This is a genomic window from Aquimarina rubra, from assembly GCF_042684305.1.
Lineage (GTDB): Bacteria > Bacteroidota > Bacteroidia > Flavobacteriales > Flavobacteriaceae > Aquimarina > Aquimarina rubra.
The window spans coordinates 12,346-70,016 of record NZ_JBHULE010000002.1 but is presented as its reverse complement, the minus strand read 5'-3'; the positions used below and the strand labels follow the sequence as shown (position 1 = coordinate 70,016).

Sequence of the window (57,671 nt, the reverse complement as noted above, 5' to 3'; positions counted from 1 at the left end):
AGTTGCCACTAAAAATATACCTTCTAAAGCGGTTGATAAGATACAAGTGCTTAGAAACTATTCTGAAGTAGGTCAGTTACGAGGAGTCACTAACAATCAGGACAATGTCGCCCTAAACATTAAACTCAAGGAAGGGAAAGAAAGTTTTTGGTTCGGAAATGTAACTGCCGGTGGAGGTTTTTCTCCGGATGAAGGACTTTATCTGGCACAACCCAAACTTTTTTATTATAGCCCAAAATACAGTATTAACTTTATTGGTGATATTAACAATACAGGAGAAGTTGCTTTATCCAGGAGGGATATCAGAGGTTTTGGAGGTGGTTTTAGAGCACCGAGCAGAACTAGTGGAACCAGTATTAATTTGGGAAATAATGACTTAAGTTTTTTAACCAATCAGAATAATGCAACGGCGATCCAAAATAAATTGGGAGCAGCAAATTTTAGTTATTCTCCCAATAAATCATTAGATATAAGTGGTTTTGCCATTTTTAATGTGAGCCGTCTTTCTTCAAGACAATCAAATTTTATTCAATATACAGATGCCGATTTAGGGATTCCGGATGAATCAACAGACGAAAATAATGAAGAAAAATCAGATCAGGGATTGCTGAAATTAAGCGCATCCTATAAACCCAATGTCAATAATCAAATCGATTATGACATTTTAGGACGTATCTCGAAGGATGTACAAGATCAAAACTTTGCTTCATCTATTTTGGGAACTACTACTGAAGCAGAAGACGCCACACCTTACAGTATCAATCAAAGTCTAAAGTATTATTATACACTTGATGAGGATAACATTTTTGCCTTGGAAGTAGACCATTTATTAAGAGATGAAGATCCTTTTTATAACGCCAGACTTATAAACGACCCTGGTAATAATAATGAGGTCGATCCCAATGATAGAGACCCATTTGACAATACTGCTGAAGCATTAGGTTTGGATACAAGCTTGTTAAATTATAATTTAGGTCAGAATAGAAGGATCAAATCGAATCAACTGGATGCTAAGCTTGATTATTTTTATATTATTAATGCGAAAAGTAACTTAAATGTGACCTTAGGGACTATTTTTAGTCAGCAAAAATTCAACTCTAGGTTGTTTCAATTTTTAGATAATAACGCTCAATTTGATCCTACACCAACTTTTAATGAAGGACGGGCAACTAATGATACAGAATATACATTTAGCGATGTATATCTAGGATTTCATTATAGATTTAAAACAGGGAAGTTCATTTTTACACCGGGATTTTCTGTACACTCTTATGTAAATGAAAACAGTCAGTTTAATCAGGAATTTGATGAAAGCTTTTTTAGATTATTACCTGATTTCGAAACTCGTATACAGTTTAAGAAAAATGAGAGTCTTACATTTCGTTACGATATGCAGAATCAATTTACCGATGTGACTAGATTAGCGCAAGGTTTGGTCTTAAATAACTTTAATAGTATCCAATTTGGAGAGCCAGAACTTCAAAATGCTTTATCTCATAATTTAAGTCTGTTTTATTCTAGTTTCAACTTGTTCAATTATACCAACATTTTTGCACGATTAGCATATTCTAAAAATATAGACCAAATACGCGGCCTGACTAATTTTGATAATGTAATAACCACGAGTACTTTTTTTAATTCTAATTTTGCAGACGAGAACTTTTCTGCATTTGGTCGTATTCAAAGAACTTTTGGTAAAGTTAGAGCAACCATGAATACTAGTTTTAATTATACTAAAATCAACCAATTTATTCAGGACAGGAGGTCGGTGAATGAAGGATTTACTCAAAGTTACAGACCGGGATTACGAACTAATTTCAAAAAAGCACCTAATGTCAGCGTGCAATATAACTACAGTATCACGACCAATACCCAAGGATCTAATAAAACCACATTTTACACCAATGCACCATCCATAGATTTTGATGCATACATCTGGAAATCATTAACTTTTGTTACAGACTATACCTATACCAGACAAAGTAGAAAAGATGGACCCAGTCAATCCTTTGATACCTGGAACGCTTCGTTATCGTACAGAAAAGACAAAGATGCTAAATGGGAATATACATTGAGGGCCACTAATATATTAGATGTAACATCACGAGTAAATAACAGAGCGACGAACCTTTTCGTTTCTTCTACTGAAACCTTTATTTTACCGAGATTTATAACCTTTAGATTACGGTATGTGCTCTAATTTAGAAGTCATATATTATGCCCAATCATTATTTAATTTTTGAAATACAAACCTTAAAACAAATTTAAAACAGGCTTCCTAAATACACCTGTAGACAAGTTTTAATATTTGGTCGAGTTGAGCTATTGGTGAAATATATGTGGTATAAGATATTTATAATGAAGTGATTTCATTTTGATATTCATTTATTACCTGATATTAGTCATATAATTTATTGTTTTATTGTTTTTATATTTATTGCTTGAACCAATCGATTTTAATTATGGATAACATTTACTTTCTAATGATAATCGCGCTCGGCGTTTTGGCAATCGCCGACTTAGTAGTTGGAGTTAGTAATGATGCGGTTAACTTTTTGAATTCTGCAATTGGTTCTAAAGCCATTTCATTTAGGTCTATGATGATCGTAGCAAGTTTGGGTATTGCGATTGGTGCAGTTTTTTCTAGTGGTCTTATGGAAGTTGCCCGAAAAGGAATCTTTGTCCCTGGTGAATTTTACTTCAGCGAAATCATGATCATTTTTATGGCGGTAATGATTACAGATATTCTATTGTTAGATTTTTTCAACACCCTTGGGATGCCAACATCTACCACGGTATCAATCGTTTTTGAATTACTGGGAGCTGCCGTAGCCATGGCCATAATAAAGATTGGAGCTGAGAGTGGTTCTGTTTCAGATCTTTACAACTATATCAACACAGCAAAGGCAACGGAAATTATCTTGGGTATTTTGTTGTCAGTAGTGGTCGCCTTTTCTGTGGGCGCCTTAGTACAATATGTTTCGCGAGCTTTGCTTTCCTTTGATTTTGAAAGAAAATCCAAATGGGTCGGAGCAATTTTTGGTGGAATTGCCTTGGCGGCAATTACCTATTTTATTTTTATCAAAGGCTTGAAAGGGACCGATTACTACAATGAGATTAAGCCGTTAATAGAAGGAAAAACAACCTTAATTATGGTTGTAAGTTTTGTCATTTGGACCTTACTATCCTATATCGTTGTCAAATTTCTCAATAAGAACATTTACAAACTTATTATTGTTGTAGGCACATTTGCGCTGGCATTGGCATTTGCCGGTAATGATCTGGTAAACTTTATAGGGGTCCCGATCGCCGCCTGGCAGTCGTATGAAGCCTGGTTAGCTTCTGGTGTACCTGCGAGCGAATTTCCTATGGATGTTTTAGGAAAAAAAGTACCTACCCCAACATTATTTCTATTGTTTGCAGGTTTGATTATGGTATTGACACTCTGGTTTTCAAGTAAGGCAAGAAAGGTAGTCAAGACTTCGATTGACCTTTCAAGCCAAGCAGAGACCCATGAACGTTTCCAACCTAACTTTTTATCCCGAAATTTAGTACGTCTTTCAATTCTTGTTTCCAAATATACGGCCACTGTTATTCCCAAGTCGATTCGGGAAAAAATTGAAAAACGATTTGAGAAACCCGTTATTGAGTTACAGAAAGGAAAGACACTAGAACTCCCCGCATTTGATATGGTACGTGCGGCGGTAAATTTAATGGTTGCCAGTGTCTTAATTTCTATTGCTACTTCAATGAAACTTCCTTTGTCAACCACCTATGTTACTTTTATGGTGGCTATGGGTACTTCTCTTGCAGATAGGGCTTGGGGAAGTGAAAGTGCTGTTTATCGAGTTGCCGGTGTATTGAATGTGATCGGAGGCTGGTTTTTTACGGCTATTAGTGCTTTTATTGCAGCTGGTACCGTTGCGTACTTAATATATCTTGGTGGGGGAACAATGATTGCAATATTGTTGCTTTTGGCAGTTTTTCTTTTGGTTCGTAATTATATCAACCATAACAAAAAAACTCGAGCCGTAAAAGCCGAAGATAGCTTGAGTAAGGCTGAAAGCAATTCTATTCAGGGTGTTATAGAAGAAAGTGCAGATAATATCTCTAAGGCCTTAAAAAGGGTGAGTAAGATAAACAATAGTACTATTCATGGATTAATCAATCAAGACTTGGATGACCTTAAAAAGGCGAAGTTAATGGTGGTGAAGCTAGAGTCCGAAATAGAAGAACTGCAAAACGATATTTTCTATTTTATCAAAGACATGGATGATTCCTATTTAGGAGCCAGTAAATTCTATATAGATGTAATTGGAAGTATACAGGACGTAGCTCAATCATCTGGTCTAATCGCAAGTGTCAGTCACAAGCATGTTAATAATAACCACAAAGCTTTAAAGAAAAAACAGGCCGAGGAACTTATGGACATCAACGAGAGACTTGCTCATCTTTTTGATCAAATCAGAGTAGTATTTGATACTAGAACGTTTGATAAGATTTTCCCCCCAATAATGGAAGAAAAACAAACATTACTTGAAAGTGTTCAAGAATCCATACAAAGACAAGTCGAACGCACACGAACTGAAGAATCTAGTCCTAAGAATACAACTCTTTATTTTAGTATTCTATTGGAGACCAAGGATCTGATTATGGCCAATATGAATATTTTGAATTTATATTATGAAGAACATAATCGAGAAAAAACACTTTAGGGTCTATTTCCCATTTTCCAATAAAGAGTCTTTTTCTCCGTAGAGCAGTTCTGCGACCGAAATCAAGTTTTTAATGATTTCATTTAGATTGTCCTTATCATTGACAAGAGAAGAAGCCATCTCGGCTGTAACTAAATTTTTCCTTATGAGTGTATTGATAGATTTATTAGTTAGATGTTTTCCCTCTTTTGCCTCGTTTCTGAGTGACAAAAGTTTGGCGTAATACTCCTCTTTATTTTCATGAGTCCTGAATAAATAGATAACACGTAGGACCTTTACGATTTTTTTTCGAAACTTATCGTACTCCTTAACCAAATGAACATTTTCTGAGTCTAGGTATCGGGATACATTAATACCCATTTCTAAAACAGCCTTTATAATCTCTACCATCTTACGATTGGCAACTATAATTTCAGAAATTCTATCATTTTGATTTTCACCCATTTTCAAGGTACTCTGTGCTGTAGTGGCGTATTTGATTATTTCGCCATAGATAGTTTTTACCTTGCTGTAGTACAAATCTCGGACATCTGTTTGTAAATCTTTTTTGGAATTTTTAACGATTTCTTTTGGTCTTAAATCTGATTTTATGTGCGTTCTATGAATATTCAATGCGTGTGCGACAATCTCAAAAACTGCATTCTCAAACAAATACTTCGATTCTTTTATAAGCGCCGAAATAACTGTGGCTGGAAACCTCAGAATGCTTTCGTTCAGGTATTTGGGCACCTCTATTCCTTTGTCGTCTTTTTCCTTATAAATCCTGATTAAGAATCTTTCTGTCATTTTAATAAGCGGTAGCATAATGATTACACCCAAAACATTGAAAATGGTATGAAATATTGCCAATTTTAGAGTAAAATCGTCACTCGAAATACCTACCGTATTGGACAGATAATTAACTAAGTTTGCAAGTGGAAATATGATAGCTAAGGCAACTATTCCAGTAATCAAATTGAAAATTAAATGTGCTCCTGCCAGTCTTTTTCCCGCAATATTCGAACTTATAGAGCCTAGAACTGCAGTAATAGTGGTTCCAATATTTGCACCTATGGCTAGAGCTAGAGCATTCTCATATTCAATTTGTCCGGCTGCCAAAGCAGTTAAAATCAAAGCTAATGTTGCACTGCTCGATTGAAGAATCGTAGTGATGATGATACCGATTCCGGTATAAACGATTATCCCCAGGAATCCTGGAATCGCATATTCGGTAAGATCGATATACTCCTTAAATACATCAAAACCTTCTTTCATGTAATGGATTCCTAAGAAGAAAAATCCCAATCCGGCCAAAATATTTCCAATCCCCTTTAACGAAACTCTTTTTTGTAATGAAAAAACAATCCCGAATACGAGCATGGGCATTGCCAAAGACGATATTTTTATTTTCAAACCAAAACCAGCCACGAGCCAGGCGGTGGCTGTAGTTCCAATGTTTGCCCCAAAAATTAGCCCCATTCCACCACTAAGGCTTATCAATCCTGCACTTATAAAAGAAATCGCAACCACCGATACTAATGAACTTGATTGTATAAAGGCAGTGACTAGAGCTCCGGCGGTAATACCTTTATATAGTTTATCAGTTGCTTTTTTTAAGATTTTTCGGAGAGGACCTTTGGAGAAAACTTTAAACCCTTCCTCCAGCATAATCATGCCAAAAAGTAAAATGGCAACACCAGCGGTAACTGTTTTAAAATTTGGATTAAAAAATAAAGCAACGGCAAGGGCAATTAATAAAAAATAAAAAAATGACTTTTTTATCATAAGATGTCCACGTGTAATGTTTATGCAAGGTTCATTCTATAAAATATTTATTAATTTAAGGTAAACATAATATAACTTAATTACAACTTCCTTTGTTAATTTCTAGGAATAGAAAATACAAACTAGCAACCAGATTTGAATATTGTTTTCAGTATAAAGAATACGAATATTTTGAATTTCATCATTAGATTCAAGGTGATTTTATTCTGGATCATAATGATTTCGGCAAGTCAAGAAATTGAACTTTGAGAATAGTTTTTCAAGAATATATCACAAAATGAAGATAAGGAATCTTGAATCTTGGCAAATTTTAGATTGATATGAGTAGGTTCATCTTCTCGCGATGATTCCGGATTTTCTAAAGGTATAAATCGATGAAATAAATATGAATTTACACGTCTAATATAATTCCTGTTAAAATTCACAAAATCACTATGGTTTAGTTCATTATCATTTTTTTCAAAATGGTTACAAAAGAATAATTATAATCTAAATCCTTTTAAGAATATAAAATGTAAGATTTTTAGGAATAAGGAAACAAAAAAACAATAAAATGTACACTGGATATGATAGTTCGTATTTCTAATTTTCCCTAATGACTCTTCTTAATTATATTTAACATATGATTTGGATAAGGTATACAAATAGCAGGTATCTTTACTGTGTTAAAATTCGGAAAGCTCCAATTTAATCTTGTTTCCCTAAATTCAATATTCTTTTTCTGCTCTCTTTTTTTCTCAGCAATGATGCAAAAGAACATTTTTAAGTTAAACATAGGAATAGTAACTAATAAAGAGAAAAATAATGAAAGAAGGAACAGTAAAATTTTTCAATACTGCCAAAGGATTTGGCTTTATAAAGCTTAAGGATTCCGATGAGGATGTCTTTGTACACCAAAGCGGTGTGATTGATGAAATTAGTGAGAACGATAACGTAAAATTCAAGATGGAAAGAGGTCCAAAGGGAATGAATGCGGTAAATGTTGAGTTGGTCAAATAGTAGATCTTGTATCTTCAAAAATATCGAAAAGCCATCTGTTAAAGATGGCTTTTTATGTCTTATATCCTACGGTAATGCTTAAACGTATATGGTACCAATAAAATTCCTTACAAAAAATAAAATATGACAAGACGAATAAAACTACTCTTAGTATTACTGATTTCATTTGGTATTTCTACTTCTCAAGAAATGAATGAAATATCAAAAATAGAGGGAGTTTATCAAGGGCAAGTTGAGGACGGTTATTCATTTTGTTATAAAACAGGATCCGGATTAGAAAAAACATGGGTTTTTAATGAGGTTCTGTCTGTTATACTTGAAAGACATTTATTACATCCCGATAAAGAGATCGGTGATAACTTTATCATCTCGTTTATTAAACATACCGTGATTGATAAAGAAATGACATACGAAGTATCAACCATATTACGCTTACAAAAGCTTGTACCTGGGCAACATCTTAGAAAATGATGTAAAAATTGGCTTTCTAATAATGAACAGATGTTTTGTTAGCATATAAACACATACAAATATGAGTACAAAACTATTCATAAAATACATGGTCAGTTTACGATGTAAACTCTTGGTTAAGGATGAGTTGAAAAAACTTGGTTTGCATTATGTCGTATTAGAATTAGGCGTTATTGAGATACTGGAAGATATAACTAAAGACCAGCGCAGACAACTGAAGAAAAATCTAAGCAAATCCGGTTTAGAATTGATGGAAAATAAAAAGAGTATTCTAATTGAGAAAATTAGAAATGTTATCATCGAAATGATTCATTACACAGATGAATTGCCCAAAGTCAATTATTCAGATTACATAAGTAAAAAGGTCGGTTATAATTACACGTATCTAGCCAATATTTTTTCTGAAGTAAAAGGAATTACGATTCAACAATTTATTATCATACATAAAATTGAAAGAGTTAAAGAGTTACTTATTTATGATGAATTAAGCCTTACTGAAATATCCTATAGATTACACTACAGTAGCGTGGCACATTTATCTAACCAATTCAAAAAAATCACCGGTTTGACTCCTACGTTCTATAAGAAACTGAAAGAAAAACGAAAACGAAACCTAGAGGATCTATAATTGTCTGAATACTTTAGTAACTAGATTCTTAATACATAGACCGTTTTGAATTACTACCATTTTCTTAGGAAACTTTAAAAGTGTGATATATGTAATGTAGGCTTGAACGAGTGTAACACATTAAGACACTAATTAATCGATTTTTGTACACATAGTAAAACTACCCATAACAGCTTGGATATTAATACTATTAAAACATAAAATCATGTCAAAAGGAAACGAAGGTAAACCGAAATCAGGTAAAAAAGCTCCTGAAAAAAACTTAAAAGAGAAAAGAGCTGCAAAAGCGGCAAAAAGAAAGGAAAAAAGAAGTCAGGAATAAACTTCAATTGTAAGTCACAGGTATCGCATTCTAGTTGAGCATTAATCTTCTATTATAATCTCCATGAAAAATCATGAATTAGAAAAATCAACTAACCATAGATTGGCCGACACGATAGATTATATGCCTGGCTCTGTGGTTATGAAAGCAATTCTGAAGAAAAGAACAGGAATTGTAGCCATATCATCATTTGATAGAGGAGAAGCACTGCCTTCCAAAACATCTCCTTTTGACAATCTTATTCAAATTATAGACGGAGAAGCTGAGATTGTTATTAATGAAGAATCAAATATCATTGAAACTGGTCAGGCAATCATTATTCCTGCTCACGCAAGTAATATTATAAGGGCTAATAAACGTTTTAAAATGTTATCTACAGTAATTATGAGCGGTTATGAGAATATAAGTATTTAAGAGTTAATATAATTGGTATGGTAGGACAAGAAGGTAAATTCAAACCAGGTGATACTGTTTATGACAAAGCAAATCCTGAAGTAAAATTGATTGTACGGTTGTATTATCGACGAATATATTATTGCAAATTAGCCGAAGATCCAGAGAAGAAAGAAGTAGTGTTTTTTGAACGAGAGCTTTTGAGTTGATTTTGATTTTTAGAATGATATAATTAATAGTAACATAAAAGAATAGATGTAATGGCTAAAACAAATATTACAAGAAGTTGGAGAGAGCAAAAGGTAATGCTCAAACGTAGATTTAAGTTTCTGTCGGACAAAGATTTTGACTTTGCAGATGAACAAAAAGAAATCATGCTTAATGGTCTTGCCATTAAACTTAAGAAATCCAGGGCAGAACTAGATTTACTTTTTGCAGAGCTTCAAACTTATTGAATTCAATTGATGAAGAGAACTGTGCCCTATAGATTTTTACCACAATAAAAACTCACGTTTTTAAATAATCATAAAAGGTAACTTTTAACCATGATATTCATAAGAGTTGGTGATGCTTAAGATGTTTCTATAACACCATATGGAGCATATTCTTTATTCTTTTCTACTGCCCAACTAATAGTACCGTAGTCAAAATGCCAATACTCTTTGTGGTCACATACAAAATCTTCATCTTCGAAAAGTTTCATCAATAGTTTTCGATTTTTCTTTGCTTCTTCACTAATGTCAGGATGTTTGGGATAACACTTTTCATTTAAGTGAATATAGAGTCTGTCGTTGGTCCCAAAATCCAGCACACATTTCTTTCTCAAATCGTAAATCAAAGCATCAACTGCTCCTCCGGTGGAATGTGTAGATTGTTTTTTGGAATCGATAAAATTTGATACGATCTTGTCTATTTCATCTTTGGATTTTTTGGGATATTTCTTTTTCAAGGAACTTACTTTCTGATCCCATAGTTTTTGCTGATGTTCAAATGATCTCCAAGCTGATCTAATAATTAATTTTTTACCTTGACTATCCAGAAGCTTACTGATTCGACCAATTTTTTTATGGACTTCTTTTCTAACTAAAAAACGATAGTTTTCCTGAAGAGATTTTTCAAAAACTATATTAAAACCCGAATTCTGAAGGCTTATCAGTGGCGAGTGATCTTCGTTTATAGGCATCATAGCTGCTTTTTTCTTATGTAACCTATCTTTTTCTTCTACTATCTCGCAATATTCTGCAGCATTCATAGGAATGATGATATTTTTAAAAATATAAGGTGAATTCATAGCGGTAACCATTGCTCCATATTTTAACGTAAATGCTATATCGCTACCTATTTTTAGTTTTTCTTTTTTTGCATTAATTATAATGTGATCACTTTTAGCTTCCAGGATTTCAATATCTAATTTTGGAGTTAATCCAGCCACCATTACATCTCGTATGCCCATTGCTAATACAATTTGTTTTAGCACACTTTGGTTTTTAAGTTTTGATTTATTATCAAAAGTATTCAGACTGATCTTGTCATTTAGCGCAGACGATTTGTTTTTTAATTCTATAACTTCGGTCACCAACATAAAAGCGTCTTGATAAAGTTTTGGAATAGGTTTCCCTGTCAAAGGTTCATATCCCAGAAATACAGATTCCCCTAATCTCAAATTATTTATCCTACCAACATTATTTGTAGTACTGAACCAATTATAATTGGCTGAGTTTCCTCCTGAAATTATGGATAGTTTAATTTGAAATTTTTTCTCGATACTAATAGCAATAGAAGATAGTGTATGCATCTTTTCTGCTGTGGATTGAACTCCCGAAAAACAAGCAAGGTTTGTACCTATTCCTATCAGTTTAATACCTTTAAGGGTCAGTACTTTTTTGATGGTGTTTTCCAATTGTGACGGAACTATCCCTTCGTGCAAATCTCGCAATTCTACCATAATGATGATTTTATGGATTTTATGATGTAGGATAGCAAATTCTGAAAGTTTCTTTATAATGGATAATTCCGAATTTAAGCTTATATCAGTATTTAACACTATAGATTCTGCTTGACTTATCATGGGTGAACCGATCAGTAAAAATGTTGCTTTTACTTCAGCTTCACGCATTTTTTTGATATTTGCTATTCTTGAGTCAGCAAGAATTTTGATTCCATTCTCTGTCAAAATCTTAGCAATATGAGGATATGCATATATTCCTTTAGTAACCACTATAATATCGATGCCTTTTGACAGAAAAAGAGAGCTTAACGTTTTAGTATTATGAGCAATTTTGTGGAGGTTAATATCTATTCTTGGGGTTGGCATAATAGTAGGTTAATACAGATTAATTCAGTAGATATCTTGCAAAGTTTTTCTATCTGCTTATAAAATTCATTTTCACAATAGACTAATGCTGATGTTTTCGTGATTTTAGGGATTCAACATAAAAGAAATTGAGCTCGAAAAGACGTTATTTTTATACCAGTGCTCTTGCAGATAAACCCAATTCCCAACGATCAGGGTCATTTTGAAAACCACAGTAATAGATTCCATCAATATAGCGTCTTATGATTAGTGAAATGTTTGGGTTTATTTTAGTAAATACCGTGTCACCTACTTCATATTTTAGAATCCTTTTTTTGTTTAGTTTCATAATTAAATATTTAAAGAGGGTTGTAATTTTTGTTTCTTTTCTCCCCAGAGATTTATTTTATGTGTGAACGGTCTCTGAGGATAAAAAGAATCAGCAAGAAAAAATGACGATGTTAAAGAATCTGTTCGAATGGCTTTAAGAGTTAGATTAATTGTGTATCGTCATTTATTTAAAATTGGTCTTATCGGTTTGATTTGTCTGTTATTCTAATATTTTCTCACCAATAAAAAGTTATTTCTGAAGGTTTTGTTCAATCGTACTTAAGAAAGGCAGAATTTTTAATTTCTGCCTTTTTATTACCTGAAATGTTTTGTCGTATTTATCAAATACTACGCATTCATTATCATTTTGGTAATCCTAAATGGTCCATGTCTAAAATAATAGCGTCTAAGCATAAAACTTAATTATAAACTCTCTTACAAAGATCATTACAAATAGAGGATATATCGTTATAGAAAAGAAATGGAATGTTATATAAATCATAGGTTTTAGGTTTTTGAAAACAGCTATGCTAAATATTCAGGTATTAATAAGAAGCTACAAAGAGTTTCGATAAACCTCAAAATATCTTTTTGTTGTAAAGTATTACTACGTAAGAAGGATCACCAGTTGAGTTGCAAAAAAGCAAAGAATATTCTATCAAAGTACAAAAGATACTATTTGAGAATTAGAATTGTAGTTATCTATTATTTCCCGATACAATATGTAATAAACCCTTGTAAATAAAGGGGTAGGGGAGTTCGAGGTGAAATGGAGGTGCTAGCTTTTGTTTGCTTTTGGTGAGGTTTTGTTAGAGTTTTACCTAAGTTTTCGCTTTGAATTACTTCTGGTTGTCGGTGTCTCATTAAAAATCAAACCTTTTTCTTTTGCTAATTCTTGAACTTTCTTTTTCCATCGATCTCTGAGAACAGGCCATGCAAGTTTCACACTTGAGTCTTCTGTAAAGACAATCCGATTGCTTTCTTCTTTTTTATTACTCGCTCTATTGAAATTTCCTAATGACGTTAGGTCTCTTTCAAGACGTTCTATTGGCTTTCCAGTACTTATGTCAAAAATGTTTTTATCTTTTTTGGAAGCAAACACTTCATTTCGGTATTGTAGTCTATCGTAGAATTCAACCAAGGGATATATTTCACTTAATAAATAAAGGTCATAGAAATCTTTTTGAACACCTCTATTAGAGGCTGCCAATAATTTTAAAGCTCCTATATCAATGTCATTTATTAAGCGGATATCATCGATAGATTCAATTTTCTCAGTAAGCTTCAGGTTCTGAATAATGTCAACCTTTGTTTTTATATCAGGGTGATTTACAAAAACCTGTAACCATGCGAATTGTTCATTCCCGAAATTCATAGGGATGGTCTGTATAGTTTCGGTTTCAAATTCTCTCTTGAAAAAATTGATGATTTGATTTAGTTTCTCTGTACCTACTATATCAGTTGAAAAGAGATCTATATCAATGGATAATCTATGATTGTATTTTATGGCTAGATTCGTTCCTCCTCCCAAATGAAAATCATCGAATTCTTCATTTGACATTAATTTTTTGATTAAATCATAAAGTTTTTCGCTTACCCCTTTTTTAAGCATATTGAGAGAAATCTATATATTTTTTGAAGTCAAAAGGGTTAAGGTGGTATCGTTTTGCTAAATGTTCTATAATTTCGTTTCCGAATATTTCATTACTGTTGATAGCAAAGCTTTTTATTTCGTCAATAGGATAGATAGCTTCAAGATTATCTAGGTATTCGTTATTATCCATAAATCTACCTAAAACACGAGGGATAATAAAGTCTTTATCTCTATTTAGAGAAAGCATATCCATATTAACATCCCAAAACATAACAGCAGGGAATAGTTGGGATAGACTTCTACTACCTAACCTCTTTTTACTTGATATGTTCTTTACTACTCGTTTCATTACTATTACAAAGATACTTAATATTTTTTTATCGAATTATACTGCAAGGTTTGTGCCTGAATTTATGAAATGTTGAAGTTTAGAAAAATAATAATGATATGAAAAATATACGATACTAAATTACTTGGATTATGTTTTCTATAAGTTAAAGAGGATCATTAATATAATTTTTCTTCTAATTGATCTCTCCAAAGAATAAACCCTTTCTTATCGTTTGAATAATCGTGAATTATTCGACTAAAATTAGTGGGTTGACTTTGGAGATAAAGCTGTCTCCCATCATTTTTAATTATATTTAGTTCTCTATCTATACGTTTAAGGTCCTCTTTTAACATAGTAATGTCTTTTTCAATATGCCAAACATAGGTTGCTTCTTCTGTGTTTAAAGTTTCTAAAACAAGATGAAATTGATTTTCTCCAGATAATAAAAGAACAAACGCAAATGGATTTAAAACGTATCTAAGTTTTAACACGGTATCCATATGGTTAGTTGCCAGATATTGTAATTGCCTGAAGTGTTTTACATTTTTGTTTTTGAGAATATCTTCTAATAACTCTCTTGTTGACTGATATAAACCATCCGTATCTTTTTGGTTTTCATCTAAATCTAACTTTGTCATTGCAGATGATTTGTTTCCGAAAAAAGTTTTTTCGACAAAAGTAAATCTAACAGTTTCTATAATCTCTCTGTTTATATTTTCTAAATCATTAGAAGATGCGAGTTGAGAAACCAAAATATTATTTTCAATTTCAGCTTGAATATCAATTTCTACATTTTTAGATCCCAATATTTTGGAAAAATAAGGTTTCAAAACATCAAATTCAGGACGTATATAGTCATTCTCAATTTCAAACTCTAATTCATTAGAAAAAGAACTGTCTTTATATATGAAAGCAATTGTACCATATCGAAAATCAAGTTGATCGATGGATATTTTTATCCGTTTGTTTATAATTGTATTGCTTTTGGATACTGTAGCAGATTCTAAAATATCATCAAATAGGGTAGCTTGTTTGTCTAGGTTTCTATAATATGTATTTCTTTTTAGGAATAATCTTTCAAGGTATTCAATCTGATGATCTCTATAATCATAAATAATTGGTGTAATTTCAGATCGTTGAACTCTTCCTATAAATTGAATCAGTTTGCCTTTAAATGAAAAAGGGTATACTAAAAAGAGGCAAGTTACATTTTGAAGATCGGTACCTTCCCCAAAAAATTGCCCAGTAGTAATTAAAACTTGATAATTACCCTCTTTCAGAATCCCCCACTTTATATTTCTATCGTTTTCAGAATCATCTCCACTTAATGTTATGACTTCACAAGTTTGCTTCAAAAACTGATGTAGTATAATAATATGTTCTTTCCTTTCGGTAATAACAACTATTTTTCTTCCATTATTTACTTCTTTAATTATATCTGTAAGAATATGTTTGTTCCTGTTTGAATCGTGAACTAATATTTTGGATAAGGTTTCGAAATGATCGGTTTTCGAGTTAAAGGGAATATTTAAATTAGTATTACGAATAACAACTCTTGCTTTCTTAAAAGTTTCAATATCCTGTGGTTTAATTTCAGCTATAAGTTCTCCCAAATGTGCAAAAATTAGTTTTCCGTCATTATATTTTCTAAAAGGCGTTGCAGTAAGTCCATATTGATAGTATGTAGAGAGTTTTGATAAAGTGGTACTATATGTTTCCGCTGGAATATGATGACATTCATCTACAATAATAGTTTTGAAAGCCTTTACTGTTTTTATGTCATCAATCTTTTTTGTTAAACTTTGGACCATTGCAATAGTAATCTGTTTACCTATTTTTGTTTTGCCTTGACCTATCTTTCCAATTTCTTTTTTCGGAATCTTCAAAAAACTTTCAATCCGTTCGATCCATTGCTCTAATAATTGTTTTCTATGAACAATAATTAATGCAGGTTGTTTTTTATCTGCAATAATCTTTAATGCAATTACCGTTTTACCATATCCTGGAGGAGCTACAATAACACCAAAATCCTTTTTATGAACTAGAGGCAAGATTTCTTGTTGGTGTTTTAGCAATGTTGTACTAAATACAAAATTCAGATCCTCTACTTTTTTGCGTTTATCTTGAAAATCAAACTCTATTTTTTGTTCTCTACAAAATCGAAGTAATTGTCCAATAGTACCTCTTGGAAGGATAACTTCATTATCTGTTTCTGTTATAAGATTGAAATATTTGTCAATATTCCATATATTTTTATTCATTTTCTTCTTAATGAAGTATTCTGAATTTGGAAGATTATATGTAGATTTTAGAAAATTTATTAATGGTAATGTTAAACTAGTTCTATTAAAATGAACTGACTGATCTAAAACAATAGTTAGTTTATCACTATTAGTCAAAGAAGTTGTCGTAACATTATTTTCATTAATTGAATTATATAGGTTATCTAGCTTATTAGGTTTTATCCTCTTTATCTGTTGTAAAAATTCCCATTGATTATCATATGGCTCCAATGTTTTTGGATTGATAAAGCAACTATTTCCTAGCGCTACATTTGGTTTATATAGAGGTAGTGCAATAAGGTTGCCAAAACCTTTTCCAGAAAGGAAGTCTTGATTAGGAAATAATCTATCAAAGCTTGAAGTTTTATCAAAAATGGAAAATGCACCGCTTTCTTCTAAAAGAGATTTAAAAACTTTTCTACTTTTAATAGCTGGGTAGGGGGATTCAAAAAATATCCATATATGTCCTCCATTTCCAGATCGAGATCGCTCTAAATAAGCAGGAATATTTTGCTTAGCGCATATAGCAATAAAATCTTTACATTCTTTTTCCCAATTGGCTTTATCAAAATCTGCAACAATAAACCAAGATGTGTTATCCTGAAGTAATGGATATATACCTATTAACTGTTCTCCATCGAGATGTTTTAAGATTTGATCATCATTTAATTGCAAATATGACTTTTCAGTAAAGTCTTTAAAATTACCTCCTCTCATTTTATGAGCCTTATATCGATAAGGATCATAGAAATAGGCAGGCATATAACTGTTTTTACTTCCTTTTTCCCATCTTTTTGCAAAAATATCTTCGCGCCCTTTAAATATAGACCGAAACAAATTAATTTGTTCTTTGGTGGTTAGACTGATATCCATTTTCTTCTGAAAGTAATTGTTCAATAAAAATACACATTGCTATAAAATTTAATGGTATTATGAGGTCAATTAAAAGAAAGAAAAGACCTACTAAAGGCAACTACAAATGAAAAATAACGCTAGTTTTTAGCAAAACGTCTAACAAAGGAAACTAAAAGCATACTAAAGGAAAGAAAATCTATTTGCCAATACAGAAATTAGCAAAGATATTACCCAATAAATCATCAGAAGTAATCTCACCCGTGATCTCACCAAAGTGATAAAGTGCTTGTCTGATATCAATAGCCATCAAATCTCCGGATATTCCTTGATCAATACCGTACTGTACTTTCTGGATTTCTTCTAGAGCCTTTAACAATGCATCATAATGTCGGGAATTGGTAACAATAGTTTCATTATTTCTGAGAGCTCCGGTATTAACAAATTCTAAAAGTTTGTTCTGTAATTCTTCTACACCTATGTTTTGTTTAGCAGACAGTAGATGAATATTCTCAATTTCAGAAGTTAGCACTTCAATTTGAGATTCTTCTAACTTATCTACCTTATTAGCTACAATAATTAGAGGCTTTCTAGGATATTTATTTCTAATTTGATTTATCTCCACAATTATTTCTCTCCCTTTCGGAGAGATGTCGGAGGCAGAGGGGGATTCAGTTAATTCTGAACTATCAACCAAATAAATAACCACTTGGGCTTGATCAATCTTTTCAAAAGTCTTTTTAATTCCAATACTTTCTACCACATCTTTAGTATCTCTTATTCCAGCGGTATCGATAAACCGGAATCCGATCCCTCCGATATTTATTTCATCTTCAATCGTATCTCTGGTGGTTCCTGCGATGTCCGAAACAATGGCGCGTTCTTCGTTTAGTAATGCATTTAGCAAAGTAGACTTACCAACATTAGGTTCTCCAACAATCGCTACTGGAATACCATTTTTAATAACATTTCCGACAGCAAACGAATCGATCAATCGTTTTAAAACTTTGGTAATCCTAGATATTAAATCCTGAAATTGGGTTCTATTGGCAAATTCTACATCTTCTTCAGCAAAATCTAGTTCTAATTCTATAAGCGATGCAAAATTGAGAAGCTCGTCACGTAGTTTTTTGATTTCATTACTAAATCCACCTCGCATTTGTTGCATGGCAATTTGATGAGAAGCTTCAGAATCTGAGGCAATTAAATCAGCAACAGCTTCCGCTTGCGATAAATCCAGTTTTCCATTGATAAAAGCTCTCAGTGTAAATTCTCCGGCATCTGCCATTCTACATCCTTTTCGAAGTAATAATTGAATGATTTCTTGTTGGATATAACTCGATCCGTGGCACGATATTTCTACGGTTGGTTCGCCGGTGTAGGAGTTACTTCCTTTAAAAAGCGAAACCAAAACTTCGTCTAACACCCGCTCACCATCCACAATATGACCTAAATGTATGGTATGGGTTTTTTGTTTGGTAAGATCTTTTCCTTTGATAGAACGAAACAAAGGGGCACAGATGCTTATAGCATCCTTTCCAGAAACTCTAATCACTGCAATAGCACCGGCTCCTGCAGGAGTGGCTAAAGCAACTATGGTGTCTTGTGAAATCATACTTTTAGTAATGAAACCACAAAAATAGACATAATATAAGTTTTGATTTTCAATTTAGACTTCAAACTTTTTTTGTAGACTATGTTTTCTTCCTTACTTTTATCCTTGGGGGTAAAATAACAAAAGAATAAAAGAAAAATCGATAGAGATAATTTGGTAGTAACTGAATTACCTTTTGATGGAATATCTGTTGAAGGAGTAACTAACCTTGAACGGTGGATTTAGTAACTAAATTTAATTTCTATATACTAAAACTTTTATTCTTATGAATTTTCACAGCACAAACTCAATTAATAACAGTAGGCTGCTTCTGTTGTTAAAACACAAAATGACAGCAGTAGTCTTTACAGTATTTATGCTTTTCCCATTAATAAATTATGCACAAACGCAGGATTTGAAGAGACATAAAACTTCTTATGATCTAACGTTAAAGTCGGATGAAATATCAAATAAAAATGGAACAACTGTAATTACTGAAGAAGTTTCAGAAACGGGTGCTACTTGGTTACGTCTATTTTTTAAAGATGTTGACTTAGGAAAAAATAGTACGCTTACAATTACTTCGAAGTTAGACGGAGCTACACAAACCCTAAATGCACAGACTATTAAAGAGTGGGGCAATTCTAGTGCTTATTTTAATGGTAATGCGGTAACAGTTTCTTTATCAATAGCATCCAATGATAGATCCGTTGGAGTTAATATTTCTGAATTAAGTGTTGGAGAACTAGATCCTTCTATTAAATCCCAATGTGGATCTGCTGATGATAGGATAGATTCTAATGATGATGCCATCGGAAGAATGGTTCCTATTGGATGTACAGGATGGATTATCACCAATGGTAAACTGGTAACAGCAGGACACTGCGTTGGTAGCAGTGCACAGGTAATCGAATTTAATGTTCCAAAATCTAATCCTGATAGAACGATCGTTCATCCTGGTCCAGAGGATCAGTATCCTATCGGAAATTTTGTTTCACCATATCCCGGTAGTCCAAGTCAGGCGAACGATTGGGGTGTTTTTGAGGCAAGCGCAAACTCACAAACAGGTTTAACGCCAATTCAGGCGCAAGGTAAATCATTTAATGTAGTGCAAGATGAACCGGGAAGCACTATTAGAATTACAGGATTTGGAACAGACACCGGTATTGATAATCAGACTCAGCAAACACATACCGGACCGCTTAGTTCTTCGACAAATACTTTTGTTAGATACAGAACAGACACTACGGGAGGAAATTCCGGGAGTCCTATTATTGATGAAGCAACGGGTAATGCAGTTGGAGTACACGCCTATGGAGGTTGTTCAGGATCCGGAGGATCTAACTCAGGAGAAAGAGCCACAATTCCTGCTTTCTGGGAGGCAATGGGATTAGGAACGCCACCACCGCCGCCAGTAGAAGAATGTTCGGGTGATTTATCTTCTTTTCCTTATAGCGAAAGTTTTGAGGGATCAATCGGAGCCTGGTCACAGTCGTCCAGTGATGATATCAATTGGACAGTGAATTCCGGAGGAACACCTTCTAACAACACAGGACCAAGTGGAGCAGCAGCTGGTAATTCATATATCTATGTAGAAGCTTCAGGTAATGGTACAGGATATCCTAATAAAAGAGCTATTTTAAATTCTCCTTGTATTGATTTTAGCGGAATTTCAACTCCGACTTTAGGTTTTCAGTATCACATGTTAGGAAGTAATATTAATTCACTTTCTGTGGAAGCCAGAACAAATAATTCAGGAAATTGGGTGAGCGTATTTAGTCGATCCGGAGCACAAGGTAGCAACTGGAATACGGCTTCTGTAGATCTTTCTGCATATGCAGGAGAGGGAAGTGTTCAACTACGATTAAATGTTGTTACCGGAGAAGGTTCTCAAGGATGGCAAAGTGATATTGCTATTGATGATCTAAGTATAACAAACGGAGGTACGCCACCGCCTCCAACCTGTGATACCATCAATTTCAATGATTTTGGAATCACTGGTTTCTCTAATCAAGATGCGGCAGGAAACTTCTCTATTGGTAATGGAGGAGCTTCTTTATCAATGACTAATAATACATGGAAGTATATTGCTTTAAATTATACCGTGACTGCTAATACAGTAATCGAATTCGATTTTAGTAGTTCATCTCAGGGAGAAATTCACGGTGTAGGTTTTGAGAATGATAATTCATTAACAGCAAATAGATATTTCAAGGTGCACGGTACTCAGAATTATGGAGTTACTAATTTTGATAATTACTCAGGAGGAACAACTACCTATATTATTCCGGTAGGGAACTTTTACACCGGAGCAATGGATCGATTGGTCTTTATCAATGATAATGATGCAGGATCTGGTAATAATTCTACTTTCTCTAATGTAAAAATATATGAAGGAGCTTGCGGACAATCGGCAACAGCAGAAAGTTTAATTGCTAGTTTAGAATCTGCAGAAGCAATATTAGGAGATGAGCCAGAAGGTATTTTTGCTGATGTTAAAATAGCACCAAATCCTGCTCGTAATAACTTTGCTATATATATAAATTCTTATGTTAAAAATGCAAATGCTACTGTATTCTCTATTTTAGGTCAAAAACAAGCGGTGTTGGAGTTAAAACCCGGAGCGAATACAATCTCTGCAAAGAATTTGTCACTTGGACAAGGTATTTATCTAATCAGAATAGAAAGCGGTGGTGAATCCACTACGCGAAAACTAATCATCAACTAACCAATAAATAAACAATAGAATTTAAATTTAGTTAGTAGATGGAACATCCCGATTTTGTCGGGATGTTTTTTTTGTTTTTAGCGTTCCATACTGTAACAATTTAGATGTCTTCGCGTCATATATATAAAGACTGCTAATTTTATTAGCAATTTTAAACAATCATCAATCAAAAATCAAGAAATCATGAGACAAGACAGATCATTACTCGTTATTACCCATTTATCACAGTTACTGGATTTGGTAACCGGATTTGGAGGATTTATAGTTCCATTAATATTATGGTTAACACAAAGAGAGCAGGTGTTGGCGATGGATAATCACGGAAAATCAATTATGAATTTTCAGATTAGTATGTTTATCTATGCGATAGTTTGTATACCATTAATATTACTATTCGGATTAGGAATTTTAGGGTTGATTGTAATAGGTATCTTATGTTTAGTGTTTCCTATAATTAATGCAATCAAGGCCAGTAATGGTGAAGAGCCATCTTATCCGTTATCCATGGAGATTATAAAATAAACGAAAAAAAAGGAGCGATTGTTGATCGCTCCTTTTTGTATATATAAGTTGAATTTTATTCTAGTGTTGGTTTAGTCTAAAGTCAGGATACGCATCCATTCCGTGTTCGTGACCATCAAGACCATCAATCTCTTCTTTTTCAGAAACTCTGATTCCAATAGTTTTCTTCAATGTAAAAATTATGATGAATGAAGTCAACACGCAGAATCCACCAGCTGCTAATACACCAACTCCTTGCACTAAGAACTGATCAAAACCGGCTTTAGCTCCAAAAATACCTACCGCTAACGTTCCCCAGATACCACAGATTAAGTGTACTGCAATCGCACCAACAGGATCGTCAAGTTTTAATTTATCTATTAATGCTACACCAAATACAATGATCGCTCCAGCAATTGCTCCGATTAACACAGCATCTGTTGGAGTCATTTGATCAGCACCAGCAGTGATACCTACTAATCCTCCTAGAATACCATTTAAGAACATCGTTAAGTCGTAATTTTTATACATCAATGTAGATACTAAAAAGGCAACAACTCCACCAGCTGCAGCAGCAAGCGATGTAGTTACTAATGTAAGAGAAGTACCAGCAGCATCTGCAGAAAGTACAGAACCACCATTAAATCCAAACCATCCTAACCAAAGGATTAATACACCCGCAGCCGCTAATGGTATGTTATGACCTGGGATCGCCTGTGGCTTACCTTCAGAACTGAATTTACCAATTCTAGATCCTAATAACCATACAGCTACTAACGCAGCCCATCCTCCTACCGAGTGAACTAAAGTAGAACCTGCAAAGTCATAAAATCCTTCTGCTTCACCGATTTGGAATGATGATAAGAATCCACCTCCCCATTGCCAAGAACCTACAATTGGATAAACAACACCTACATAGATAATTGTAAAAATCATAAATGATCCAAGCTTAATACGTTCTGCAACAGCTCCAGATACGATAGTAGCAGCTGTAGCAGCAAACATTCCTTGGAATAAGAAATCTGTCCAATAGGTATATCCTTCGTTATAGGTTAAATCTAAAGCTCCTTCCACTACAGGAGAGCTTAATCCAAAACCTGCAAAGCCTATGAATCCGGCAGCGTCTTCTGCAAATCCAGGATACATTAAATTAAATCCTACTAGGCAGTATAGTAACAAACCTATACAGATGATAAAGACGTTTTTGAAAAGAATATTGATTGTGTTTTTTTGACGAGTTAATCCAATTTCTAAAAAAGAGAAACCTAAGTGCATGAAAAATACAAGTGCAGTACACACCATCATCCATACATTATTTATAGTTAACATTTCCATTATATAATTGACTATTAAAAGTTATTTTTTGTTTTCAGTTGGTAATTTGTGTTCGTGTGGTTAGGATAGTGTAGAACTTCCTTTTTCTGAAGTACGAATTCTGTAAGCTTCCTTAATATCGGATACAAAAACTTTTCCGTCTCCAACTTCACCAGTTTTTCCGGCTTCAAGAATTGCAGATACAGCTGCCTCTTCAAATTCGTCATTTACAACGATCGATAAAAAACGTCTTTGAATGTCGGTTGTGCTATAAGAGATTCCACGATATACGTGCCCTTGTTTTTCGTTACCTACACCAGTAACATCCCAGTAAGTAAAGAATGTGATGCCTTTTTCGTGTAAAGCTTCTTTTACCACACGATATTTCGATCTTCTGATGATTGCTTCTATTTTCTTCATAAAGACTAAAAAGTTAAAATTAATGTTAAATCTGTATCAAAAATATGTGAATTACTTTTTAGCCTCCAAATTTTGAAGGGTAATCGTTGTATTTTTATCATTTTAAAATATTTACCCCCTAAAAAATTAGGGGTGTATATTTTTTTACAGAATAAATGAGGATTTCGCAGTAGTGTGTTTACGGTTTTTTACGAAAACGTTTTCAGAGATAAAATTTAAGTTCAGAATCCTGTAATCCCCTATTTTATTTAGGTTTTTTAAGAAAAATCACGTTATTGAATTCGTAATTAGAAGTCCTTATTTTGTGATTATTTTATTGAAACTTGTGTTTTTTTAAGGAGCTAAGAAAAGTAATCCTCAAAGCTCTGTTTTTCTTTTTCCTTCCTTAAGGTTTTGTTAATTTCAACAACTTGAAACACTTTAGATCGGAAATAATATGAAGAAACAAGGAATGTATCTGCCAGAATTCGAACACGACGCATGTGGTGCCGGATTTATCTGTAGCCTGGAAGGAAAAAAGTCGAATGATATTATTCATAAGGCGCTCGAGATTTTAGAAAAATTAGAGCATCGTGGGGCAGTAAGTTCGGATGGTAAAACCGGAGATGGAGCCGGAATACTTATCGACATTCCTCATGATTTCTTTTTGGAAAATTGTGAGTTTGAATTACCAGAAGCTGGCGAGTATGCAGTAAGTAATGTATTCTTACCTAAAAAAGAAAATCAAAGACATTATTGCATTGATACATTCGAAAAAAATATTACGGATCAGGGTTTAGTGCTGCTGGGATGGAGAGATGTTCCTGTAGATACGGTTCATTTAGGTGAGATCGCTGCCACGACAGAACCTTTTATCAAACAAATATTTATAGGTAAGAGTGATAAAGAACAAAGTTATTTCGATTTTAATCTAAAATTATTTACCGCTCGAAAAATTACAGAACACGAAATATACGGATCTAAGCTGTCAGAAAGTAAGTTTTTCTATCTACCAAGTTTGTCGACAAAGACATTAATATTTAAAGGCCTTTTAATGCCAGAGGATATTAAATTGTACTATACGGATCTAATGGATCCTATGGTAGTAACCAGATTGGCTTTGGTACATCAGCGTTTTTCGACAAATACATTTCCGACCTGGGATCTTGCACAACCTTTCCGTTATATGTGTCACAATGGTGAGATTAATACGCTAAGAGGTAATGTCACCAGAATGCGTTCCAGAGAAGAATTATTAGAAAGTAATTGGTTTGGAGAAGATATAAAGAAAATACTTCCGGTTGTTCTAAAAGGAAAATCAGATTCTGCGTCTATGGATATGGTAGTAGAATTGTTACTGATGACTGGTAGGTCTTTACCAGAAGTAATGATGATGATGGTGCCAGAAGCCTGGGAGAAGAATCCTGAAATGTCTGAAGCTAAAAAAGCATTCTATGAGTACAATTCTTGTGCAATGGAACCATGGGATGGTCCTGCGTCTATTCCTTTTACTGATGGAAATTATATTGGAGCAGTATTGGATAGAAATGGTCTAAGACCTTCTCGTTATACAGTAACAAAAGATGGATACGTAATCATGTCTTCAGAGACCGGAGTTGTGGATATAGAACCAAGTAATTTAGAATTTCATGGTCGATTGGAACCAGGAAAGATGTTCCTGGTAAATATGGACGAAGGCAGAATTGTGAATGATGAGGAGATCAAAGAAGAAATAGCCTCTAAGCATCCGTATAGAGAATGGTTGGATAGTAGTTTGGTACACTTAAAGGATATTCCTTACAATGATTGTCCTTTATTTTTAGGTGAAGAAACCATCTCTAAACGTAAAGAAGTATTTGGATATACTCAGGAAGATATAGATACAATTATCGTTCCGATGAGTCAGCTGGCAAAAGAACCAATCGGTTCTATGGGATCCGATACACCGATTGCAGTATTGTCAGAAAGATCTCAGTTGATCTATAATTATTTCAAACAATTATTTGCCCAGGTAACCAATCCTCCATTAGACGGAATCCGCGAGGAATTGATCACAGATATCAGTTTGACCTTAGGAGCAGATCATAATATTTTTAATATTAATGAAAAACACTGTAATAAATTAAAAATCCAGAATCCTGTTATTTCAAAAGAGGATTTAGATAAAATTAAAACATATGCAGATAAAGGTTTTAAGGCGACTTCTGTTCCTATGTTATATAATATCAACAGAGGACTTAATGGATTAGAAGATGCGCTGGAAGATACGCTAAATAAAGTTTCAGAAGCGATAGATGATGGAAGCAATATCATTATACTGTCTGATAGAAATGTTAGTAAACACAGAGCGCCGATTCCGGCATTGTTAGCTTGTTCTTTTGTCAATAGTGGATTACAGAAATTAGGAAAGCGTTCTCAGGTAAGTATTATTATTGAATCTGCAGAACCAAGAGAGGTACATCACTTTGCATTGTTATTTGGATATGGTGCCAGTGCTATCAATCCTTATATGGTTAATGAGATTATAAAGGAGCAGATAGAAGATAATAATATCACAGAATTAGAAGCAGAAGCAGCTGTAACGAATTATAACAAAGCTGTGGGCAAAGGAGTATTAAAGGTAATGAACAAAATAGGGATCTCTACCTTGAATTCCTACCGTAGCTCTCAACTTTTCGAATGTATTGGTATCAATACCAAAGTAGTTGACAAATATTTCCCGAATACCGCAACACGTATTCAAGGAATTGGATTATACGAAATCGAAAAGGAAATAGCTAAGCGCCACAAAAGAGCATATATCGAAAGAGAAGTAGATGCAGTACTAGATTTAGAAATAGGTGGACAGTATCGATGGAGACGAAATGGTGAAAAACATCAGTTTAATCCATTGTCTGTTGCTAAACTTCAGAAATCTGTAAGAGATAATGATCCTAAGACGTATAAGGAATATGCAGAATTGATTAATGAGCAATCTAAAAACTTAATGACGATTCGTGGATTACTGGAGTTTTCTAATTACGATCCAATTCCGTTAGATGAGGTAGAGCCTTGGACAGAGATTGTAAAACGTTTTAAAACGGGAGCAATGTCTTATGGGTCTATTAGTCAAGAAGCTCACGAGAATCTTGCCATTGCTATGAATCGTATTGGCGGTAAAAGTAACTCTGGAGAAGGAGGAGAGAACCCACTACGTTTTTATAAGGATGTAAATGGAGATTGGAAAAATAGTGCGATTAAACAAGTGGCTTCTGGTCGTTTTGGTGTTTCATCAAACTATTTGACAAATGCTGCCGAGATACAAATAAAAATGGCTCAAGGAGCTAAACCGGGAGAAGGAGGACAGTTGCCAGGACCAAAAGTAAATCCTGAAATTGCCAAAACTCGTAACTCTACTCCATATGTAGGATTAATTTCACCGCCTCCTCATCACGATATTTATTCTATTGAAGATTTATCACAGTTGATTTATGATTTAAAATCAGCAAACCGATCTGCTAGAATTAATGTGAAGTTAGTATCAGAAGTTGGGGTTGGAACCGTTGCTGCTGGTGTGGCCAAAGCAAAAGCAGATGTGGTGTTGATTTCTGGATTTGATGGAGGAACAGGAGCATCACCATTGACTTCCTTAAAACATGCAGGATTACCTTGGGAGCTTGGTATTGCGGAAGCACAACAAACTTTAGTGGGTAATAACTTACGTAGTCGTATTGTATTAGAATGTGATGGACAGCTAAAAACCGGTCGTGATGTAGCAGTAGCTTGTTTATTAGGAGCAGAAGAATTTGGTTTTGCAACAGCGCCTTTAGTCGCATCGGGATGTATTATGATGCGTGTTTGTCACCTAAACACCTGTCCTGTTGGTATCGCAACTCAGAATCCTGAATTACGTAAGAAGTTTAAAGGAAAACCGGAGCATGTAGTAAATTATATGTATTTTGTTGCTCAGGAGCTTAGAGAAATTATGGCGCAACTTGGTTTCCGAACTATTAATGAAATGGTCGGACAAGTACATAAGTTAGATCGTAAGCAAGCCATTGAGCATTATAAAACTGCAGGAGTTGATCTTTCTCCAATATTACATCAGGTAGAAGCACCTGAAGGAGTAGAAGTATACAATTCTGAGACTCAGGATCACGGTCTTCGCAAGTCCATAGATTTCGAAATTATAGAGCAAGCGCATCAGGCATTGTTCAGAAAGGAGAAAACCACACTAGATTTTGATATTACCAATACAGATAGAGCAGTAGGCGCAATCTTGAGTAATGAAATTTCTAAAATATATGGAGCTCAAGGATTACCGGATAGTACATTGAAACTGAATTTTACCGGAGCAGCCGGACAAAGTTTTGGAGCGTTTGCTACAAAAGGATTGACGATGATAGTGAATGGTAATACCAATGATTATTTGGGTAAAGGTTTATCTGGCGCTAAATTAATTATTAAAGTCCCTGATGAAGCTACTTTAGTGCCCGAAGAAAATGTGATTACAGGTAATGTTACTTTATACGGTGCTACGGATGGAGAGGTATATATTAACGGAAAAGCTGGAGAGCGATTCTGTGTACGTAACTCCGGAGCCAAAGCGGTTGTAGAGGGTATTGGCGATCATGGATGTGAATATATGACTGGTGGAGTCGCTGTGATCCTGGGAGAAGTAGGAAGAAACTTTGGTGCAGGAATGTCTGGAGGTATTGCTTACATCTATGATGATAAAAAGACCTTTGAAGCACATTGTAACAAAGAAGCACTAAATCTGGATCCGGTAGAAATACCAGAAGATGTGATCGAGTTAAAAGGTTTGATAGAATCGCATTACAATGCAACCTTAAGTCCGTTAGCGCAAAGAATTCTGGAGAATTGGGAAAATGAATTACCAAAATTCATCAAAATCTTCCCAGAAGAGTATAAGCAAGCTTTAAAACGATTAGAAGAAGAAAATTTAGCACAAGCATAAACGATATAATACATGGGAAAGATAACTGGATTTTTAGAATTTGAAAGAGAGATTGAACAGTACCAGCCTGTTAAAGATCGTATAAAAGGATACAACGAGTTTACAGTACCTATGGAGGAAAGTAAACTAAAAAATCAAGGAGCACGATGTATGGATTGCGGAATTCCGTTTTGTCATAGCGGATGTCCGTTAGGAAACCTTATTCCTGATTTTAATGATGCTGTATACAGAGGTAAATGGGAAAAAGCAGCTCGAATATTACATTCGACTAATAATTTTCCTGAGTTCACCGGTAGGTTGTGTCCTGCTCCTTGCGAAGAAGCTTGTGTTTTAGGGATTAATGAAGATCCTGTAACCATAGAAAATATAGAAAAAAATATAGTCGAACAAGCTTTTGAAAACGGATGGGTAAAAGCCAATCCTCCAAAGGAACGAACAGGTAAAACTGTTGCAGTAATTGGATCCGGACCTGCGGGATTAGCAACAGCACAACAATTGAATCGTGCTGGACATTTGGTTACTGTTTTCGAGAGAGATGAGAAGGTTGGAGGATTACTACGGTATGGTATCCCTGATTTTAAAATGGAAAAAAATGTAATCGACCGTCGTGTTGCAGTTTTAGAAGAAGAAGGTATTGTGTTTAAAACAAATACTCATATCGGGAAAGATATCAAAGCAGACCAACTAAAAGAAGATTTTGATGCGGTGGTATTATGTACAGGAGCAACCGTACGTCGCAATTTACCGGTAAAAGGAGCTGATCTTAAAGGTGTAGTGCAAGCCATGGATTTCTTACCACAAAACAATCGAAGAGTGGATGGAATCAAGGATTTGGGAGAAGAGATCTTAGCAACCGGAAAAGATGTGATTGTGATCGGTGGAGGAGATACAGGATCCGATTGTATTGGTACTTCAGTGCGTCACGGAGCAACTTCTGTAACGAATTTCGAGATTATGGGTAAAGGTACTACAGAACGTCCGGCGAATCAGCCTTGGCCATTTTGGCCAATGCGTTTACGCACGAGTTCTTCTCATCAAGAAGGTGTTGAACGTAACTGGAGTATTTCTACTAAAGAGTTTTTAGGAGATGCAAATGGTAACCTTACAGGTTTAATAACTTCAGAAGTTGAATGGGTAAAAGAAAATGGTCGTTTTACATTAAAAGAAATTCCGAACACAGAGAAAGAATGGAAATGTGAATTAGCCTTATTGGCACTTGGATTTACAGGATCTGAACCCACAATTGCTGAACAATTAGGAATCGATATGGATGCCAGAACCAATATCAAAGCTACTGAGGATAATTATACCACCAATGTAAAAGGTGTTTTTGCAGCAGGAGATACACGTAGAGGACAATCATTAATTGTTTGGGCAATTGCCGAAGGTAGACAAGCTGCACATCATATAGATACCTATTTAATGGGAAGCTCTAATCTTCCTCTAAAAGGAGAAGGAGATTTACCAAGAGTATAATTAAGTGAAACTCTATTCTGAATTACAATTTAATGCTAATTCATAATTGTTAGCAGAACTTATCCTGCCGAAAATCAGGTATCTCCTAATATTCAATATTAGTGTTAATAAAGGCTGCTAACATGGGAATTAGCAGTCTTTTTTTGTTTTGCTATTTAGTTGGAAACAAGAATTACCTTTTCAATATTCTATCATTTACTATTTTTTCCATAATAGATGCTTTATAATTTCGCCCAAGAGGAATATGATAAGAACCCATTATGATCCCCTCTATTTCAATAGCTTCAATTTTATGAACACAAACAATAAATGATTTGTGAACTTGCATAAAAATATTCGAGTCTAATTGTTTTGCAACTTCTTTCAGCGGAATTAAAGAAAGATGTTTTTTGCCATCTATGGTATGAAAAGCCACATAGTTCTGCATAGATTTTATGAATAGAATGTCATCAAAATATATTTTTTTGTAGGAGCTATCACATTTTAGAAAGATGTGATCTGGTTTACAATTTTCTATATCGGGAGTTACATTGGTATTATTTTGAACTAAAAGATACTGTTCTTTTACCTTAGTAACCGCTTTAAAAAAACGGGTAAATGTGATAGGTTTTAATAAGTAATCCATAACATCCAAATCAAACCCGTCTAATGCATAGTTCGGAAAAGCAGTGGTGATCACCACCATTGGTTTTGACTTCATAGATTTTAAAAACTCTATTCCATTCATTCTAGGCATTTGTATATCTAGAAAAAGTAAATCTGCTTGATGCGAATCTCTGATTTTGGTAAGTTCTAAAGGGTTACTACAAGACCCCATGAGTTCTAAAAACTCCACTTCTTTAATGTAGTTAGAGATACATTCTCTTGCCAATGGTTCGTCATCTATTACAATACATTTTAAGACCATAATTTTCTTTTTTAAGATTGTAATGAGGCTACTGGAACGATACCCTGTTCGGATGAAATTGGAACAGCATTTAATTGTAACTCAAGCTTTACTTTGTGAATTTCTTCGGTTTTCTCAATGAATAGCCCATATTGATCAAAATATACCAAATCCAATCTCCGCTGTACATTTTTTAGTCCTATTCCGCTGTCTTTCATAAGATCATCAGCATTATAGTCCTCTTGTCTAATTATAGTATTATCTATTTCGAATAAAACTTTTTCTTCAGTAAAACTTAGATGTATGGAAATCCAATTTTTTTGATCGTTACCCCGTGAGACATGCTTAAATGCATTTTCTACAAAAGGCATCAAAATAAATGGTGCTATAGAAACATTACCATAGATTTGATCTTCAATATTAGTAGTAACCTTCACGGTGTTGTCCAGTCTTAGTTTCCCTAAATCAATGAAGTTTTTAAGAAAATTTATTTCTTTTTCCAAAGGAATTTTAGATTCATTACATTCATACAATTGATACCGCAAGAGATCAGAAAAGTTGGCGAGTGACTCTGAAGCCATATCCGGATTCTTATGGATCAAGACAAAAATCGAATTGATCGTATTGAACAAAAAATGAGGATTGAATTGAGACTTCAAAAATTTAAGTTCGGTTTCTACCTTTTCCTTTTCTAATAACTGTTGTCTTTGTTGTGATTTAATCCAGTTTTTGGTCAGTTTGATACTCATTGCCAATGTCATACTTGCCAATGTAGAAGACAAAGGGCCAGATCTTAATAGCTTTGAAAAAGTTTGATTATCAAATAATTCAGCAACTGTAGAATTAGCAACATAAGCAGTAACAAAATATCCCGAAGTAAGTATGAGTACAGTAGTTAATATGGTTAATGCGAAAAAAAAGAGATACAAGAGGTATTTTCTTTTTTCTAAAAACTTGGGAATTAAATAATATAAATTGAAATAAACCGCTGCTGCCTGAAAAATAAAATAGAATAGGAACTTGACATTATAAGGCGAAAAGAAAATATTATAGGCAGCTTCTTTAATACTACCAATACCAATTGCCCACCACATATAATGATACACAAACCAAAAAAGAAGGTGATGCGCTTTGTAGCGATATAAACCGTTAAGTATTTTAGAATCTTTGATAGGTCCTAATTCTATCTGCATAAAACTTAGTCTTTAAGACCAAGTAAAATAAGAAAATAGTTTTGAAACATAGGTAGAGACTCTGATTTATTGACAAACGTGTCAAAATAATTGACGAAAGGATTCAGATAAGTGGATGTTTGGTTTAATAGTAAAGAAATCTTCATTTTTTGTTGATGATCAATAGTTCACTAGGTTTCATCAATTCAATACATTATAAATCTCATTTTCAAAATACCTTAGTGAATACAACTAAAAGTATTTAATTATGAGACAAACCAAAATCAACGTTCTCTTGCCAATTATAATTTTGATGAGTATTCAGGTTGTAATGGCTCAAAACAAATCAATAGTTAAGGAGGATCTGAATGTATTCCTGAATAAGTTCACGAATGATTACATCAAGGGAATGTTAGAAGTTAATACCGAAATATTCACACAATATTACGCTCCTGACATTAGGTTGATGCCTGCTTTCCAAAAGACACTGTTGGGCAAGGAGAACGCATCAATCTACCATAAAGCATTTTTTGATCGATTTGAAATTTTAGACTACAAAAGAGAAAATATAGAAATACTGGATCTGGACACTCAACTTTCGGTTTTAGGAACTTTTGTGATGAAACTCCGGCTAAAAAACTCGGAAAAGGTAGAAGAACTCCAAGGAAAATATATGGATATCTGGAAAAAAGAACACAACAAACTTTCCCTAATTTCAGAGATATGGAATTATAATCACCATACGGATCTTACAGAACAGTTAAAATTTGACAACGTTCCCGGTACCGTATTAGCCTTTCAAGGACATCTACCAATAGATACTAATGTTAGGTTCGAAATTGAAGCTATAAATAATTTCACAGAGGAATTTATAGCCTATAGGGATCATAAGTTATGGTCGCAGTTATATGCAAATGATGTCATAGCTATGTTTAGCTATAAACCGATGTATAGAGATAAAAAATCATTGGGTGTATTTATCAAAAAGCACGTAGAAGAACTTCCCATCTTTGAGAAATTAGATATAAGGAACAATCATATTGATGATTTGGGGGATTATGTGGTGAACTATGCAAGTCATATTGCTAACTGGCGAAATGATAGCTATTCAGGAATAAGTACAGGAAAAGGTATTAAGATTTGGAGAAGAGAACCTAATGGATCACTAAAGATAGTGAGACAAATAGCCACTTACGATTATAATTATTAACCAAATATCTTGTACTATGAAGTATACTTTAAAATTTAAAGCAACGATATTGACAACATTCTTTTTGATATGTTTTTCGATAAATACGTTTGCTCAGCATACCTTAAAAGGAAAAATAATTAATGACACCATTGACTCAAAAGTTTTAGCTCTAAATAAAATAGGATTAAACACAAAACGAAACGTAAAAATTTATCTTCCGCCAGGTTATTCTCAATCAAAAAACAAGTATCCCGTAGTCTATTATTTACATAGCTTATTTGAAAATCCAAATCACATAGTTTCTGATCATAAAACTCCAGAAATTGTAGATAAAAGTATTGAAAACAATCAATCTAAAGAGTTCATCTTTGTAGTTGCAGACTTCACCTCAACTACCGTAGGGAGCCTTTTTGAAAATTCAAATACCAGTGGACGTTGGTTGGATTTCATTACTACAGAACTAGTTCCGTTTGTAGATCAAAACTATAGAACAATATCAGATAAAAATAGTAGGGCGGTCATAGGTCATTTTATGGGAGGAAGAGGCGCATTACAACTTGGTATGACGTACCCGGAAGTTTTTAGTGTTGTGTATGCGTTGCATCCCGTGGCTACAGGATCAGGTTATCTACCAAGAGTTTCGTTAGCTATTGATTGGGATAAGGTACACGCTGCAAAGTCTTATGCGGAAATAAATGAGAACGTGATGGCCCAAATTTTCACTAGTGTTTGTCAAGCGTTTTTACCCAACCCTAATAGACCTCCATTGTATTGCGATTTTCTGTTTGAAAAAGATGAAAATGACAAATTAAAACTTAATCCTAAAAATGTAAGAAAAGAACAAAAGCAGTTTCATTTAGATGAAAAATTAGATGAGTACGCGGATAATTTAAGAAGTCTAAAAGCCATAGCATTTGATTGGGCAAGATTCGATCAAACACAAGCACATGTGATTTCTAATCGCAGATTTAGTAAAAAATTGATGGATATAGGTGTTGATCACGAAGGAATTGAATTTGTTGGTGATCCCTGGAACAAATATTGGGGCGATGATGGACGCATCGCGACAAGAGTCTTACCATTCTTAAATAAACATCTTAATTTCTAATAATCAAAAAACAACAACAATGAATAGAGTTTTTATTACAATATTCTTGATGTCTATATTGGTGTGTATACAATGTAAAGAACATAAGGAAGTCGAAAGTTTTTCTGCGAAACAGGATCAAAAATCAGTGCAAATGATTTTAGAGACTCTGGATGATCATACTATTTCTACAGAGGATAAAATGCAGGTGTGGGTTGATGATTTAGTTCATATGGCTCCAAATCACCCTGTAATTACTAGCAAAACTTCTTTAATAGAACATATCAACAACGAAAAACAATATGGTTTTGCTGATATGAAGCATGAAATAATACAAATGCATTCTTTTGAAAAGATCGTAGTGATGCACGGAAGAGTAAGGGGAACTTTTTATCCGGTTCATAAGAATACATCCAATATTTTTGAAACCAAAAACCTATTTGTTTTTAGAAGAATGGCAGATAACTCTCTAAAAATCTGGAAAGTCATTTTTAATATGACTTCTTAAACAAAATTGAATGTTAAGTTCTGAAGTGGTATTTGAATCGATGATATAAGTTAAAAACTAAAAAACCATAATAGAGATAAAAACTAAAACAATGAAAATATATATAGTCTTAGGGTTAGCACTATTGACATCATTAACGTGTGAAAATGCTAAAAAGAAGGAGAATGATGAATCTAAACAAGTAAGAACAGCAGAAAATCTTTTACAAGAATACAATCAAAAAATAAGTATTGCTACAAAGACAAGATCGTTTGAGGTAATACGTGATTTATATGATAAAGAGTCTTTGTTAATGACAGATTACAATCCGGTGATAGTAAATCATAACAATATTAAAATATACTATGATACCATATTCGCAAGGCAGAATATTAAAGAATATCATAGGCAAACAATAGATATTTTAGAATTTACAAACCGAATCATTGAGATAGGTTTATTTACCAAGGTTTTTGAAAACACTGAAAAACTAGAAGGTAAATATTTTAATGTATGGAAAAAGAATGCAGAAGGAAAACTAAAATTACGTGCAGAATCATTTGGGTACCTAAAACCTATTGAGGATCCAACCGTATTCTTAGTACCTGAAGCTAGTACTACAGTTCTTAATCCAATTCAAGCACCAAGAGAATTGGCTGCGTACTCCGCTTTGGGTAAAAATAATGTAATAGCTCGGGTTCCTGAGAAAACTGTGGATTCATATACAGATGATGCAATATATTTGCCGTTTGCTGATACTATTAAAACAGGAAAGTCTGTTTTGTTAGATCATTATAAAGCATATTACCATAATCCAGCAAAAATAGATTCTCTTGAGTTGATAACGTATGCATACGATAAAGTAGAAAACGGCTATATAAAATACGGTGGGTTTTATGTAGAATGGACAGTTCCAGGATTTTCTGGGAGTACTGCAGGAAACGGGGTTTCATATTGGCGTAGAGAAAAAGATAATTCACTTAGAATACATCGGCAAATAGGATTGCATACATATAAATAACGCGAGTTTGATGTGATATTTTTGATGTAAAAATCCCCTCGTCTCCGCCCATCGCAATAGCGCTGTCGCCCAAGTAGAAGGAACCACAGGTTTTGGCAAAAAAAACTGCTAATCATATTTGATTAGCAGCCTTTTCAATGATTGATGAATGTAATTAGTTGTTGGCTAGTTTTAAATAAACACTTAAAAATGAATTTTTATTCTGGTTGCTTGCTCAAGCGATATATTAGGATCCTGATCTTTCAATGATTTTACAAATTCTGGTGTGACATTATGAATTTTAAGACTCATAGCCTGATCCGCAGTAATATTATTATATCCTAAATCTTCAAAAGGTTTCACAAATTCGGGTGTTACATTATGGATTTTAAAAGAGATCATATCATCCATTGAAAGGTTGCCAAATTTTGTTTTTTTAAACTCTTTAATATATTCAGGAGATACGTTATGGATTTTTAGAGACATCAGGTCATCAATGTCTAGATTATTATATCCAATTTTCACATACTCGGCAGCAGCATCTGGTGATACATTATGAATTTTTAAAGACATAGCTTCTTCTAAAGAAATATTCTTATAACCAGCTTTTTTGAAGGTTTCTATAAATTCTGGACTCACATTATGAATTTTTAGTCCTACTACTTTATCTAACGGAATGTTTTTATATCCTGCATCGTGATATCTTTTGATGTAATCTGGTGTTACATTATGAATTTTAAGAGAAATAATATCGTCTACAGAGGCGTTCTCATAACCAAGTGCTTTAAATTGTTTTATAAAATCACCAGGAGTTTGTTGCGCATCTTGATATGCTTTACCTGAACTACTGGTAGAGCTTGACTGTCCATAACTTTTAGCAATTTTCACTTCTCCTGGAGAAACATTATGTATCTTTAATTTAATGGCTTCTTTTAAGGAAATATTGGTCTGTCCCGATTTTTTATAAGACTGTATGAGATCAGCTGTGACATTATGAATTTTTAAATCTTTTGCTTCTTTTAATGTGATATTAGGGTAGCCTATGTTTTTAAAACTAGTTATAAACGCTGGAGTGATATTATGAATTTTTAAGTTTTTAGCTTCCTTTAGCGTAATATTTTTATAACCAGCATCTTTATACGATTGAACAAATTGCGGTGTCACATTGTGGATCTTTAAATTCTGCGCCTCTTTTGCAGAGATATTGGTATATCCTTCTTTCTTAAAGTCTGCAATAAAATCTGGAGAAACATTATGAATTTTCAATTTCATATAGTCGTTTAACGACATCTTTTTATATCCATTATCGTTATATGATTTAATGAATTCCGGTGAGAGGTTATGAATTTTCGCTTTCGTAATTTCTTTTAACGTGGCCTTTTGACCATTCACCTTATTGATAAATTGTATATAAGAAATATCTACATCGAATAAATTTAGTTTACTTACTTCCTTCATTGAATAATTAGTGTACCCAAGTGTTGAAAGTTCTTTTCGGTACATTTTTAATTTTTCAAGAGAAAGTCCTTTGTGGATAATATCTTCAAAATCATCCTGGCTTAACGAAAGGTTTTCTTTCTTTAGGTACGCTAAATACGTATTATCAAAATCTGTAAGAAAACAATGAACTAGTTCCTCATTATCGGCCGTAAATCCTTGTTTAGATAGTGCGCTGCTGAAACTAGCATTTGGTGTAAAGGTATATCTTCCGTCTCCGATTCCATTTTCGAATTCACCCACATATACCATAGTTCCGGCATCTCTGGTAACTTCTAGTTTTTGTTTATCACCAGCAGGGAAACCAGCAAAGAAAGAAGGATCATAACATCGGGTTATAGACCAATAACTTCTTTTGAGAGGTTCTGCACTTCTGTACATAACACATAGTTTTCCCCCGCCAACTTCTGCGTCCCAAACACCTTTAGTAAAATCATTTTTAAATTTTGACTCTTTAAAATGTTCATCCGTAGGAGTTTCGAGTTCATTTGAAAAAGTTTCATCAACTTCGGCGATTGATGGATTAATACTAACCGGATTGAATGATAATACGGTTACGGCCAGTAAGGGAATAATGATTAGGTATTTCCATCCTGATTTTGCAGTCGATTTTTTAGAATTCATCATAATTATTCGTTTTTTGAGAAATGATTGATTGTAACTTGTTGCCAAACCTGTTGGCATATTTGGGGTTGATACTTTTAATAAATTCATTTGATACACTTCTTTATCCTCACCTTTAGTAAGCATACCGCTATCTGTAAGATATTCGAGATTATTATCAATAGCTTTTCGATATAACCATGCAAAAGGATTAAACCATTGTACGGTTACTAATAATTCTACCAACAACATATCTAAGCTATGTTTACCGGTAATATGCATTTGTTCGTGTTTCAAGATCTGTAAATAAGTATCCGGATTATATTGGTTCGGGTTGATAAATATTCTGTTCCAGAAAGAGTAGGGGGCGTGGTTCGTATCGGTTTCTACTATTTTATACGTATCTACTTCTATACTTGGATATTGTATCATTCTATATAATAGTACAGCTAATTGGATTAAAAAATTAACTCCAAAAGCCATGACTCCTAAAATATAGATATAGAGAATGATTGACTTCCAGTCTAAAGAAATAATAGAAGGAGTGATGGTATTTGCAATATTTTCAGAAGTCGAAGTCGTTACATTCTCTGATCCGCTATATTGAATTTCGTTTTTTGTAATTGGAATTTCAGTTACTTCAGTAATTTGATTTTCAACTTCAGATTTCTGAAAAAGAGTAGTTCTAAAAGAAATATTTTCCGGTACAGAAATAAATGGTAATGAAAATGATACAAGGATCAAACCTAATAATACCCATCTGTTTAGGTGATAAAAAGTCTCTTTAGCAAGGAATAATCTATAAATAACATACGATAAACCTATAAGTGCTGCACTGTAAATGATATAAGCCATTACTTATTGTTTTTAATGAGTTTAATGATTTCTTCTAATTCTTCGGTATTTATTTTTTCTTCTTTGGCAAAGAACTTTACCAAAGCCAGCGGTGAGTTGTCGAAGTAATTATTAACTACTTCACCTAAAACATCTTTTTGATATTCTTGTTTAGAGATCAATGGATAGTACTGAAAACTATTGCCAAATGCTTTATGACTGATAAACCCTTTTTCTTCTAAAATTTTTACAATCGTTGCAGTTGTATTATAATGAGGTTTAGGATCCGGTAATTCTTCTATAATTTCTTTTATAAAAGCTTTTTTGAGTTTCCATAAACTCTGCATGATCTGTTCTTCTCTTTTAGCTAACTTTTGCATGATCTTAAAATTTGATATAGCAAACGTACTACTAATTAGTTAGTTTTACAACTAATAAGTTAGGAGTTTAACTAATTTATTAGGAGTAATTCGTCGTAAGTGCTTTTTTTAAAGGTGTTTTGTAGGATTGTTAAATATGTGCTAAAGTGTTTTTAAAAAGGTAGATTGCCTAAATCCACGTTTCCTCCAGAGAGAATAATTCCTATTTTTTTATCCTGAAATCTTCCTTTTTCTCTTAATAAAGCTGCAAAAGGAACAGCGCAAGAAGGTTCTATAATGATTTTCATACGTTCCCAGATTAAACGCATAGCCGATATAATTTCTTCCTCATCTACGCGGATAATCTCTGAAACATATTTCTGTATGATAGGAAAGGTAAGATCACCTAAAGGCATTTTGAGTCCGTCGGCAGCAGTGTTGGTGGTTTCGTTAATTTCTAGAGTACCACTTTGCAATGCACGATAGGCATCATCAACTTCAAAAGGTTCTCCGCCAATAACTTTGCAGTTTTTACCAAAAAAATGAGCTGCTAATGCTGTTCCAGAAATTAATCCACCGCCGCCAACAGGAGAAAATATATATGCTAAATCAGGATAATCTTCCAGCAACTCTAAAGCTGCAGTTCCTTGTCCTAATATTACATTATGGTCATTATATGGATGTAAAAAAGTGGCTCCTTTTTCAGTTTGAATTCTGTTTGCTGTTTCTTCACGATCTTTATGAGTAGGAGGGCATTCTATAATATGACCACCATACGTCGCTACGGCATCTTTTTTTACTTGAGGAGCGTTTGATGGCATCACAATATATGCTTTCACTCCTAAACTTTGAGCAGCAAGTGATAGGGCTTGTGCAAAATTTCCAGAAGAGTGTGTAACTACTCCTTTAGATTTTTCCTTATCAGATAACCGCAGAATGGCATGCGTAGCGCCACGCATCTTAAAAGCTCCCATTCGCTGAAAGTTTTCACACTTAAAATATAAATCTGCTCCTGAGATTTCATTAAGGAGTCGTGATGTTAGGATAGGAGTTCTATGTATATAGGATGCTATGGTTTCAGCAGTATCGGTAAGGCTTTTTACATTCATGCTATTAATAAGTGAGATCACTCACGAAGATACTACTTTTTCCTACCTATAAGAAGTGTATTTGTTCCATGAACATTACTGTGTAGTTGAAATTCTATCTTATTAGAATAATTGGTAATTAGAGATTGTATATCAGAATCATCATTCAGTTGGATACCGGCGTTAAAAAGTACATTTCCTTTTGGTTTTATTAATTGAATGAGTTGATCCCAAAAAGAGATCCGATAAAATTCACTGGGTACTTTTAAATCAATAAAAAGATCTATGATGATCAGATCAAAAGAGTTTTTACAATTAAGTACAAAACGATGCGCATCTTCAGAAATAATGGTCAAATCTTTATTTTCTGTAATGTCGAATTCATCTTTTGCTACTTCAATAACAACAGGGTCAATTTCTACAGCAGTAATATGACCTCTATGGTTATATCGGTTTCTTAATGTATCTATTACACTTCCTCCGCCCATTCCCAGTAATAGTACACTTGACTTGCTATCAAAGTATATTTTGGACAGTCCATAATCTAAAATACGTTGTAAGGAACCGTAAGAATAATTGGCAGTTTCACTGTCCAACACTTTTTTTCCATTAATCCAGGTGATTTCCAGAGTCCCATTGATCTTCGAATGAATTTTCTTGGTAAGTGGCCAGATGTAGCTAACTATTTTTTTCATAGACCAGTATTCGTGATAGTTAAGAGGAAATATTAAAACAAAAACGTGTAGATTATAAATATTTAATTTTAGATAACCTACACGCTACTTTCTTAATAATTATAAAGCATTTGCACCAGCTTCTGCTACTGCATGATCATTTTCTACGCTACTACCGCTTACTCCAATTGCTCCTATAATTTCATCATTTCCGTTTTTAATAGGTATTCCACCTGGGAATGTTATCAAACCTCCGTTAGAGTGCTCTATATTATACAAAGAACCTCCTGGTTGTGAAAGTTCTCCAATAGTACCGGTATTCATATCAAAGAAACGAGCTGTTTTTGCTTTCTTTAAAGAGATATCAAGAGAACCTAACCAAGCCCCATCCATTCGGGCAAACGCTACAAGATTTGCTCCTGCATCAACGACAGAGATATTCATTTTGGTGTTTAATGCAATCGATTTTGCCTTTGCAGCACTAATAATTTTCTCTGCTTGTTCTAATGTAATGTTCATGTGAATTTTGTTTTAAAAGTATAAATAATCAGTGGCAATATCTTGATTAATTCACATTCAGAGATCAATTATATCATAAATAAAATATAAAGTTTAAAACAATTTTGTCTAAAATTGTACACGTGTATTAGCTATAGATTTATAAAGAAGATACGTTTGTTATCCAGCCATTTCATACGCTTCTTTAAGCCATGCTGCAAGTTCGGTATCTACCTGATCAATTGATTGTAATTGCACTCTGTGAGTACACATAGTACCAAAAGGACCGGAGTTTTGGAGTCGTTCGGTAATAGCTTTTCCTTTTAGTTTCAAACCAAGGTCAATTCTGGTTTTAGTAGCAGGTTTGATCAATGCAAATTGTTTTTTTCTAATAATGCTAACACTGGTTTTTTTAGGTGTTTTAATAACATCATCACCAAAAGATGTTACGATAGTAAGAAGCTTTTCATAGATTGGGATCAAGTTTTCTTTCCCTTTGTACTGGCTGGTTACCAAATCATCAGGCGTATCATTAGAATCCTTAGATAAAGTGACTATAGTATTTGCAAAACCGTGAGTTACTCCATGTTCTGTTTTTAAGAATTTAACTGCTTCACTATGTTTGGTAAATGATTTGTCTTTTAAAATTTCTTTCCATTCCTCTAAGGACTTACCTGTTTTTTCAGGCATATTGTTAATCATGGTTTGTAGCGCTTGATCCATCGTGTTAGAATTTTATAGCTTTTCCTTTTTCAAGATATGCAATTAATTGTTGATATGACATTTCGTTTCCGGAAATAAAGAATTTCATTAATGATAAATATTTCGGATTGTTTTTATATCCAATTCCATAAGAGATTACCTTGGTTTTTTTGCTGGCTAAAGACTCAAAGCAAATAATGTTATAGAGATCTTTTTCATCTTTTTTCATAAAATCTGGAAAGTTATTAGTGAGTTCTGCCTGCAAGGTGATTAACTTTTTTGGGATGTAGTTAACCACTTTTAAGTTTATGGTCGTGCTATCTCCAATCTTTCCATTCTTATTATAATTAGTTCTGATTGTCCCGTTAATTTTAAAATCAACTTCTGCTATTGCTACTGCCCAGCTTTCCCAACCGTTTTTGGTTGTATAGGCATTCCAGACAGAATCCAATGGTACATTAACCATAAACTCTTGTATGAGTATAAGCTCCTTTTTATTGGTCGAATCGACCGTAGAAGTAACTCTTTTTTCTGTTGGTATCTTTTGATCCTGTGAATAAAGAAATAAACCAGGAAAGATTAGTAAGATGATGAAAGTAATTTTTTTCATTTTCAAGTAAGTTTAACGCGAAGTACGAAAAACAAAATGTACTGTCATAGTAAAAAATTAACCTTCTCTATCTAAAGGAAAGAAATTGGGCTCATCTTTATTGAATTCTTGCTTTATGAACTCTTGTGGATTAAAACCTGAAAAGTGACTAAACTCTTTTATAAAATGAGATTGATCTGCGTATCCACACTGATAAGCAACCTGTGACCATGATATTTGCTCTTTTTGTCTAATTTGCTGTAATATTTCGTTAAATCTTGCGATTCGATGATAATATTTTGGAGTAACCCCAACGTATTTTTTGAATTGATCTATGAGATGTTTTTGGGTATAGGGATAACTTTCGGTTATTTTATTAAAATTAACAGCGGGTTCTTGTTGTAACTTTTCTACAATTGTGAGTAACTCTTTGGAAGGAATTTTAGAATCATCGTACCTACTTGTTAACCACTTTTCTGCTACGATGAATTTATCTTGAGATGTTTCCTGTTTTAAAAGTTTATCTCTTAGTAGTAAAAGCTCTTCACCAAAAACTTCTTCTGCAGAAAGGATTTTTTCGTTAAGGTCTTCAGATGGAAAATGAAAAAAGGGATAGGTTCCAAAAGGTTTAAACTGAATCACAAACATTTCGGATTTTGGATGAGCAGAAATTGAGATATAGTTTTTGTGTATCCCAGATATCCAAGCTTTCGTAAAGGTTTTGTTAGCTTTTAATGTAGTGTTGTCAAATGTATTTCTTGGGATATCATCTAATTCGAATATGATAAAAACGTGTCCCGTTGGCACAACTCGCTCTATAGAATGGTCTGGTATAAAATCTTTTAAATGGAATATCGATTCAATATAGTTGCTAATTGGATTGGTCAGTTGATGTGTTTCAAATATCATATATTATGGTATATTAATGAAGACCTGCCTCTTTCTTTTAACTAAAGATATACATTAGAAATTAATTGTTCTACGGTAGGATGGTCATTTCCTCCAGCGGGTTCAATAGTGATGTTTAATGATTCCGCATTGTCTATATATTTCATGACAATCATTTCCTGATCTGTAGAAATTACTCCCATATCAATCATTTCTCCATCTACATCTGCCCACATCTGATAGGTTTTATCTGGATGCAGTTTGGTAAGCTTTTTTGGATTAAGAATCACCTCTTTGTTTTGATGATTTACATAAGCTATAGCAGCAGAATTCGGGGATTTTTCATTTCCTTTTAATACTAACTGTACTACTTCTGGCTGATTGATAGCTTGATACCATTTTTCAGTTTCCTTATAATTATTTTCTACGTTTATGAGTCTATCTTGTAAATCATTGGTCTCTTTTTGTAATGTAATCATAGTACGCTCCGTATTTTGCCATTGATTATATAACCAACCGGAACTCAATAAAAACAAAGTAGCAAGACTGGCAGCGATCGCAAAATTATAAGAGATTCTTTTTCTTTTCTGTAATGGAATTACTTTTTCTTCGGTATTCGGGCTAGTATTTTCAATTTTATTTAAAATACTAGTTTTGATATGAATAGGAGGAGAGATGGCATTTTCTAATGCCATTTGTTCCATATCGTCTTCCATTTTACTGAAATACTCTCGTAATTCTCCATCTTCTTTAAGGATATTCTCTATTTCTTTAGATTCCTCTTCAGAAAGCTCACCTAATAAATATTGTTCTAGTATTCCTGTATCTTTTATCGTATTCCTATCCATCATCTCATCATTTCAATAATAATCCATACTACAAGAAGTTCCTCTTTATAAGATTCTCTTAATTTTTTAAGAGCTTGTTTTATATAAGACTTAAAGGTTCCCAAAGGAACATTCATTTCCTCATGTGCCTCTCTATGAGTGAGCCCATTAAAATATACAAGCTCTAAAGCTCTTTGATGATGAGGTTCTAACTTTTTTAAAGAACCATCTAATTCTAAGAAATCTTTTTCTGCTTCAGAAGTACTCCTATCTTTATATACACTTAAATCCTCATTTTGGATGAGGATATCTTTTTTTCTTAAAGAATTTAACGTAATGTTTCTTGCGATTCGGTAAGACCAGGTAAAAAACTTTCCTTTATCAGGATTATACGTATGTGATTTTTGCCAAATTTTCATAAATGTTTCTTGTAATAAATCCTGTGCTAAAGGCTCATCTTTACACATTCTTAAGATTACCCCATAAAGCGCTCCAGAGTAGAGATCATAGACCTTAGACAGGGCATAAGAATCTTGATTCTGTAACTTCTTTATAAGTTCTAAATCGTCTTTCATTTAGTTATTGGCTTCTTCAAATTTAAAAAAAATCTCATCCAATCTCATCCAAACCAAACAAACTTGTGTATATGAATATGAAAAGCGCGTTTAATAATGTTTAATAATTAAAAAATAAAATCATGAAAAAATTAATTTTTATTGCCTCGACTCTCTTCTTATTTGTATTCGCTCAATCCACATTTGCACAATCAAAAAAGGATATTGTCGATGTAGCCGTTTCTGTAGATGATTTTTCTACATTAGTTACCGCTCTTAAAGCAGCGGATCTGGTTGGGGCGCTAAAAGGAGACGGTCCTTTTACAGTATTTGCTCCTACCAATGATGCTTTTGCTAAGATCGATTCAAAAACCTTGAATTCTTTATTAGAGCCTGCTAACAAATCAAAGTTAGCGTCTATTCTTACATACCACGTGGTATCTGGAAAAATTGATGCAGCCGCTGTTGTGAGTGCATTAAAAAGTGGAGGAGGAAAGGCAGAGTTAACCACCCTAAACGGTGCTAAGCTAAAAGCTGTAAAAAAAGACGGAAAGATTTGGTTAAAAGATCAAAATGGAAATTATAGTCAAATCGTAAAAACTGATGTAATGGCTACAAATGGAGTGATCCATGTGATAGGAGATGTTGTAATGCCAAAGTAATAGCAATTACATAGTTTTGAAAAGCGTCGTATTTTTTACGGCGCTTTTTTCTTTACTATATTTCTTAAAACTCATTTTTCTTCCAAATAACAGCTGTTGATTGTTATTTACAAATCTTTATCCTCTACTTATAAACTGCATATTGAATCTCTACCAAATTCTGGTCACATTTGTATTATTAGTATCGAAAATATCTATTGTTTATACAATTCATTGGTTTAAGAAATTGTTGGATTGGTTTTTCTAATGCTAAATTTTATCTAATCTATTAATTATAATGACCTTAAGCACAAGAAACACTTACTATTTAGGATACAATTACATTTGCAATCAATAATAACACACTTATAATTGCAGATATTACATCTAAATAATAATATTTTTTACCTGTTCAGTATATTATTTTTTTCGCTAACAGAGATAATAACCGTTCTGGTATAAATAGTTATAAGAAGGAAATTAGTAAATAAAAAAAGATTAGATAGAATTACTAGTATATTATATTGAGTTTGGTAATTGGGGAAGCGTCAAACTTAGTTCTCATAAGTATATTAGTATGATAAGATAATTGGCGGCACAAAACGCCGCCAGCTATCTCAATGGTTGATTTGTTAGATTATTGGTTATTTAATTATAGGATTTATTTTTCCAAATCATCAACCAGATTTATCCAGGTATCTTTGAACTTTCTGAAATAAACAGAACCAAGGCCCCCAACTATAGTAGTAGCAAGCCCCACCAAGGTGTAAAAAATTGTGACTATATTTTTGTCTAATTTGAAGATGAACGGTATACGGGTGAGCACTTCCGCAAAAAATGCACAATACAGTCCAATAACACTCCAATACATGAAGCTAAGATGAAGTTTTAAATATCCTTTAGGTCGTTTAATAAGCATCGGTATAATTCCGCATAAAAGAGTAATACTGCTTATTACGGCAAACCAATGTAGAATTCCAAAACTACCATGTAATCGATACAACATAAAAGAAGTAGCAAGAACAATAAGCATTGCTATGGTATAAAGATAGCCCAATTGCCGATGAGTTTTTGTCCCTTTAGATTTTACCAAAACCATTGTTCCGGATATTAATGAAATAATAGAGGATGTAAAGTGTATAATTCCAATGGTACTTAAAAACATAACGCAATAATTTGATCAAAAGTTATTGCTTAAGCAGATATGAAAAGAAATAACCTGACCGAATTGTCGAATTTAGTATCTGAATTGCTTTATCTGCAATGCATAGCGTAGATTTAAAATATCAAGATAAAATGAAACAACAAGATCAGTTTTTAAGTGTGACATTGAAGTAAGCTCAACATAAAAACTGTTTTTTTAGATGAAAGTAGATTATACGTTGTTATCTGTTATAAGTTTTTTTATTAGTGAAATCTGCCCAAGATGGTAATAACTGTGTTCAATCACACCTTCGATATTGCGTAGGTAAGTACCATATTTTTCATCTACAAAAACAGCATTCAATTTTTGCTCGCTCATTTTTTCTACCTTAAATATAAACGCTTCGGCATTTTTTAGAAATTCATCGATAAGTTGTTTCCAATCATTTTCAGATGTAATCGGAGGCATATCAAAACTATATTTATCCCGAATTTCAAGTGTTCCTCCATTAAATACATTAAGAATTCCAGCTAGATAATAATTGATATGGTAGGTGAGTGCAGCTATCGTATTTAAGGAATCAATTTTTTGAGTAGCTTGTTTCCAAGTTACACTTTTTATCAATTCTTGATAGTTTGTGTTTGCAATCCAATGCCCGTTTAGTAAAACCTCTTTTAATCGATTGGCAATAAGTTCACTGTTTGTCATTAGGCAGTTTTGTTTAGTTTTAAAGTGTAGAAAATACAATAAATATAGATTTGTTTTCAATAAATTAACTCTAAAATATTGACATGGAATATACGACTGTTGTTTATACCGTCTCTTGCCTTATTTCGTATTTCTCAATAGGAATGAAAGGTGTACGCATCATTAATACTCCAATCCATAGAAACCAGATGATTTGACTAATTCCAAAAATTTCTGTAAAAATTTCTAATGGATAGATAGTTAGAATTGCTGCTATTCCAACGATGATACCAAGAAAATTAAGTAATCTTGAAAAGTGTTGTCCTTTTATTGCTGTTACACTTAATAACAGTACCCAAATTCCACCGACAATTTCGTTTCCTCCGCCAAGTCCTTCAGAAATAATACTAACACTGGACCAAATTAACATTGCGTTTTCTGGCTCTTTACTTCCCATATCGACTACAGTCCCAAGGCCTACGTTGGCTATCATTCCGCTAGCGATCACCAGTCCAACCCAAATTATTCCAAAAACAAAAGCTAATTTTGAGAGATTTGGTGAATTGTGTTTTAATCGTTGATGAATCGCCAGAACTAATACAGCCAATAAAACTCCGAAAAGCACATAACTAATCAGGTTAATGATAGATAAAGTAATATAGTTGTCAGATAGAAAATTTAGTTCTTCTGTCACACCGGAATTTGCCTCTGGATATACTAATATGGCACCATATACTACGAAAGCTGTAATATATATTAACGACTCAAAAATAGCGCATAACCCTCCAATGTTTTGTAGTTTTTTTGACTCCATATTTTTAAAACCTTTTCAATCAAGACGATTCAGTAGTACAATTGTTACCACGTTCTAGATTTTACTAGCAGATTATTAGAACCGTGTTTTGTGTTCAAGGTTATTATGACTTGACCTTATCACTCATAATTATTCGATGTACTAAAAAGCGCAAGTTACTATATTACTAATCAAATAATTCAGGTATAAAGTCCATATATCCTTAGATTGTATATTAGTGAAGTAAACCCGCTATTTTTACTTCCCATCTAAAAAATAATAACAAGCTGGTATCAAATAAAAAATAACTTTAGTGATTCCTAATCTTTATAATTTGGATTGATTCAAACTCATCAAAAGTTATGTTAAGTATCGTTATTTACTCAGTTATTTTATTTTTTATTCTTGGATTTATTTTAGTCAAATCTTCGACAAAATGATACTTGTCTTTAGGTGAAACTATAACCTTATTGAATTGTCCATATTTTATTTCAATTCGGTCAAATGATGGCGCTGGTGAAGATATTATACTTTTAGTTTTTGATATTTCTTTAATTTCATCAATATCAATAGGTTTAAAGGAAAATAGTCCGCATTTTATTTTGAGTTTATTATGGTCAATTGTGTATTGTGTTTTTAAAAAAAGATGTGCAATAAAAGCAAAAACTACTGAAAGGACTCCTATGAATCCAATGGATTTTGCATTTAGTTCCCCATTGATTAAATCAGGGATCAATGGACCATAAAATACTAAGAAGATAAAAGTCAGTAATCCGTAAGAAACTTTCGATGGATATTTTTTGGTCATATAATTTTTTATTTATCGATTTGCTAGCCACTGTTTATTTGATAAAAATATCTCAAATGTCAGATAAATCCTTAGCATTGGCATTAACTGTTCTGAAATTGTAGTATAGGTTAGTAGAAATTTTATTTTTAGACTACTAAAATTTATCAGTAATACTAAGATAGATTTAATTCTAAGAGCCTCATTATTTTTTAATATGTGTCGTAGCAAGGCAAATTAACACCTAGCTTTTCGATTTTTCTGAACATTGGTTGCTAACTTTTACCTTTTGCAAGTATTAAACCTCACCAAAAATAAAATAACCTTTCAACTGATCCTTTAGTTGCTATCACCATTTTGACTGAATAAAAAATATGTACCACAGGCAAAAAAGAGTAATATCCTCTAAAATGTAAAAAGAATAACATTTTTTTATTTATCATTAATCCTCCAGTTATACTTTTATAATATTCATTGACGTTTTATAACCGTTTGGCTATAGTTTCGTTGCGAAATCTTGCGCTATGATATTTCGAGAATACCAAGCCTTCATTGCAAGATAAAAATTTCTGAGTAGTAAATTCCGTCATAATGGTTTGTAACTCGTGTTATCTGCTGACACTTTTATTCACTTAAAATCTCACTTACATATTCGACCCATTTATATTCAGGGATGTCTTTGTCTAAATAATAATCGGGTTGAATACCTTTTCCGTCTATAGTAAAGTCGGGTATTCGCATACTCCTTGACAGCGAATAACCTAATTCAAACTCTTTGCAGGGTGAATCAATGAAAAACATATTGGAAATGTCCAACACACCATGAGTGGTTTTACCAAATAATTTCACTTTTTTGCTTTGTTTTGCTGCGAGTAAAAACTGTTCATCTGTACTTCCGTTTTGTTCATTAATTATAATTCCGACATTTTTAGGATATGGATGAATCGTGTCATATTGGCTCAGATTAGCAACATCTTTATTCAGATTCACAAATTGACCCAATTTTTTTTCTAGTTCTTCATAAGATTTCTTTGCCCATTTTTTATTTTCTTCACTAAATCCATATTCATCCTTGTTGATGAAGTCTAACATTCTTTGATTGTTTAGTTTGGTGGATAAATATTCAACACCAACATTACGTATTGGGTTGGTGTAAAGAAAAGGAAGAATCTCACTATAGCTTGCATCACTTCCGCCTGTTCCGTTTCTGATATCAATAATTAAGTTTTCTGTTTGGAGGATTTTCTCACGGTTGGCGTACAGAAGGCTATCAATTGCTGGCTTGAACGCGGGCTGAAATGAAGGGATCCTTAGATATAATGTTGAACGATTTAACACATCTAAATATGGACCTTTTGCATCTAACAACTTAATAAAGTTCTTGAGTTCCTGTTCTTCCTCCAATTCTGGATATAGTCGGGTTAACTGAAAACGCCCACCTAATTGCAGATGACTTTTTCCGATGAGTTTTACACCTTCGGTTTCAACAGCAGAATGATCGTACATGTAAAAGGTCGATTTTGATTTTTCACCTGTAGTAAATCTAAGTTTAACCTGTCCTTTTTTCCAAGTCTCCGCTCCTGATGCAATAATGAAGCCAACATACTCGTCATTCTGTTTTTTGACACCTATTTTATATGATGAAGTTTCCCATATACCCTCATAGTCTTGCTCCTTTTTATTTGCTAAGTATGTTTTAAATTTTTCTGTACCTATTGAAAGTGTTTCCCAATCTATAAATTGATTAGAATTTATAGATGCTGTATTGTTCTGTTGGGATTGTTGGATGAGCCTTATTGCGATATGCCCTGAGCGGAAGAAACTAAGCCATTCATACAAAACAGGTGTGCAATCTGTAAGTTTTTTGGCAGATTTTATTTTTTCCAAAATCCTATTGTTATGGTCGGCATAGGCTTGTTTACCTTTTGTTTTTAAGGCATAGTCAAAACCAGCGTCATTTTCCTCAAATGTTTTCTTAACCCACTCAAAATTGTTAATACAGTTGCAATTCTGGGCAAAGGTCAAAGTTATAGTTAAAAATGTTAAGATTAGGGTAAGTCTAATTTTGTTCATTTTTTCTTCAGTTTATAATAAAGACCTTGTTTTTTTAATTTGGTTACAGTTGTTGTTTTTTCCTTGCAGTTAACGTCTTTGCTATAGCGATAATGAGAATTAAAAAGAAACGGTCATTTTGATTAAGCGCTTAGCTACGACTTTTTATTTTGTTTTATCTTTTTTCTTAAAGCACTCCAAAGGACAACAACTACCAAAATATAAAATAAAAAGCAGTGGTAAATCAAAAGATTTGGCTGACTTTGTTTAGAATACTAAACTTTAGGTTAAGTACTAAAACACTTATTAATTATAGAATTACTAGGTGTAGGTTGTGTTTCAAAAAAACTTTTTTATTTCACTAATTATTTCATCCGATTGCTCGACTAATTTTTGTTTAATCTTTTCGGACAACAAAGGTAGGTTGTCAAAGTCAGGTTTATTTTCGATTACGGCGTCTAAAATCGAATATTTCGGCATTTTTTTTCTGTCTTTGTTCCATTTAGATTCTTTTAATAAATCCCAATATTTTTTTTGAATACTTATCGTATTTCCTAAAAGCCAAATTTCAAATCTCATTTGAGAATGATTTAATACTAATCCTAATTTTAGCTTTTTCCTTTTCAAAAAGTTATTGGAATAATAGAAATAAGTGTAGTCCATATATCCATGAAGAATACCTGTAAATGAATATTGTTCAGAAAGGCTTTTGATAAAGTCCACTCTTAGCTTCATAACAAACTTCACTAATTGATTATGAGCAATTAATATGTCACCTTTATCAAGTTGCTCTTTATAAATCGCTACATAATGATTCAAGTTTTTCATATGGTTTATTCTACTTACAGCTAATGTTTTGGCTAAACTGTTTATTTAATACAGTTTAGGTTTTGTTAACATCAGTTTCTACTTTTTTTCTTCGCGCAAAATTTTCTCCATTTTACGACCTTTTGCCAATTCATCAATCAGCTTTTCCATACGTCTGCATTGTTTATACAATTCAAACTCATCCTCTATTTCTTCAATTCGATAACCACAAACGACTCCTTTAATCAAGTGTGCGTTTGGATGTATTTTAGCTTTTTGAAAAAATGTTTTAAAGGTTGCTTTTTCATCAATAAGCGCTTGTAAAGCATCTTGATCAAAACCAGTGAACCATTTAATCACTTGATTGAGTTCTTCTTTTGTTCTTCCATTTTTCTCCAGTCTATTCAGGTAAAGAGGATAAATGGATGCAAATATCATGTTGGCAACCTTTTCATTTTTTTCTGCTGTAACTTTCATTTTTATTTGATTTTTATTTGATTGGTGCTAATGTGATTGTATAAGATTAGTTGCGTGATTTAAGCACCTAATTTAGCAAATACAAACGGAATAGAGAATCCGTTAGTATTTTTGTAAGTAGACTTGTACTAGCAATTAATTTTATACGGGGTTGTACCTCGGTTTTATTTATATTCTTTTTCAAAATAGTTCCAGACTTCATCCGTAAGCTTTTCTCCTTTTTCAGAATTTGTGAAAAGGACAAAACCCCAATCTTTTTCTATGTCCAAAAGATAGCCACAAGTGAATCCAGCATTATTCCCACTATGAAAATAAGTATTACTATAATTTTTATCAGCTGTTAAAAATCCTAAAGCGTAGTAAACGCTTATTCCTGTGGAAGAAGTAGAGATTTTTGAATGATGTTTTAATAATTCTTCATAACTATTTTCGGATAAGACTTTTTTGTTCATTACCCCAATCATCCATTTCGAGAAATCTATTGGTTCTGAATGAATTGATGAAGGCGCAACAAATTTACCTTTGTCTTTTTCATACCAATAGTTATTTTTCCAATCAATCCATTCTTTTTGATTGTTATATGGTTCTGCTTTTTTATTATAAATATCCGTGGTTGGTATAAATGTAGTATTTTCCATTTTGAGAGGTTTGGCAATTTTCTCTTGAAATAGTCTTTCTAATCCATTCCAATCTGTTTTTTCTATGTGTTTTAAAACCATAGCAAGATATTGATAACCCTCTCCCGAATATTCATAACTTGTCCCTGGTTCAAACTTTATTTTTAATTTTTTGTCTTCTTCGTTTTCTCGCCAATTTGGGAAACCTGTTCTATGGCTCAAAACCATCCTTGCTGTTATTTTTTTATATCTATCATCATAAGCTATATCATTATAAGGAAGATATTTGTACAGTGGTTTATCTAAATCCAATTTACCCTCTTCAACAAACTTCATAACAAAAAAGGCAAATACTGATTTTGAGATAGACGCTCCCTCAAAAATAGTTTTGCCAGTTACAGGACGCTTGTCCTCAAGATTTGCAAATCCGAATGTTTGATGATAGACTACTTCGCCATTATTGATAATAGCAATTGAAAGCCCCGGAATATTCAGAGAGTCCATTCGAGATTTTAGAAAGTCGTTTATTGAATCGGTCGAAACTTCATATCCGACGAGATTTGTTATTTTTTTTTGAGAATAACAAACTGTAAATGTGATTGATAAAAGAAATGGTAACAATAATTTCAGAGACTTTACTTTCATTAGTTCGGTGTTCTTAAATGTTAGGTAACGGTTAAGATATGAATCGGAGCAAGGCAAGCATACCTGAACCAATCGATTATTCTGCGCTTATTTTTATTTCTTGTTTAATTTATAAAAATCTAGCGGCACTATAAAAAGGAAATTACTTTTTGATCTTGCACTGAACTTTCCTCTGATTTCTTGTATAATGTTATTAGTGCTTTTTTATTTTAGTTCAAGAGTTTTGTCAATTATCCATTTTATTGAATAATATACCATATCTAAAATAGTTTTAAGTTTAAAATTGATCGATCCAATATTGACGATTGCAATGTAAACACTTGAAATTAGAAATTTCATCAAACAATAATGGTTCACCATGTTCGATGAAATCTCTATGATAAGGAATATGATCCTTACTCCGATCTCCTTTATCCCAGTAAGTTCCTTCTTTTTGAATATCTATTAGCTCCTCATAGTTTTTGGGACTTCCTTGAAATTCACAAAGGTCTTCACAACAAACAGCCCAATCGGGTCTTTGAATTAACCATGGAATTTTTGGTGTTTTCCTCAATTTATTAAGTAACTCTAACGCCTTCCCTTCCCAAATTGGTTTTTTATCATAACGTAATAAAAAACCTCTTTTTTTCTCTCCTTCGTTCCAATCGATATGCTTATTAATTTCAATAATCTTATGATCAGCTCCAAATGAGTCCATCAAATCAAATTCGCAAGACCATTCTAATGAAGAGTGTTCTATACAGTCTTTACAGGCAGAACTAATTTCAATTTCTTCGTTAGTTTCTGGATTTACCCAGAATGCGTGATAATTATACCCTAAACGCTCTGAACAAATGTCACAAGAGTATTCACTTAAAACCAATGCCTCATCGGCTATATATTTAAAAATTTTTCCCAAATTATTTTTATTATGTTTAATTAATCAAAATTAAATAGTTTTTAGTAATAACACATAATCTTTTATTGTGATGATATTTCGTTTCTGAAAATGATTTAACGGGTTATTTGTAATAAGTTCTATTAGAACTATATTAATTAGTTAAATAATGGTCTTGTATATGAAACGTAGTGCAGAAAATAAGTAATTACGTTTCGGTTAAGCACAAGCCGAATTTTTAGTTTTTTCTAATTATCTTTCTTTTCTCAATTGACCAAATTTAAAAATTTGGCGACCTCGAAAAAATGTCCGAACCTTCGGTTTAGCAATGGATCGCACTATGTTTTATAGCACGGTGTTGTCTATAGTACTTTTACGGGTGTCTCGTGTTAACTTTGTAGAAATAGTTAGAAATTGTAATAAAGACACTTTATTTAAACTACCTTATAACAAAGTACTAAATCTCATAAATAGATCGGTTAATTATAAATTAGAATGGAAACATTAAATCAAATTTTAGAATCTGAAATCTTTACTTTTCGGACTTATACACTAAAAGTTTCTCAATTGGTTAGTATTTTAGTAATCATTGGTGTAACTAAATTCATACTTTGGGTACTTAAAAAGGCATTTTTTCGTAAAAATAAATCTAGCAAAATAGATACTGGAAGCACCTATGCCTTATTAAAAATTATTAAATATGTCGTATGGATTATTGCAACTGCATTAGTCTTAGAATCCATTGGTATTAAAGTTACTTTATTAATAGCAGGTTCGGCCGCATTATTAGTGGGGATTGGTTTAGGATTGCAGCAAACATTTAACGATGTAATATCTGGTATTATATTACTTTCAGAACGATCTATAGAAGTGGGAGATGTTTTAGAAATTGATAATGATGTAGTTATAATTGAAAGTATAGGTTTAAGAACTTCCAAAGCAATGAATAGGGATGATATTTCTATTATCATTCCAAATTCTTTGATTACCACCAGTAAAGTAATTAATTGGAGTCATCAATCACATCAAACCCGTTTTAAAATTAATGTTGGTGTAGCTTATGGAAGTGATGTTGATTTTGTGATTAAAAGTTTAGAAGAAAGTGCCTTTGAGCATCCCGAAATTCACAATAAGAAATTGATCGAAGCTCGTTTATTAAATTTTGGAAGCTCATCATTAGATTTTCAACTTTTATTTTTCAGTGCCAACATTTTTAGAATTGGAAAAATGAAAAGTGACATTCGAAGATTAATCAATAAGAATTTTACTAAGAATAATATAGTGATTGCATTTCCTCAAATGGATCTGCACCTTAAGTCCAATATTAGCAAATAAAATAAGCACTAATAAATTAATGATTTTTGGAACTAATATTTTTGTCTTTCTAGATTATTTTTTCATTGAATAATGTTTCTTTGGTATGTGTCCTAACATCTAATTTATGTGTTTTAACGGATCAAAATGTTACCTTGCTTTTCGATATTTCTGCGCATTGGTTGCTAACTTTTCCATTTTGCAAGCATTGCGCTATTGCAAAATACACAGACTTTTCGATTCATCACTTAACTGCTATGAACACATATATAGTGTTGGTAAATCGTTTTATAGTCAGTGTTCTTTTATTCCAAGTCTAAATACACTCTAATTAATCTATCGGAAATACTTCAAAATCTGTAAATTCCTTCCACTTATTAGTCCATTCGTCAAAGAGTTCAGGTTTATTAGTTTCCATGAGTTGAAAGCAAATACTTTGTTCTTTGTTGATCCAAGAATTTAAATAATAAAGCCCTTCAGGTAACATTCTACCTTTCTTGTTCCAAAGTTCGTTATTCTTCTCAAGACAATTTGGTTTGAATTTTTCAACAACCATATATTTTTTCATAACCTATTTTAATGTTGTACAACGTTTAATATATGTGTCGTAGCAGGGCAAAATGTTACCTTGCTTTTCGATTTTTCTGCGCATTGATTGCTAACTTTTCCATTCTGCAAGCATTGCGCCTTCATAAATATACAAGAACTAATCGATTCATCACATAACTGCTATGATCACATATATAGTGTTGTGCCTCGTTTTGGATTTTCCGTTCTCAAATTAAATACTTTTAATTTCTAGAATTTGACTAGTCAGTTTTATAATTTTCCATTTTTGTTCAGTTATTGCTCTTCCACATTTGTCAAGTTTAATTGTGAATACTGATTTCGTATTAAGTTTCCAATATCCATTACAATCTTTATACATGGGAGTATATGGTTGAGTTAAACACCAATTGATATCTTTGCGTTGTATTATAACACCATCTTTCTTAAATTCTATTCCTCTTGTATCCTTTTTGAAACTTTTGGATTTAACATATTTTGTTATACCATTTTGATAGCCCGAATTGACCCAGATACCAATCAGTAAAGTATTTTCATTATCAAATGATTCATAAGAATTTAAGTTAAAAGAGAAAAGCAATATGAAGAATATATATAGTATTTTTTTCATTTATGTAAATTATAATGAGGCACAACGTTTAATATATGTGTCGTAGCAGGGCAAAATGTTACCCTGATTTTCGATATTTCTGCGCATTGGTTGCTAACTTTTATCTTTTGCAAGCATTGCGCCATTGCAAATAGACAAGAACCATTCGATTTATCACTTAACTGCTATGATCACATATATGATGTTGTGATTAGTTTTTAATTCAGTTCAATTTTTATTTTATTTTCCAGTTGAGTAAGCTTATATTCCAATTCATTCTCAGGAATATCCAAAAATTTACTCCATTCATTCTCAAATTTGTCAAAGAATATTTCGCTTTGATTTTTGAGGGTATCAAGAGGAACATCTTTAATATCTTTTCTTTTTAGGATGTCCATTTTTGACTCGAGTTTTCTTCGATAAATTTCGCATAAATCAAATCTTGCATTTGCAATTCGAAGAGCTATGAAGTTCGTAGTATCTGAAACGAAAGATTTTGAAGGCACAAAAACTGTTGTAGATCTATATTCTATTTTAGAATTCCGAATATGATACCTCGCTGCTATACCAACGTCAGTTGATATATTATCAATTAGTTTTTGTCCAGGATCATAAATGAAATCTTCCCAATCTAATCCAATATCTGATTTCCAAACTATTTTATCTTTAAGTGTCAAGTATTCTTGAAAATCATAGTAAGCATATTGTAACCTTTGCCAGAATAGGAGTGTTGTAATTCCAATAAGAACTATTCCTCCAATAATAATTAACTTCTTATTCATACACAATTAATC

51 protein-coding genes (1 of these 51 running past the window's edge) are annotated in these 57,671 nt (G+C 33.0%); 18 read left to right on the top strand and 33 right to left on the bottom strand.

All coding sequences use genetic code 11. From position 1 onward, the window contains the following. Positions 1–2,200: the 3' portion of a carboxypeptidase regulatory-like domain-containing protein gene (locus tag ACFSR1_RS00990; RefSeq protein WP_378288746.1), read on the top strand. Its footprint begins 539 nt before the window's first position; only the last 2,200 of its 2,739 coding nucleotides appear in the window; its start codon lies off the left edge, out of view; the stop codon is at positions 2,198–2,200. Between the two features lie 262 nt (positions 2,201–2,462). Beyond that, positions 2,463–4,715 carry an inorganic phosphate transporter gene (locus ACFSR1_RS00985; protein ID WP_378288744.1) on the top strand — a complete coding sequence of 751 codons (2,253 nt, stop codon included), beginning with the start codon at positions 2,463–2,465 and terminating at the stop codon, positions 4,713–4,715. A 3-nt stretch (positions 4,716–4,718) separates the two neighbouring features. On the opposite strand, the gene ACFSR1_RS00980 is transcribed toward ACFSR1_RS00985, so the two are convergent. Further along, the gene (locus tag ACFSR1_RS00980) at positions 4,719–6,479 is read right to left on the bottom strand and encodes a Na/Pi cotransporter family protein (RefSeq protein ID WP_378288742.1); all 1,761 of its coding nucleotides are present in this window, start codon (positions 6,477–6,479) and stop codon (positions 4,719–4,721) included. Between the two features lie 804 nt (positions 6,480–7,283). Between ACFSR1_RS00980 and ACFSR1_RS00975 the strand changes: the two genes are divergently transcribed. The 6 genes from ACFSR1_RS00975 to ACFSR1_RS00950 all read left to right on the top strand — a co-directional run bounded on the left by ACFSR1_RS00975 (position 7,284) and on the right by ACFSR1_RS00950 (position 9,747). After that, positions 7,284–7,478: a cold-shock protein gene (locus tag ACFSR1_RS00975; protein WP_378288740.1), complete on the top strand. Its 195-nt coding sequence runs from the start codon at positions 7,284–7,286 to the stop codon at positions 7,476–7,478. Positions 7,479–7,601: 123 nt separating this feature from the next. Beyond that, positions 7,602–7,949: a hypothetical protein gene (locus ACFSR1_RS00970; RefSeq protein WP_378288738.1), complete on the top strand. Its 348-nt coding sequence runs from the start codon at positions 7,602–7,604 to the stop codon at positions 7,947–7,949. 61 nt (positions 7,950–8,010) lie between these two features. Then, positions 8,011–8,577, top strand: coding sequence for a helix-turn-helix domain-containing protein (locus ACFSR1_RS00965; protein ID WP_378172481.1), 567 nt, complete (start codon positions 8,011–8,013; stop codon positions 8,575–8,577). Positions 8,578–8,962: 385 nt separating this feature from the next. Next, the gene (locus ACFSR1_RS00960; protein ID WP_378288736.1) at positions 8,963–9,313 is read left to right on the top strand and encodes a cupin domain-containing protein; all 351 of its coding nucleotides are present in this window, start codon (positions 8,963–8,965) and stop codon (positions 9,311–9,313) included. Between the two features lie 17 nt (positions 9,314–9,330). After that, positions 9,331–9,501, top strand: coding sequence for a hypothetical protein (locus tag ACFSR1_RS00955; RefSeq protein ID WP_378288734.1), 171 nt, complete (start codon positions 9,331–9,333; stop codon positions 9,499–9,501). A 51-nt stretch (positions 9,502–9,552) separates the two neighbouring features. Then, the gene (locus ACFSR1_RS00950) at positions 9,553–9,747 is read left to right on the top strand and encodes a hypothetical protein (protein ID WP_378288732.1); all 195 of its coding nucleotides are present in this window, start codon (positions 9,553–9,555) and stop codon (positions 9,745–9,747) included. Between the two features lie 116 nt (positions 9,748–9,863). Here ACFSR1_RS00950 and ACFSR1_RS00945 read toward each other — a convergent pair whose 3' ends face one another. The 6 genes from ACFSR1_RS00945 to mnmE all read right to left on the bottom strand — a co-directional run bounded on the left by ACFSR1_RS00945 (position 9,864) and on the right by mnmE (position 18,589). Then, positions 9,864–11,606 (bottom strand): alanine racemase, encoded by a 1,743-nt coding sequence (locus tag ACFSR1_RS00945; protein ID WP_378288730.1) that lies wholly within the window; start codon positions 11,604–11,606, stop codon positions 9,864–9,866. A gap of 151 nt (positions 11,607–11,757) precedes the next feature. Beyond that, on the bottom strand, positions 11,758–11,934 hold the full coding sequence (locus ACFSR1_RS00940) for a hypothetical protein (protein ID WP_378288729.1): 177 nt from the start codon (positions 11,932–11,934) through the stop codon (positions 11,758–11,760). A 798-nt stretch (positions 11,935–12,732) separates the two neighbouring features. After that, positions 12,733–13,476, bottom strand: a complete 744-nt coding sequence (locus ACFSR1_RS00935) for a nucleotidyl transferase AbiEii/AbiGii toxin family protein (RefSeq protein ID WP_378288727.1) — start codon at positions 13,474–13,476, stop codon at positions 12,733–12,735. A gap of 43 nt (positions 13,477–13,519) precedes the next feature. After that, positions 13,520–13,858 carry a DUF6922 domain-containing protein gene (locus ACFSR1_RS00930; RefSeq protein WP_378288725.1) on the bottom strand — a complete coding sequence of 113 codons (339 nt, stop codon included), beginning with the start codon at positions 13,856–13,858 and terminating at the stop codon, positions 13,520–13,522. A 158-nt stretch (positions 13,859–14,016) separates the two neighbouring features. Then, positions 14,017–16,995, bottom strand: a complete 2,979-nt coding sequence (locus ACFSR1_RS00925) for a TOTE conflict system archaeo-eukaryotic primase domain-containing protein (protein ID WP_378288723.1) — start codon at positions 16,993–16,995, stop codon at positions 14,017–14,019. Between the two features lie 178 nt (positions 16,996–17,173). Then, positions 17,174–18,589, bottom strand: coding sequence for a tRNA uridine-5-carboxymethylaminomethyl(34) synthesis GTPase MnmE (mnmE, locus tag ACFSR1_RS00920; protein ID WP_378288721.1), 1,416 nt, complete (start codon positions 18,587–18,589; stop codon positions 17,174–17,176). A gap of 328 nt (positions 18,590–18,917) precedes the next feature. Between mnmE and ACFSR1_RS00915 the strand changes: the two genes are divergently transcribed. Continuing rightward, positions 18,918–21,296, top strand: a complete 2,379-nt coding sequence (locus ACFSR1_RS00915; protein WP_378288719.1) for a T9SS type A sorting domain-containing protein — start codon at positions 18,918–18,920, stop codon at positions 21,294–21,296. Positions 21,297–21,479: 183 nt separating this feature from the next. Beyond that, positions 21,480–21,818: a DUF4870 domain-containing protein gene (locus ACFSR1_RS00910; RefSeq protein WP_378288717.1), complete on the top strand. Its 339-nt coding sequence runs from the start codon at positions 21,480–21,482 to the stop codon at positions 21,816–21,818. 60 nt (positions 21,819–21,878) lie between these two features. On the opposite strand, the gene ACFSR1_RS00905 is transcribed toward ACFSR1_RS00910, so the two are convergent. Together ACFSR1_RS00905 and ACFSR1_RS00900 are read right to left on the bottom strand one after the other, a co-directional pair. Further along, positions 21,879–23,132, bottom strand: a complete 1,254-nt coding sequence (locus ACFSR1_RS00905) for an ammonium transporter (RefSeq protein ID WP_378172503.1) — start codon at positions 23,130–23,132, stop codon at positions 21,879–21,881. 60 nt (positions 23,133–23,192) lie between these two features. Continuing rightward, positions 23,193–23,531: a P-II family nitrogen regulator gene (locus tag ACFSR1_RS00900; protein ID WP_378288715.1), complete on the bottom strand. Its 339-nt coding sequence runs from the start codon at positions 23,529–23,531 to the stop codon at positions 23,193–23,195. 436 nt (positions 23,532–23,967) lie between these two features. Between ACFSR1_RS00900 and gltB the strand changes: the two genes are divergently transcribed. Then, positions 23,968–28,467, top strand: coding sequence for a glutamate synthase large subunit (gltB, locus tag ACFSR1_RS00895; RefSeq protein ID WP_378288713.1), 4,500 nt, complete (start codon positions 23,968–23,970; stop codon positions 28,465–28,467). A 12-nt stretch (positions 28,468–28,479) separates the two neighbouring features. Continuing rightward, positions 28,480–29,943: a glutamate synthase subunit beta gene (locus tag ACFSR1_RS00890; RefSeq protein ID WP_378288711.1), complete on the top strand. Its 1,464-nt coding sequence runs from the start codon at positions 28,480–28,482 to the stop codon at positions 29,941–29,943. A 172-nt stretch (positions 29,944–30,115) separates the two neighbouring features. Here ACFSR1_RS00890 and ACFSR1_RS00885 read toward each other — a convergent pair whose 3' ends face one another. Further along, entirely contained in the window at positions 30,116–30,850 is a 735-nt protein-coding gene (locus ACFSR1_RS00885; protein WP_378288709.1) for a LytR/AlgR family response regulator transcription factor, read from the bottom strand. A gap of 11 nt (positions 30,851–30,861) precedes the next feature. Continuing rightward, positions 30,862–32,022: a sensor histidine kinase gene (locus tag ACFSR1_RS00880; RefSeq protein WP_378288707.1), complete on the bottom strand. Its 1,161-nt coding sequence runs from the start codon at positions 32,020–32,022 to the stop codon at positions 30,862–30,864. A gap of 247 nt (positions 32,023–32,269) precedes the next feature. On the opposite strand from ACFSR1_RS00880, the gene ACFSR1_RS00875 reads away from it, so the two are divergent. The 4 genes from ACFSR1_RS00875 to ACFSR1_RS00860 all read left to right on the top strand — a co-directional run bounded on the left by ACFSR1_RS00875 (position 32,270) and on the right by ACFSR1_RS00860 (position 35,788). Continuing rightward, the gene (locus tag ACFSR1_RS00875) at positions 32,270–33,211 is read left to right on the top strand and encodes a hypothetical protein (RefSeq protein ID WP_378288706.1); all 942 of its coding nucleotides are present in this window, start codon (positions 32,270–32,272) and stop codon (positions 33,209–33,211) included. Positions 33,212–33,227: 16 nt separating this feature from the next. Continuing rightward, the gene (locus ACFSR1_RS00870) at positions 33,228–34,301 is read left to right on the top strand and encodes an alpha/beta hydrolase (protein ID WP_378288704.1); all 1,074 of its coding nucleotides are present in this window, start codon (positions 33,228–33,230) and stop codon (positions 34,299–34,301) included. Between the two features lie 19 nt (positions 34,302–34,320). Next, the gene (locus ACFSR1_RS00865) at positions 34,321–34,788 is read left to right on the top strand and encodes a hypothetical protein (RefSeq protein ID WP_378288702.1); all 468 of its coding nucleotides are present in this window, start codon (positions 34,321–34,323) and stop codon (positions 34,786–34,788) included. A 91-nt stretch (positions 34,789–34,879) separates the two neighbouring features. Next, positions 34,880–35,788, top strand: a complete 909-nt coding sequence (locus ACFSR1_RS00860) for a hypothetical protein (protein ID WP_378288700.1) — start codon at positions 34,880–34,882, stop codon at positions 35,786–35,788. A gap of 183 nt (positions 35,789–35,971) precedes the next feature. Here ACFSR1_RS00860 and ACFSR1_RS00855 read toward each other — a convergent pair whose 3' ends face one another. From ACFSR1_RS00855 to ACFSR1_RS00810, 10 genes are all read right to left on the bottom strand, one after another. Next, positions 35,972–38,722 (bottom strand): M56 family metallopeptidase, encoded by a 2,751-nt coding sequence (locus ACFSR1_RS00855; RefSeq protein WP_378288698.1) that lies wholly within the window; start codon positions 38,720–38,722, stop codon positions 35,972–35,974. Further along, on the bottom strand, positions 38,722–39,081 hold the full coding sequence (locus ACFSR1_RS00850) for a BlaI/MecI/CopY family transcriptional regulator (protein ID WP_378288696.1): 360 nt from the start codon (positions 39,079–39,081) through the stop codon (positions 38,722–38,724). The genes ACFSR1_RS00855 and ACFSR1_RS00850 overlap by 1 nt, the downstream gene beginning before the upstream one ends. A 152-nt stretch (positions 39,082–39,233) precedes the next feature. Next, entirely contained in the window at positions 39,234–40,169 is a 936-nt protein-coding gene (locus tag ACFSR1_RS00845; protein WP_378289669.1) for a threonine ammonia-lyase, read from the bottom strand. A gap of 32 nt (positions 40,170–40,201) precedes the next feature. Then, entirely contained in the window at positions 40,202–40,843 is a 642-nt protein-coding gene (locus ACFSR1_RS00840) for a spermidine synthase (RefSeq protein ID WP_378288694.1), read from the bottom strand. A 99-nt stretch (positions 40,844–40,942) separates the two neighbouring features. Beyond that, complete coding sequence (locus tag ACFSR1_RS00835; protein ID WP_378288692.1) at positions 40,943–41,341, bottom strand: GlcG/HbpS family heme-binding protein; 399 nt, start codon at positions 41,339–41,341, stop codon at positions 40,943–40,945. A 159-nt stretch (positions 41,342–41,500) separates the two neighbouring features. Next, complete coding sequence (locus tag ACFSR1_RS00830) at positions 41,501–42,043, bottom strand: DUF4287 domain-containing protein (RefSeq protein WP_378288690.1); 543 nt, start codon at positions 42,041–42,043, stop codon at positions 41,501–41,503. 4 nt (positions 42,044–42,047) lie between these two features. Then, positions 42,048–42,632 (bottom strand): SRPBCC domain-containing protein, encoded by a 585-nt coding sequence (locus ACFSR1_RS00825; protein WP_378288688.1) that lies wholly within the window; start codon positions 42,630–42,632, stop codon positions 42,048–42,050. A gap of 57 nt (positions 42,633–42,689) precedes the next feature. Beyond that, positions 42,690–43,520 (bottom strand): helix-turn-helix domain-containing protein, encoded by an 831-nt coding sequence (locus tag ACFSR1_RS00820; protein ID WP_378288686.1) that lies wholly within the window; start codon positions 43,518–43,520, stop codon positions 42,690–42,692. A 41-nt stretch (positions 43,521–43,561) separates the two neighbouring features. Beyond that, the gene (locus ACFSR1_RS00815; protein WP_378288684.1) at positions 43,562–44,347 is read right to left on the bottom strand and encodes an anti-sigma factor; all 786 of its coding nucleotides are present in this window, start codon (positions 44,345–44,347) and stop codon (positions 43,562–43,564) included. Next, the gene (locus tag ACFSR1_RS00810; RefSeq protein ID WP_378288682.1) at positions 44,347–44,901 is read right to left on the bottom strand and encodes an RNA polymerase sigma factor; all 555 of its coding nucleotides are present in this window, start codon (positions 44,899–44,901) and stop codon (positions 44,347–44,349) included. Before ACFSR1_RS00810 ends, ACFSR1_RS00815 begins: the two co-directional genes overlap by 1 nt. A gap of 122 nt (positions 44,902–45,023) precedes the next feature. Here ACFSR1_RS00810 and ACFSR1_RS00805 point away from each other — a divergent pair, with 122 nt between their 5' ends. Further along, positions 45,024–45,542 (top strand): fasciclin domain-containing protein, encoded by a 519-nt coding sequence (locus ACFSR1_RS00805; RefSeq protein ID WP_378288680.1) that lies wholly within the window; start codon positions 45,024–45,026, stop codon positions 45,540–45,542. 640 nt (positions 45,543–46,182) lie between these two features. On the opposite strand, the gene ACFSR1_RS00800 is transcribed toward ACFSR1_RS00805, so the two are convergent. The 9 genes from ACFSR1_RS00800 to ACFSR1_RS00760 all read right to left on the bottom strand — a co-directional run bounded on the left by ACFSR1_RS00800 (position 46,183) and on the right by ACFSR1_RS00760 (position 54,428). Beyond that, a complete protein-coding gene (locus ACFSR1_RS00800; RefSeq protein ID WP_378288678.1) occupies positions 46,183–46,686 on the bottom strand; it encodes a DUF2306 domain-containing protein in 504 nt (167 codons plus the stop codon). A 210-nt stretch (positions 46,687–46,896) separates the two neighbouring features. Next, positions 46,897–47,373 (bottom strand): DinB family protein, encoded by a 477-nt coding sequence (locus tag ACFSR1_RS00795; protein ID WP_378288676.1) that lies wholly within the window; start codon positions 47,371–47,373, stop codon positions 46,897–46,899. A gap of 103 nt (positions 47,374–47,476) precedes the next feature. Next, entirely contained in the window at positions 47,477–48,166 is a 690-nt protein-coding gene (locus tag ACFSR1_RS00790; protein ID WP_378288674.1) for a hypothetical protein, read from the bottom strand. Positions 48,167–48,524: 358 nt separating this feature from the next. Then, positions 48,525–48,953, bottom strand: coding sequence for a PH domain-containing protein (locus ACFSR1_RS00785; RefSeq protein ID WP_378288672.1), 429 nt, complete (start codon positions 48,951–48,953; stop codon positions 48,525–48,527). 603 nt (positions 48,954–49,556) lie between these two features. Beyond that, the gene (locus tag ACFSR1_RS00780; protein WP_378288670.1) at positions 49,557–51,005 is read right to left on the bottom strand and encodes a S41 family peptidase; all 1,449 of its coding nucleotides are present in this window, start codon (positions 51,003–51,005) and stop codon (positions 49,557–49,559) included. A gap of 318 nt (positions 51,006–51,323) precedes the next feature. Next, entirely contained in the window at positions 51,324–51,812 is a 489-nt protein-coding gene (locus ACFSR1_RS00775) for a DUF7000 family protein (RefSeq protein WP_378288668.1), read from the bottom strand. Between the two features lie 78 nt (positions 51,813–51,890). Further along, the gene (locus ACFSR1_RS00770; RefSeq protein WP_378288666.1) at positions 51,891–52,268 is read right to left on the bottom strand and encodes a DUF2200 domain-containing protein; all 378 of its coding nucleotides are present in this window, start codon (positions 52,266–52,268) and stop codon (positions 51,891–51,893) included. A gap of 164 nt (positions 52,269–52,432) precedes the next feature. Further along, positions 52,433–53,530, bottom strand: coding sequence for a serine hydrolase domain-containing protein (locus tag ACFSR1_RS00765; RefSeq protein ID WP_378288664.1), 1,098 nt, complete (start codon positions 53,528–53,530; stop codon positions 52,433–52,435). Positions 53,531–53,807: 277 nt separating this feature from the next. After that, entirely contained in the window at positions 53,808–54,428 is a 621-nt protein-coding gene (locus ACFSR1_RS00760; RefSeq protein WP_378288662.1) for a CbrC family protein, read from the bottom strand. A 474-nt stretch (positions 54,429–54,902) separates the two neighbouring features. On the opposite strand from ACFSR1_RS00760, the gene ACFSR1_RS00755 reads away from it, so the two are divergent. Then, positions 54,903–55,742 carry a mechanosensitive ion channel family protein gene (locus tag ACFSR1_RS00755; RefSeq protein ID WP_378288660.1) on the top strand — a complete coding sequence of 280 codons (840 nt, stop codon included), beginning with the start codon at positions 54,903–54,905 and terminating at the stop codon, positions 55,740–55,742. Between the two features lie 310 nt (positions 55,743–56,052). Here the strand turns inward: ACFSR1_RS00755 and ACFSR1_RS00750 are convergent, their stop codons facing one another. The 3 genes from ACFSR1_RS00750 to ACFSR1_RS00740 all read right to left on the bottom strand — a co-directional run bounded on the left by ACFSR1_RS00750 (position 56,053) and on the right by ACFSR1_RS00740 (position 57,659). After that, entirely contained in the window at positions 56,053–56,289 is a 237-nt protein-coding gene (locus ACFSR1_RS00750; RefSeq protein ID WP_378288658.1) for a DUF3303 domain-containing protein, read from the bottom strand. Positions 56,290–56,502: 213 nt separating this feature from the next. Then, positions 56,503–56,898: a hypothetical protein gene (locus tag ACFSR1_RS00745; protein WP_378288656.1), complete on the bottom strand. Its 396-nt coding sequence runs from the start codon at positions 56,896–56,898 to the stop codon at positions 56,503–56,505. Positions 56,899–57,095: 197 nt separating this feature from the next. After that, positions 57,096–57,659, bottom strand: coding sequence for a hypothetical protein (locus ACFSR1_RS00740; RefSeq protein WP_378288654.1), 564 nt, complete (start codon positions 57,657–57,659; stop codon positions 57,096–57,098). Positions 57,660–57,671 lie beyond the last annotated feature (12 nt).

What these genes read in the sequence shown, in the direction of transcription:
- ACFSR1_RS00985 (WP_378288744.1), top strand. Translation starts at nt 2,463, where the DNA reads ATGGATAACATTTACTTTCTAATGATAATCGCGCTCGGCGTTTTGGCA.
- ACFSR1_RS00980 (WP_378288742.1), bottom strand. Translation starts at nt 6,479, where the DNA reads ATGATAAAAAAGTCATTTTTTTATTTTTTATTAATTGCCCTTGCCGTT.
- ACFSR1_RS00975 (WP_378288740.1), top strand. Translation starts at nt 7,284, where the DNA reads ATGAAAGAAGGAACAGTAAAATTTTTCAATACTGCCAAAGGATTTGGC.
- ACFSR1_RS00970 (WP_378288738.1), top strand. Translation starts at nt 7,602, where the DNA reads ATGACAAGACGAATAAAACTACTCTTAGTATTACTGATTTCATTTGGT.
- ACFSR1_RS00965 (WP_378172481.1), top strand. Translation starts at nt 8,011, where the DNA reads ATGAGTACAAAACTATTCATAAAATACATGGTCAGTTTACGATGTAAA.
- ACFSR1_RS00960 (WP_378288736.1), top strand. Translation starts at nt 8,963, where the DNA reads ATGAAAAATCATGAATTAGAAAAATCAACTAACCATAGATTGGCCGAC.
- ACFSR1_RS00955 (WP_378288734.1), top strand. Translation starts at nt 9,331, where the DNA reads ATGGTAGGACAAGAAGGTAAATTCAAACCAGGTGATACTGTTTATGAC.
- ACFSR1_RS00950 (WP_378288732.1), top strand. Translation starts at nt 9,553, where the DNA reads ATGGCTAAAACAAATATTACAAGAAGTTGGAGAGAGCAAAAGGTAATG.
- ACFSR1_RS00945 (WP_378288730.1), bottom strand. Translation starts at nt 11,606, where the DNA reads ATGCCAACCCCAAGAATAGATATTAACCTCCACAAAATTGCTCATAAT.
- ACFSR1_RS00940 (WP_378288729.1), bottom strand. Translation starts at nt 11,934, where the DNA reads ATGAAACTAAACAAAAAAAGGATTCTAAAATATGAAGTAGGTGACACG.
- ACFSR1_RS00935 (WP_378288727.1), bottom strand. Translation starts at nt 13,476, where the DNA reads ATGTCAAATGAAGAATTCGATGATTTTCATTTGGGAGGAGGAACGAAT.
- ACFSR1_RS00930 (WP_378288725.1), bottom strand. Translation starts at nt 13,858, where the DNA reads ATGAAACGAGTAGTAAAGAACATATCAAGTAAAAAGAGGTTAGGTAGT.
- ACFSR1_RS00925 (WP_378288723.1), bottom strand. Translation starts at nt 16,995, where the DNA reads ATGGATATCAGTCTAACCACCAAAGAACAAATTAATTTGTTTCGGTCT.
- mnmE (WP_378288721.1), bottom strand. Translation starts at nt 18,589, where the DNA reads ATGATTTCACAAGACACCATAGTTGCTTTAGCCACTCCTGCAGGAGCC.
- ACFSR1_RS00915 (WP_378288719.1), top strand. Translation starts at nt 18,918, where the DNA reads ATGACAGCAGTAGTCTTTACAGTATTTATGCTTTTCCCATTAATAAAT.
- ACFSR1_RS00910 (WP_378288717.1), top strand. Translation starts at nt 21,480, where the DNA reads ATGAGACAAGACAGATCATTACTCGTTATTACCCATTTATCACAGTTA.
- ACFSR1_RS00905 (WP_378172503.1), bottom strand. Translation starts at nt 23,132, where the DNA reads ATGGAAATGTTAACTATAAATAATGTATGGATGATGGTGTGTACTGCA.
- ACFSR1_RS00900 (WP_378288715.1), bottom strand. Translation starts at nt 23,531, where the DNA reads ATGAAGAAAATAGAAGCAATCATCAGAAGATCGAAATATCGTGTGGTA.
- gltB (WP_378288713.1), top strand. Translation starts at nt 23,968, where the DNA reads ATGAAGAAACAAGGAATGTATCTGCCAGAATTCGAACACGACGCATGT.
- ACFSR1_RS00890 (WP_378288711.1), top strand. Translation starts at nt 28,480, where the DNA reads ATGGGAAAGATAACTGGATTTTTAGAATTTGAAAGAGAGATTGAACAG.
- ACFSR1_RS00885 (WP_378288709.1), bottom strand. Translation starts at nt 30,850, where the DNA reads ATGGTCTTAAAATGTATTGTAATAGATGACGAACCATTGGCAAGAGAA.
- ACFSR1_RS00880 (WP_378288707.1), bottom strand. Translation starts at nt 32,022, where the DNA reads ATGCAGATAGAATTAGGACCTATCAAAGATTCTAAAATACTTAACGGT.
- ACFSR1_RS00875 (WP_378288706.1), top strand. Translation starts at nt 32,270, where the DNA reads ATGAGACAAACCAAAATCAACGTTCTCTTGCCAATTATAATTTTGATG.
- ACFSR1_RS00870 (WP_378288704.1), top strand. Translation starts at nt 33,228, where the DNA reads ATGAAGTATACTTTAAAATTTAAAGCAACGATATTGACAACATTCTTT.
- ACFSR1_RS00865 (WP_378288702.1), top strand. Translation starts at nt 34,321, where the DNA reads ATGAATAGAGTTTTTATTACAATATTCTTGATGTCTATATTGGTGTGT.
- ACFSR1_RS00860 (WP_378288700.1), top strand. Translation starts at nt 34,880, where the DNA reads ATGAAAATATATATAGTCTTAGGGTTAGCACTATTGACATCATTAACG.
- ACFSR1_RS00855 (WP_378288698.1), bottom strand. Translation starts at nt 38,722, where the DNA reads ATGGCTTATATCATTTACAGTGCAGCACTTATAGGTTTATCGTATGTT.
- ACFSR1_RS00850 (WP_378288696.1), bottom strand. Translation starts at nt 39,081, where the DNA reads ATGCAAAAGTTAGCTAAAAGAGAAGAACAGATCATGCAGAGTTTATGG.
- ACFSR1_RS00845 (WP_378289669.1), bottom strand. Translation starts at nt 40,169, where the DNA reads ATGAATGTAAAAAGCCTTACCGATACTGCTGAAACCATAGCATCCTAT.
- ACFSR1_RS00840 (WP_378288694.1), bottom strand. Translation starts at nt 40,843, where the DNA reads ATGAAAAAAATAGTTAGCTACATCTGGCCACTTACCAAGAAAATTCAT.
- ACFSR1_RS00835 (WP_378288692.1), bottom strand. Translation starts at nt 41,341, where the DNA reads ATGAACATTACATTAGAACAAGCAGAGAAAATTATTAGTGCTGCAAAG.
- ACFSR1_RS00830 (WP_378288690.1), bottom strand. Translation starts at nt 42,043, where the DNA reads ATGGATCAAGCGCTACAAACCATGATTAACAATATGCCTGAAAAAACA.
- ACFSR1_RS00825 (WP_378288688.1), bottom strand. Translation starts at nt 42,632, where the DNA reads ATGAAAAAAATTACTTTCATCATCTTACTAATCTTTCCTGGTTTATTT.
- ACFSR1_RS00820 (WP_378288686.1), bottom strand. Translation starts at nt 43,520, where the DNA reads ATGATATTTGAAACACATCAACTGACCAATCCAATTAGCAACTATATT.
- ACFSR1_RS00815 (WP_378288684.1), bottom strand. Translation starts at nt 44,347, where the DNA reads ATGGATAGGAATACGATAAAAGATACAGGAATACTAGAACAATATTTA.
- ACFSR1_RS00810 (WP_378288682.1), bottom strand. Translation starts at nt 44,901, where the DNA reads ATGAAAGACGATTTAGAACTTATAAAGAAGTTACAGAATCAAGATTCT.
- ACFSR1_RS00805 (WP_378288680.1), top strand. Translation starts at nt 45,024, where the DNA reads ATGAAAAAATTAATTTTTATTGCCTCGACTCTCTTCTTATTTGTATTC.
- ACFSR1_RS00800 (WP_378288678.1), bottom strand. Translation starts at nt 46,686, where the DNA reads ATGTTTTTAAGTACCATTGGAATTATACACTTTACATCCTCTATTATT.
- ACFSR1_RS00795 (WP_378288676.1), bottom strand. Translation starts at nt 47,373, where the DNA reads ATGACAAACAGTGAACTTATTGCCAATCGATTAAAAGAGGTTTTACTA.
- ACFSR1_RS00790 (WP_378288674.1), bottom strand. Translation starts at nt 48,166, where the DNA reads ATGGAGTCAAAAAAACTACAAAACATTGGAGGGTTATGCGCTATTTTT.
- ACFSR1_RS00785 (WP_378288672.1), bottom strand. Translation starts at nt 48,953, where the DNA reads ATGACCAAAAAATATCCATCGAAAGTTTCTTACGGATTACTGACTTTT.
- ACFSR1_RS00780 (WP_378288670.1), bottom strand. Translation starts at nt 51,005, where the DNA reads ATGAACAAAATTAGACTTACCCTAATCTTAACATTTTTAACTATAACT.
- ACFSR1_RS00775 (WP_378288668.1), bottom strand. Translation starts at nt 51,812, where the DNA reads ATGAAAAACTTGAATCATTATGTAGCGATTTATAAAGAGCAACTTGAT.
- ACFSR1_RS00770 (WP_378288666.1), bottom strand. Translation starts at nt 52,268, where the DNA reads ATGAAAGTTACAGCAGAAAAAAATGAAAAGGTTGCCAACATGATATTT.
- ACFSR1_RS00765 (WP_378288664.1), bottom strand. Translation starts at nt 53,530, where the DNA reads ATGAAAGTAAAGTCTCTGAAATTATTGTTACCATTTCTTTTATCAATC.
- ACFSR1_RS00755 (WP_378288660.1), top strand. Translation starts at nt 54,903, where the DNA reads ATGGAAACATTAAATCAAATTTTAGAATCTGAAATCTTTACTTTTCGG.
- ACFSR1_RS00750 (WP_378288658.1), bottom strand. Translation starts at nt 56,289, where the DNA reads ATGAAAAAATATATGGTTGTTGAAAAATTCAAACCAAATTGTCTTGAG.
- ACFSR1_RS00745 (WP_378288656.1), bottom strand. Translation starts at nt 56,898, where the DNA reads ATGAAAAAAATACTATATATATTCTTCATATTGCTTTTCTCTTTTAAC.
- ACFSR1_RS00740 (WP_378288654.1), bottom strand. Translation starts at nt 57,659, where the DNA reads ATGAATAAGAAGTTAATTATTATTGGAGGAATAGTTCTTATTGGAATT.